This is a genomic window from Bacillus kwashiorkori, from assembly GCF_001375515.1.
In the GTDB taxonomy this organism is placed as follows: Bacteria; Bacillota; Bacilli; order Bacillales; family Caldibacillaceae; genus Bacillus_BK; species Bacillus_BK kwashiorkori.
Genome location: NZ_CTDX01000016.1, coordinates 346,030 through 403,700 on the forward strand (window position 1 = coordinate 346,030; position 57,671 = coordinate 403,700).

General features: G+C 35.1%; 55 protein-coding genes and 1 other annotated feature (2 of these 56 only partly in view). Of the genes, 48 read left to right on the forward strand and 7 right to left on the reverse strand.

The genetic code is table 11. The features are described from left to right. From gpr to deoC, 12 genes are all read left to right on the forward strand, one after another. Positions 1–899, forward strand: partial view of a GPR endopeptidase gene (gene gpr / locus BN1242_RS10870; RefSeq protein WP_062355698.1) — the 3' portion only. It extends 217 nt beyond the left edge of the window; only the last 899 of its 1,116 coding nucleotides appear in the window; its start codon lies off the left edge, out of view; the stop codon is at positions 897–899. A 145-nt stretch (positions 900–1,044) separates the two neighbouring features. Continuing rightward, a complete protein-coding gene (locus tag BN1242_RS10875) occupies positions 1,045–1,344 on the forward strand; it encodes a DUF3679 domain-containing protein (RefSeq protein WP_062355701.1) in 300 nt (99 codons plus the stop codon). A gap of 292 nt (positions 1,345–1,636) precedes the next feature. Then, a complete protein-coding gene (gene lepA, locus BN1242_RS10880; RefSeq protein ID WP_062355703.1) occupies positions 1,637–3,460 on the forward strand; it encodes a translation elongation factor 4 in 1,824 nt (607 codons plus the stop codon). Between the two features lie 124 nt (positions 3,461–3,584). After that, complete coding sequence (gene hemW, locus BN1242_RS10885) at positions 3,585–4,718, forward strand: radical SAM family heme chaperone HemW (protein ID WP_062355706.1); 1,134 nt, start codon at positions 3,585–3,587, stop codon at positions 4,716–4,718. A gap of 89 nt (positions 4,719–4,807) precedes the next feature. Next, positions 4,808–5,839, forward strand: coding sequence for a heat-inducible transcriptional repressor HrcA (hrcA, locus tag BN1242_RS10890; RefSeq protein ID WP_062355709.1), 1,032 nt, complete (start codon positions 4,808–4,810; stop codon positions 5,837–5,839). Between the two features lie 122 nt (positions 5,840–5,961). Continuing rightward, positions 5,962–6,570: a nucleotide exchange factor GrpE gene (gene grpE / locus BN1242_RS10895; RefSeq protein ID WP_062357000.1), complete on the forward strand. Its 609-nt coding sequence runs from the start codon at positions 5,962–5,964 to the stop codon at positions 6,568–6,570. A 40-nt stretch (positions 6,571–6,610) separates the two neighbouring features. Next, positions 6,611–8,443 carry a molecular chaperone DnaK gene (gene dnaK, locus BN1242_RS10900; protein WP_062355712.1) on the forward strand — a complete coding sequence of 611 codons (1,833 nt, stop codon included), beginning with the start codon at positions 6,611–6,613 and terminating at the stop codon, positions 8,441–8,443. A gap of 159 nt (positions 8,444–8,602) precedes the next feature. After that, a complete protein-coding gene (gene dnaJ / locus BN1242_RS10905; protein WP_062355716.1) occupies positions 8,603–9,745 on the forward strand; it encodes a molecular chaperone DnaJ in 1,143 nt (380 codons plus the stop codon). An 18-nt stretch (positions 9,746–9,763) separates the two neighbouring features. Next, the gene (gene prmA, locus BN1242_RS10910) at positions 9,764–10,699 is read left to right on the forward strand and encodes a 50S ribosomal protein L11 methyltransferase (protein ID WP_062355719.1); all 936 of its coding nucleotides are present in this window, start codon (positions 9,764–9,766) and stop codon (positions 10,697–10,699) included. A gap of 15 nt (positions 10,700–10,714) precedes the next feature. After that, positions 10,715–11,464, forward strand: a complete 750-nt coding sequence (locus BN1242_RS10915) for a 16S rRNA (uracil(1498)-N(3))-methyltransferase (protein ID WP_062355722.1) — start codon at positions 10,715–10,717, stop codon at positions 11,462–11,464. A gap of 4 nt (positions 11,465–11,468) precedes the next feature. Then, positions 11,469–12,824, forward strand: coding sequence for a tRNA (N(6)-L-threonylcarbamoyladenosine(37)-C(2))-methylthiotransferase MtaB (gene mtaB / locus BN1242_RS10920; protein WP_062355725.1), 1,356 nt, complete (start codon positions 11,469–11,471; stop codon positions 12,822–12,824). 210 nt (positions 12,825–13,034) lie between these two features. After that, a complete protein-coding gene (gene deoC, locus BN1242_RS10925) occupies positions 13,035–13,700 on the forward strand; it encodes a deoxyribose-phosphate aldolase (protein ID WP_062355728.1) in 666 nt (221 codons plus the stop codon). Between the two features lie 45 nt (positions 13,701–13,745). Here the strand turns inward: deoC and BN1242_RS10930 are convergent, their stop codons facing one another. Next, entirely contained in the window at positions 13,746–14,663 is a 918-nt protein-coding gene (locus BN1242_RS10930; RefSeq protein WP_062355731.1) for a Na/Pi symporter, read from the reverse strand. A gap of 178 nt (positions 14,664–14,841) precedes the next feature. Here BN1242_RS10930 and rpsU point away from each other — a divergent pair, with 178 nt between their 5' ends. From rpsU to BN1242_RS11050, 25 genes are all read left to right on the forward strand, one after another. Continuing rightward, positions 14,842–15,015 carry a 30S ribosomal protein S21 gene (gene rpsU, locus BN1242_RS10935; protein WP_062355734.1) on the forward strand — a complete coding sequence of 58 codons (174 nt, stop codon included), beginning with the start codon at positions 14,842–14,844 and terminating at the stop codon, positions 15,013–15,015. A 13-nt stretch (positions 15,016–15,028) separates the two neighbouring features. Then, positions 15,029–15,475, forward strand: coding sequence for a GatB/YqeY domain-containing protein (locus BN1242_RS10940; RefSeq protein WP_062355737.1), 447 nt, complete (start codon positions 15,029–15,031; stop codon positions 15,473–15,475). 235 nt (positions 15,476–15,710) lie between these two features. Then, positions 15,711–17,036 (forward strand): NfeD family protein, encoded by a 1,326-nt coding sequence (locus BN1242_RS10945; protein ID WP_062355740.1) that lies wholly within the window; start codon positions 15,711–15,713, stop codon positions 17,034–17,036. A gap of 86 nt (positions 17,037–17,122) precedes the next feature. After that, complete coding sequence (gene floA, locus BN1242_RS10950) at positions 17,123–18,118, forward strand: flotillin-like protein FloA (protein WP_062355743.1); 996 nt, start codon at positions 17,123–17,125, stop codon at positions 18,116–18,118. Between the two features lie 18 nt (positions 18,119–18,136). Next, positions 18,137–18,679, forward strand: a complete 543-nt coding sequence (locus tag BN1242_RS10955; protein WP_062355746.1) for a hypothetical protein — start codon at positions 18,137–18,139, stop codon at positions 18,677–18,679. Positions 18,680–18,749: 70 nt separating this feature from the next. Continuing rightward, positions 18,750–19,034, forward strand: coding sequence for a sporulation protein YqfC (gene yqfC / locus BN1242_RS10960; RefSeq protein WP_062355749.1), 285 nt, complete (start codon positions 18,750–18,752; stop codon positions 19,032–19,034). A gap of 13 nt (positions 19,035–19,047) precedes the next feature. Next, entirely contained in the window at positions 19,048–20,232 is a 1,185-nt protein-coding gene (gene yqfD, locus BN1242_RS10965) for a sporulation protein YqfD (protein ID WP_062357005.1), read from the forward strand. A gap of 15 nt (positions 20,233–20,247) precedes the next feature. Next, on the forward strand, positions 20,248–21,201 hold the full coding sequence (locus BN1242_RS10970; protein WP_420806025.1) for a PhoH family protein: 954 nt from the start codon (positions 20,248–20,250) through the stop codon (positions 21,199–21,201). A 270-nt stretch (positions 21,202–21,471) separates the two neighbouring features. Further along, positions 21,472–23,637 (forward strand): HD family phosphohydrolase, encoded by a 2,166-nt coding sequence (locus BN1242_RS10975; protein WP_062355755.1) that lies wholly within the window; start codon positions 21,472–21,474, stop codon positions 23,635–23,637. Beyond that, the gene (ybeY, locus tag BN1242_RS10980; RefSeq protein ID WP_062355758.1) at positions 23,634–24,104 is read left to right on the forward strand and encodes an rRNA maturation RNase YbeY; all 471 of its coding nucleotides are present in this window, start codon (positions 23,634–23,636) and stop codon (positions 24,102–24,104) included. Before BN1242_RS10975 ends, ybeY begins: the two co-directional genes overlap by 4 nt. Before the next feature lie 9 nt (positions 24,105–24,113). Beyond that, complete coding sequence (locus BN1242_RS10985; RefSeq protein WP_062355762.1) at positions 24,114–24,467, forward strand: diacylglycerol kinase family protein; 354 nt, start codon at positions 24,114–24,116, stop codon at positions 24,465–24,467. Positions 24,468–24,623: 156 nt separating this feature from the next. After that, positions 24,624–25,022, forward strand: a complete 399-nt coding sequence (locus BN1242_RS10990; RefSeq protein WP_062357009.1) for a cytidine deaminase — start codon at positions 24,624–24,626, stop codon at positions 25,020–25,022. Continuing rightward, positions 25,015–25,920 (forward strand): GTPase Era, encoded by a 906-nt coding sequence (gene era, locus BN1242_RS10995; RefSeq protein ID WP_062355765.1) that lies wholly within the window; start codon positions 25,015–25,017, stop codon positions 25,918–25,920. Before BN1242_RS10990 ends, era begins: the two co-directional genes overlap by 8 nt. Before the next feature lie 153 nt (positions 25,921–26,073). Next, positions 26,074–26,217: a YqzL family protein gene (locus BN1242_RS13025; protein WP_071435514.1), complete on the forward strand. Its 144-nt coding sequence runs from the start codon at positions 26,074–26,076 to the stop codon at positions 26,215–26,217. Between the two features lie 21 nt (positions 26,218–26,238). Next, positions 26,239–26,982, forward strand: coding sequence for a DNA repair protein RecO (gene recO, locus BN1242_RS11000; protein ID WP_062355768.1), 744 nt, complete (start codon positions 26,239–26,241; stop codon positions 26,980–26,982). Positions 26,983–27,031: 49 nt separating this feature from the next. Further along, positions 27,032–27,205 (forward strand) — a binding site (T-box leader). Between the two features lie 92 nt (positions 27,206–27,297). Continuing rightward, positions 27,298–28,185: a glycine--tRNA ligase subunit alpha gene (glyQ, locus tag BN1242_RS11005; RefSeq protein WP_062355771.1), complete on the forward strand. Its 888-nt coding sequence runs from the start codon at positions 27,298–27,300 to the stop codon at positions 28,183–28,185. Then, positions 28,182–30,248: a glycine--tRNA ligase subunit beta gene (gene glyS, locus BN1242_RS11010; RefSeq protein WP_062355774.1), complete on the forward strand. Its 2,067-nt coding sequence runs from the start codon at positions 28,182–28,184 to the stop codon at positions 30,246–30,248. Before glyQ ends, glyS begins: the two co-directional genes overlap by 4 nt. Before the next feature lie 127 nt (positions 30,249–30,375). Next, on the forward strand, positions 30,376–31,011 hold the full coding sequence (gene ccpN, locus BN1242_RS11015; RefSeq protein WP_203226058.1) for a transcriptional regulator CcpN: 636 nt from the start codon (positions 30,376–30,378) through the stop codon (positions 31,009–31,011). A gap of 28 nt (positions 31,012–31,039) precedes the next feature. Beyond that, positions 31,040–31,846, forward strand: coding sequence for a pyruvate, water dikinase regulatory protein (locus tag BN1242_RS11020; protein WP_062355780.1), 807 nt, complete (start codon positions 31,040–31,042; stop codon positions 31,844–31,846). Positions 31,847–32,495: 649 nt separating this feature from the next. Next, the gene (gene dnaG, locus BN1242_RS11025; RefSeq protein ID WP_062355781.1) at positions 32,496–34,304 is read left to right on the forward strand and encodes a DNA primase; all 1,809 of its coding nucleotides are present in this window, start codon (positions 32,496–32,498) and stop codon (positions 34,302–34,304) included. Between the two features lie 21 nt (positions 34,305–34,325). Continuing rightward, on the forward strand, positions 34,326–35,453 hold the full coding sequence (rpoD, locus tag BN1242_RS11030) for an RNA polymerase sigma factor RpoD (RefSeq protein WP_062355783.1): 1,128 nt from the start codon (positions 34,326–34,328) through the stop codon (positions 35,451–35,453). Positions 35,454–35,970: 517 nt separating this feature from the next. After that, positions 35,971–37,110: an acyl-CoA dehydrogenase gene (locus BN1242_RS11035; RefSeq protein ID WP_062355785.1), complete on the forward strand. Its 1,140-nt coding sequence runs from the start codon at positions 35,971–35,973 to the stop codon at positions 37,108–37,110. Positions 37,111–37,272: 162 nt separating this feature from the next. After that, positions 37,273–37,632 (forward strand): cytochrome c550, encoded by a 360-nt coding sequence (gene cccA, locus BN1242_RS11040; RefSeq protein WP_062355786.1) that lies wholly within the window; start codon positions 37,273–37,275, stop codon positions 37,630–37,632. A 346-nt stretch (positions 37,633–37,978) separates the two neighbouring features. Beyond that, entirely contained in the window at positions 37,979–38,704 is a 726-nt protein-coding gene (locus BN1242_RS11045) for a tRNA (adenine(22)-N(1))-methyltransferase (RefSeq protein WP_062355788.1), read from the forward strand. Beyond that, on the forward strand, positions 38,682–39,800 hold the full coding sequence (locus BN1242_RS11050) for a Nif3-like dinuclear metal center hexameric protein (protein WP_062355790.1): 1,119 nt from the start codon (positions 38,682–38,684) through the stop codon (positions 39,798–39,800). The genes BN1242_RS11045 and BN1242_RS11050 overlap by 23 nt, the downstream gene beginning before the upstream one ends. A gap of 149 nt (positions 39,801–39,949) precedes the next feature. Here the strand turns inward: BN1242_RS11050 and BN1242_RS11055 are convergent, their stop codons facing one another. Then, positions 39,950–40,897: a 4-hydroxy-3-methylbut-2-enyl diphosphate reductase gene (locus BN1242_RS11055; RefSeq protein ID WP_062355793.1), complete on the reverse strand. Its 948-nt coding sequence runs from the start codon at positions 40,895–40,897 to the stop codon at positions 39,950–39,952. A gap of 156 nt (positions 40,898–41,053) precedes the next feature. Continuing rightward, the gene (gene vrrA, locus BN1242_RS11060) at positions 41,054–41,710 is read right to left on the reverse strand and encodes a VrrA/YqfQ family protein (protein WP_062355796.1); all 657 of its coding nucleotides are present in this window, start codon (positions 41,708–41,710) and stop codon (positions 41,054–41,056) included. A 284-nt stretch (positions 41,711–41,994) separates the two neighbouring features. Here vrrA and BN1242_RS11065 point away from each other — a divergent pair, with 284 nt between their 5' ends. Together BN1242_RS11065 and BN1242_RS11070 are read left to right on the forward strand one after the other, a co-directional pair. After that, positions 41,995–43,314, forward strand: coding sequence for a DEAD/DEAH box helicase (locus BN1242_RS11065; protein ID WP_062355799.1), 1,320 nt, complete (start codon positions 41,995–41,997; stop codon positions 43,312–43,314). Positions 43,315–43,365: 51 nt separating this feature from the next. After that, the gene (locus BN1242_RS11070) at positions 43,366–44,259 is read left to right on the forward strand and encodes a deoxyribonuclease IV (RefSeq protein WP_062355802.1); all 894 of its coding nucleotides are present in this window, start codon (positions 43,366–43,368) and stop codon (positions 44,257–44,259) included. A gap of 53 nt (positions 44,260–44,312) precedes the next feature. Here the strand turns inward: BN1242_RS11070 and BN1242_RS11075 are convergent, their stop codons facing one another. Continuing rightward, positions 44,313–44,567 (reverse strand): DUF2624 domain-containing protein, encoded by a 255-nt coding sequence (locus tag BN1242_RS11075; protein ID WP_062355805.1) that lies wholly within the window; start codon positions 44,565–44,567, stop codon positions 44,313–44,315. A 234-nt stretch (positions 44,568–44,801) separates the two neighbouring features. On the opposite strand from BN1242_RS11075, the gene BN1242_RS11080 reads away from it, so the two are divergent. The 4 genes from BN1242_RS11080 (at position 44,802) to BN1242_RS11095 (ending at position 47,397) form a co-directional block, all read left to right on the forward strand. Next, on the forward strand, positions 44,802–45,584 hold the full coding sequence (locus BN1242_RS11080; protein ID WP_062355808.1) for a metal ABC transporter ATP-binding protein: 783 nt from the start codon (positions 44,802–44,804) through the stop codon (positions 45,582–45,584). Continuing rightward, on the forward strand, positions 45,581–46,423 hold the full coding sequence (locus BN1242_RS11085) for a metal ABC transporter permease (protein ID WP_062355811.1): 843 nt from the start codon (positions 45,581–45,583) through the stop codon (positions 46,421–46,423). The genes BN1242_RS11080 and BN1242_RS11085 overlap by 4 nt, the downstream gene beginning before the upstream one ends. 15 nt (positions 46,424–46,438) lie before the next feature. Next, a complete protein-coding gene (locus BN1242_RS11090; RefSeq protein ID WP_062355814.1) occupies positions 46,439–46,852 on the forward strand; it encodes a Fur family transcriptional regulator in 414 nt (137 codons plus the stop codon). Between the two features lie 224 nt (positions 46,853–47,076). Next, positions 47,077–47,397: a hypothetical protein gene (locus tag BN1242_RS11095; protein ID WP_062355817.1), complete on the forward strand. Its 321-nt coding sequence runs from the start codon at positions 47,077–47,079 to the stop codon at positions 47,395–47,397. A 77-nt stretch (positions 47,398–47,474) separates the two neighbouring features. Here BN1242_RS11095 and ispG read toward each other — a convergent pair whose 3' ends face one another. From ispG to BN1242_RS11110, 3 genes are all read right to left on the reverse strand, one after another. Continuing rightward, complete coding sequence (ispG, locus tag BN1242_RS11100; RefSeq protein WP_062355820.1) at positions 47,475–48,581, reverse strand: flavodoxin-dependent (E)-4-hydroxy-3-methylbut-2-enyl-diphosphate synthase; 1,107 nt, start codon at positions 48,579–48,581, stop codon at positions 47,475–47,477. Between the two features lie 180 nt (positions 48,582–48,761). After that, positions 48,762–49,076, reverse strand: a complete 315-nt coding sequence (locus BN1242_RS11105) for a hypothetical protein (RefSeq protein ID WP_062355823.1) — start codon at positions 49,074–49,076, stop codon at positions 48,762–48,764. Positions 49,077–49,206: 130 nt separating this feature from the next. Then, the gene (locus BN1242_RS11110; RefSeq protein WP_062355826.1) at positions 49,207–49,977 is read right to left on the reverse strand and encodes a DUF1189 domain-containing protein; all 771 of its coding nucleotides are present in this window, start codon (positions 49,975–49,977) and stop codon (positions 49,207–49,209) included. 328 nt (positions 49,978–50,305) lie between these two features. Between BN1242_RS11110 and BN1242_RS11115 the strand changes: the two genes are divergently transcribed. The 5 genes from BN1242_RS11115 to BN1242_RS11135 all read left to right on the forward strand — a co-directional run. Further along, complete coding sequence (locus tag BN1242_RS11115; protein WP_062355828.1) at positions 50,306–51,946, forward strand: Na/Pi cotransporter family protein; 1,641 nt, start codon at positions 50,306–50,308, stop codon at positions 51,944–51,946. A gap of 283 nt (positions 51,947–52,229) precedes the next feature. Beyond that, a complete protein-coding gene (sodA, locus tag BN1242_RS11120) occupies positions 52,230–52,838 on the forward strand; it encodes a superoxide dismutase SodA (protein ID WP_062355831.1) in 609 nt (202 codons plus the stop codon). Between the two features lie 93 nt (positions 52,839–52,931). Beyond that, positions 52,932–54,227, forward strand: coding sequence for an MFS transporter (locus BN1242_RS11125; RefSeq protein ID WP_071435516.1), 1,296 nt, complete (start codon positions 52,932–52,934; stop codon positions 54,225–54,227). 272 nt (positions 54,228–54,499) lie between these two features. Then, positions 54,500–56,590, forward strand: coding sequence for a peptidoglycan D,D-transpeptidase FtsI family protein (locus BN1242_RS11130; protein WP_062357013.1), 2,091 nt, complete (start codon positions 54,500–54,502; stop codon positions 56,588–56,590). Positions 56,591–56,745: 155 nt separating this feature from the next. Next, positions 56,746–57,671 carry the 5' portion of a phosphate ABC transporter substrate-binding protein gene (locus BN1242_RS11135; RefSeq protein WP_062355837.1) on the forward strand. 10 nt of this gene lie beyond the right edge of the window, so the window shows 926 of its 936 coding nt (coding positions 1–926); its start codon is at positions 56,746–56,748; the stop codon falls past the right edge of the window.

The following is a 57,671-nucleotide window of genomic DNA, read 5'->3' on the forward strand; positions in this document are numbered from 1 at the left end:
ATTTGACTATTGAGGCAATAGGAATTAGAGAACAAAATAAAGAAATAGAACAGGAAGCACAAAAGGTATTTGCAAAAGAATTTGCGCGTTTTCTTCAAATAAGTAAAATTCCTAATGATGCGAGTTGCCTAATAGTCGGGTTAGGAAATTGGAACGTTACCCCAGATGCATTAGGTCCAATCGTATGTGAAAATGTGTTAGTCACACGTCACTTATTTAATTTACAGCCAGAAAATGTAGCAGACGGTTACCGCCCTGTTAGTGCATTAGCACCAGGAGTTATGGGTATAACTGGTATTGAAACGAGTGATATTATTTTTGGTGTAGTTCAAAAAACAAAGCCTGATTTCGTTATCGTAATTGATGCACTCGCATCACGGTCGATTGAAAGAGTAAATGCTACGATTCAAATTACTGACACGGGCATTCATCCAGGATCTGGTGTTGGAAATAAACGGAAAGAGTTAAGTGAAGAAACTTTAGGTATTCCAACGATTAGTATTGGTGTTCCGACTGTTGTGGATGCAGTTTCTATTACGAGCGATACGATAGACTTTTTGTTAAAGCATTTTGGCCGCGAACTAAAAGAAGGTAATAAACCATCTCGTTCATTAGTTCCAGCTGGTTTAACATTTGGTGAGAAAAAAGTGTTGAGTGATGATGATATGCCAAAAGAGGAAGAAAGACAAACGTTTTTAGGGATTGTCGGTACGTTAGAAGAAGAGGAAAAGCGGGCATTAATTCGCGAAGTACTAGCCCCTTTAGGTCATAATCTTATGGTGACACCGAAAGAAGTAGATGTGTTTATCGAAAATATGGCAAATATCATTGCAAATGGTTTAAATAGTGCATTACATGAAGCGATAAACGAGGAAAATGCAGGTTTTACAACTCATTAATTCTATCATCTCTAGTATTTTTTGAAGAATTTGCGCATATACGTGTATAAGAAGTACTAGATTTCTTAGTAAGGATAAATGTTCGCGTTTTCAACATATTGCTAGAAGATCCGTGCTTTTAGGAAAAATGAATGGGTGTGATTATATGTTTCGGTTTTTATTAAAAACATTTTTATTAGTTGTCGTTCTATTATTCGGAGTGATTATCGGTATTCAAGAAGCAAATCATGGTGTCTATAAAATGAAGGGGTATCATGATCCTCGGTTTGAAAACCAATTAAATGTTAGTTTAGATAATCAATATTCCTATAATAATCAGGATTTAGAAGAAAAACGTCAGACATTAGAAGAAATTCAAACATATAATCTTTTTTCCGATGTAGGTAAAAAAATAGCTGGCTTGTTTACGAATATCACATCCCAATTTTTTAACAATGATACATAGTTGGGAATATTAAAGAAAGGGATGCTCCGTATTTGTTTTAACGGACATCTCTTTTTTGTTGCTTGCCTCACAATACCCTTTAAATAAATCTTTCATATGAAACGGCGACTCAACCTTGAAAAATTACCAAATGATGTGATACTCCCTTATAAAAAAAGCAAAACATGCATTTTAGTTAAAGTACTATTATGAAAACAAGTTTTAAATTAAATAGTTTTTATTGAATCTAAAATATTGTATTGTTATAATCAAGACTAGTGATTTTGTCTTTACTACAGGAGTGAACAAATGAATGAATAGAGAAGAAAAACTAAATAGACAAGCGAGAATTCGGAACTTTTCCATCGTTGCCCATATTGACCACGGAAAGTCAACATTAGCGGACCGAATTTTAGAGACAACTCATGCATTAACTTCCCGCGAAATGAAAGAACAGTTATTAGATTCAATGGATATTGAAAGAGAACGGGGTATTACCATTAAATTGAACGCTGTACAACTTACATATACTGCTAAAGATGGTATAGAATACATTCTTCATCTTATTGATACACCAGGACATGTCGATTTTACTTATGAAGTATCGCGAAGCTTAGCGGCGTGTGAAGGGGCGATTTTAGTCGTTGATGCTGCCCAAGGAATTGAAGCACAAACACTTGCTAATGTATATTTAGCAATTGATAATAACTTAGAAATCATTCCTGTTATTAATAAAATCGACCTGCCAAGTGCTGATCCAGAAAGAGTGAGACAAGAAATAGAAGATGTAATTGGATTAGATGCATCAGATGCAGTGCTAGCATCTGCAAAAGCTGGGATAGGAATCGAGGAAATTTTAGAGCAAGTAGTTGAAAAAGTACCCGCTCCTCAAGGTGACCCTGACAATCCATTAAAAGCATTGATATTTGATTCTTTATATGATGCGTACCGTGGAGTTGTTGCATATATTCGTATCGTCGAAGGCTCAGTGAAAGTCGGCGACAAAATTAAAATGATGGCGACTGGCAAAGAATTTGAAGTAACAGAACTTGGTGTATTCTCTCCACATCCAGTGAAACGCGAAGAATTAACGGTCGGAGATGTTGGTTATTTAACGGCCTCTATTAAAAATGTCGGTGATACGAGAGTTGGGGACACGATTACGTTAGCAGAAAATGGGGCAAAAGAACCTTTACCTGGATATCGCCGCTTAAATCCAATGGTCTATTGTGGATTGTATCCGATAGATACAGCGAAATACAATGACTTACGGGAGGCGCTGGAGAAACTTCAGCTAAATGATTCTGCATTACAATTTGAACCGGAAACTTCACAAGCGTTAGGCTTCGGTTTCCGCTGCGGGTTTTTAGGTTTGCTTCATATGGAAATTATTCAAGAACGAATTGAACGGGAATTTAAAATTGATTTAATTACTACTGCACCAAGTGTTATTTATGATGTATATTTAACCGATGGTGAGACACTACATGTCGATAACCCATCCAACATGCCTGATCCGATAAAAATTGACCATGTGGAGGAACCGTTCGTCAAAGCAAGCATTATGTCACCAAATGATTATGTCGGTGCAATCATGGAACTTTGCCAGAAAAAACGCGGAGTTTTTATCGATATGCAATATTTAGATGAGACACGGGTAACGATTACGTATGAGTTACCATTATCTGAAATCGTCTTTGATTTTTTTGATCAGCTTAAATCGAATACGAAAGGATACGCCTCTTTCGACTATGAAATGATCGGTTACCGACCTTCCAAACTTGTTAAAATGGACATTTTATTAAATGCGGAAAAAATTGATGCTTTAAGCTTTATTGTGCATAAAGATTCGGCGTATCATCGTGGAAAGGTCATTGTTGAAAAGCTTAAAGAAATTATCCCTCGTCAACAATTTGAAGTTCCTGTCCAAGCAGCAATCGGGAATAAAATCATCGCTCGTTCCACCATTAAAGCGATGCGTAAAAATGTCTTAGCGAAATGTTACGGCGGAGATATTTCTCGGAAACGAAAATTATTAGAAAAACAAAAAGAAGGTAAAAAACGGATGAAACAAGTTGGATCTGTTGAAGTTCCACAAGAAGCGTTCATGGCAGTGTTAAAAATTGATGAGGACTAATAATTGAATAATCTTTCGTCATCTCCATGATAACGTAAAAGAGGTTAGTCCAATCACTAGCCTCTTTTTCGTTTTTTTACACGATTCTATATTTGTAACTTTTAAAAAAGAAGGTTGTGTTTAAATGCCAAAAGGAGTATATATCCATATTCCATTTTGTAATCATATATGTCATTACTGTGATTTTAATAAAGTATTTTTAAAAGGTCAGCCAGTAGAAGAATATTTGTCAGCTCTAGATAAAGAAATGGCACTTACCTTTGCCGCAAGTCCTGCTTCAAAAGTGGAGACAATATTCATTGGTGGTGGAACACCGACAGCACTTTCGGAAAAGCAACTAGAAAGTTTATTAACCATTATTCGAAAACATATACAAACGGAAGCGGATTACGAATTTACGGTAGAGGCAAACCCGAATGATTTATCGAAAGAAAAGCTCTCTATTATGAGAACAAATGGGGTTAATCGTCTAAGCATTGGCGTCCAAACATTTTCTCCCCCCTTATTAAAGATCATTGGCAGAACGCATACTAACAACGATGTATATCAGTCAATCGCACTAGCAAAAGAAATTGGTTTTAACAATATTAGTATTGATTTAATGTACGGCTTGCCAAACCAGTCGATGAAAGACGTACGTCATTCTTTATCAGAGTTTTTCTCGTTAAATATTGAACATTGTTCGGCATATTCCTTAATTGTTGAACCAAAAACCGTTTTTTATAATTTAATGCGACAAGGGAGGTTATTATTGCCGAAAGAAGATGTGGAAGCAGATATGTATGAAGAAATAATGGCAGAGATGACAGCCAATGGTTTCCATCAATATGAAATAAGTAATTACGCCAAACAAGGATATGAAAGTCGACATAATTTACTTTATTGGGATAATAAGGAGTATTATGGTTTTGGTGCTGGTGCGCATAGTTATATAGAAAACAAACGACGTTCGAATATTGGCCCAGTGAACCAATATATGAAATCTTTGCAGGGAGACAAATTACCAATCCGCCAAGAACTAGTTTTGACGGAACAGGAAAAAATGGAAGAAGAGATGTTTCTAGGGCTAAGAAAAACTTCTGGGGTCGATATAAATAAATTCCAACAAAAATTTAACATTTCTCCTTTGGAAAAATATAAAGAAGAAATATTACAGTTAGAAAAAAAACACCTCATTCAAATTATAAATAATCAAATACAGTTAACGAAACAGGGAAGACTACTAGGAAATGAAGTATTTCAAGCATTTCTTAACTAAGTTAAAACATTGACAACTAAAAGCTAATTTGTTAATTTAATTATAGATTTAGCACTCACCATTAAAGAGTGCTAAAAGGAGTGATAGTAATGTTAACAGAACGTCAATTGTTAATATTGCAGGTCATCATTGATGATTTCATTCGCTCTGCTCATCCGGTTGGCTCGCGTACTTTGGCAAAAAAAGAAGAGATTGCTTTAAGTTCAGCAACTATTCGAAATGAAATGGCTGACTTAGAAGAACTAGGTTTTATTGAAAAAACACATGTGTCATCTGGCCGAGTACCGTCAGAAAAAGGATATCGCTTTTATGTCGATCATTTAATTCAACCGCAAAAGCTCCATAATTCTGAATTAGAAAGAATTCAATCTGTTTTTGCAGAACGATATTATGAGTTTGAAAAAATTGTGCAAAACTCTGCAAAAGTATTATCAGATTTAACGAAATACACGGCAATTGTTTTAGGTCCAGCCGTAAAGGTAAATAAATTAAACCGAGTACAAATTATCCCATTAAATGAGCGAACAGCATTGGCGGTACTAGTTACTGATACTGGCCATATTGAAAATCGAGTCTTTGCCATACCGCAAGATCTGAACAGAGCAGATTTTGAAAAAGTCGTGAACATCCTGAATAGTCGATTAGCTGGTGTCCCGTTAAATGTACTACAAGATAAATTATTTAAAGAAGTGTCTGCAATTCTAAGAGAACATGTAGACAATTATGAGTACTTACTACGGTCCATTTCAGAAGTCTTTCATTTATCTGAGGATGAGAAACTGTATTATAGCGGCAAGAACAATATGCTTGCTCAGCCAGAATTTCAAGATCTCAATCAAATAAAAAACATATTTGATTTAATTGAAAAGGAACAAGACTTCTCGAAAATTTTAAAGAAAACACCAATCGGTCTCCACGTGAAAATCGGAAGTGAAAATAATAATGAAGCAATGAACTCCTGTAGTTTAATTACTGCAACTTATAATATTGGTGAAGAACAAATTGGAACAATTGCGATACTAGGACCAAAACGAATGAATTATAGCCGCGTAATATCATTATTGAATTTATTAAGTAAAAACTTGACAAACGAGTTAACAAGGTTGTATTTTTGGCGGTAGACTTAGCGAAGCATTGTCCAAACGATGCTTCGCACACCGCCTTATTCGTTTGTAAAAAATTTATTTACATACTGACACATTAGGCAAAAATGGGGGTGAAATGCTTGGAAAAGGAAAAAAATATGTCGATGGAGGAAAAAACTTTGACTAATGATCTTAATCAAGAAAAAAATACAGCAGTAAATGAAGATGTCGTTGAGGAAAATATGGATACCCCAGTGGAACCTGTTTTTTTAGAAGATGAACAAAAAGAAAATGAAAATAAAGAACTAGAAAAATATCAAATGAAAATTGCTGAACTTGAGAAATTAGTGGAAGAAAAAGAAAATCGATTACTCCGGGTTCAAGCAGATTTTGAAAACTTTAAAAGACGGAGTCGCAGTGAAAAAGAGATGATTGAAAAATATCGTTCAGAAAAATTAGCTAGTGAATTGTTGCCCGCTATTGACAACTTCGAAAGAGCCCTTCAAACAGAAGCAGACAGTGAATCAGGCAAAGCGTTGCTAGAAGGGATGGAAATGATTTACCGGAGCATTTTAACAGCCTTTGAAAAAGAAGGAATAAAACCAATTGAAGCGGTTGGCAAAGAATTTGATCCAAATTTCCATCATGCAGTAATGCAAGGTAATGATGAAAATAAAGCATCCAATATTGTATTAGAGGAATTTCAAAAAGGTTATTTGTTAAATGATAAAGTGATCCGACCTTCCATGGTTAAAGTTAATCAGTAAGTATTATTTACATATTTTTAAAATTTAGGAGGAAGATGTTATGAGTAAAATTATTGGAATAGATTTAGGAACGACCAACTCTTGTGTCGCAGTGTTAGAAGGTGGAGAACCTGTCGTAATCCCAAGTCCTGAAGGAAACCGGACAACTCCATCAGTTGTATCTTTTAAAAATGGTGAAAGACAAGTTGGTGAAATTGCTAAACGTCAAGCAATTACGAACCCTAATACGGTTATGTCGATTAAACGCCATATGGGTACTAATTATAAAGAACATATTGAAGGAAAAGACCATACACCACAAGAAATTTCAGCAATCATTTTACAATATTTAAAGTCCTACGCTGAAAGTTACTTAGGAGAACCAGTAACAAAAGCTGTAATCACTGTTCCAGCTTACTTCAATGACGCGCAAAGACAAGCAACAAAAGATGCAGGTAAAATTGCTGGACTTGAAGTAGAACGGATTATTAACGAACCAACCGCTGCAGCTCTTGCCTATGGTTTAGATAAAGCCGATGAAGATCAAACAATTCTCGTATTTGATCTCGGTGGCGGTACATTCGACGTATCCATATTAGAATTAGGAGACGGTGTATTCGAAGTTCGTGCCACAGCAGGAGATAACAAACTTGGTGGTGATGACTTTGACGAAGCAATTATCAATTATTTAGTCGATCAATTTAAAAAAGATAATGGCATTGATCTTGGCCAAGATAAAATGGCCTTACAGCGTCTAAAAGATGCAGCTGAAAAAGCGAAAAAGGATTTATCTGGAGTTACAAGTACACAAATTTCCTTGCCGTTTATCTCAGCAGGACCAACAGGCCCACTTCATTTAGATATCACATTAACACGAGCAAAATTTGAAGAATTAACCGCTGATTTAGTGGAAAGAACGATGGGTCCTACTCGGCAAGCGTTAAAAGATGCAGGTCTTTCTGCCAGTGAAATTGATCGAGTTATTTTAGTTGGTGGATCGACAAGAATTCCTGCTGTTCAAGAAGCTATCCGTAAAGAAATCGGTAAAGAACCGCACAAAGGTGTTAATCCGGACGAAGTTGTTGCGATGGGTGCCGCAATTCAAGGTGGAGTTATTACCGGTGATGTGAAAGATGTCGTATTACTAGATGTTACACCACTATCTTTAGGTATTGAAACGATGGGCGGCGTATTTACAAAACTAATTGAAAGAAACACAACGATTCCTACATCTAAGTCACAAGTATTCTCCACTGCTGCTGACAATCAAACAGCAGTTGACATTCACGTGTTACAAGGGGAACGCCCAATGGCTGCAGATAATAAAACATTAGGACGCTTCCAATTAACGGATATTCCACCTGCACCAAGGGGAATTCCACAAATTGAAGTTACATTTGACATTGATAAAAATGGAATTGTTAATGTTAGTGCAAAAGATTTAGGTACTGGCAAACAGCAAAAAATTACTATCCAATCTTCTTCGGGTCTTTCTGACGATGAAATTGACCGCATGATTAAAGAAGCAGAACAAAATGCGGAAGCTGACAAAAAACGAAAAGAAGAAGTGGAACTTCGTAATGAAGCAGATCAACTAGTCTTCACGACAGAAAAAACGTTAAAAGAAGTTGAAGGGAAAGTCGATGCTGCTGAAGTGAAGAAAGCAGAAGAAGCGAAAGATGAGTTGAAGAAAGCAATTGAGAAAAATGATATAGATGAAATACGTACGAAAAAAGATGCATTACAACAAATCATTCAAGATATTTCAATGAAATTATATCAACAAGCTGGAGAGCAAAATTCGACTGATGGCGCTGCAAGTGAAGGGGAAAAGAAGAATAACGATGACAATGTAGTTGATGCAGATTTTGAAGAAATAAATGAAGATAAATAAAATGGATTATAACATTTAACTGATTCACATGTGGAGTCAAAGTCAGGTTCGCTTGGCTTTGACTTTTTATATGGACTAAAGGAACAGGAAATTATTGCATCATTCCTTATAAAAATGTTAGAATTACATTTATGCAAAAGGAATCGGGAGTGGAAAATAATGAGTAAACGTGATTACTATGATGTACTCGGTGTAAGTAAGACCGCTACGAAAGAAGAAATCAAAAAGGCATATCGGAAGTTATCAAAACAATATCACCCAGATATTAATAAAGAACCGGGTGCAGATGAAAAATTTAAAGAAATTGCAGAAGCATATGAAGTATTAAGTGATGACGGAAAACGTGCTCAGTACGATCAATTCGGTCATGCCGATCCAAACCAAGGTTTTGGTGGGTTCGGTGGTGGCGGATTCGGCGGTTTTGGTGACGGCGGGTTCGGTTTCGAAGATATATTTGATACATTTTTCGGTGGTGGTCGCTCCTCTAGAAGAAGAGATCCTAATGCACCAAGACAGGGAGCAGACTTGCAATATACTATGACATTAGATTTTGAAGAAGCAGTTTTTGGTAAGGAAACAGATATTGAAATTCCTCGGGAAGAAGAATGTGGTACTTGTAAAGGAAACGGTGCTAAACCAGGAACGAAACCAGAAACATGTCCACACTGTCACGGAACTGGCCAACTAAGTACAGAACAAAATACCCCGTTTGGCCGAATTGTTAATCGACGAGTTTGTTTTCATTGTAATGGAACAGGGCAAATTATTAAAGACAAATGTTCTACATGTCACGGAACGGGTAAAGTGAAAAAACGTCGCAAGATTCATATTAAAATTCCAGCTGGAATTGATGACGGACAACAGTTACGTGTAGCTGGACAGGGAGAACCGGGTATTAACGGTGGACCTGCTGGAGATCTTTATATTGTGTTTTACGTAAAACAACATGAATTTTTCCATCGTGAAGATGATGATATATATTGTGAAATGCCGATTACATTCGTTCAAGCCACGTTAGGCGATGAAATTGAAGTCCCAACACTTCACGGAAAAGTTAAATTAAAAATTCCTGCTGGTACACAAACGAATACAAAATTCCGCTTAAGAGGAAAAGGTGTGAAAAATGTTCGCGGAAATGGAATTGGTGATCAACATGTAACAGTGAAAATTATTACACCAACTAAGATAACCGAGAAACAAAAACAATTACTCCGAGAATTTGCAGAAATAAGCGGACAAACGATAGATGAACAAGACGAATCGTTTTTCGGAAAAGTGAAAAGAGCGTTTAAAGGAGAATAATGGATTGGAGTTGGCGACATGAAATGGTCGGAGATAAGTATCCATACTACAAATGAAGCAGTTGAACCGATTACGAATATTTTATATGAAGCGGGAGCTAGTGGGGTTGTCATTGAGGATTCCTTTGAACTTGTAAAAAAGCGGGAAGATCGTTTTGGGGAAATTTATAATTTAAATCCGGATGATTACCCAAATGAAGGTGTCATAGTAAAAGCGTATTTGCCCGTTAATAGTTTTTTAGGCGAAACGGTGGAAGAAATAAAAAGCGCGATAAATAATTTAATATTATACAATTTTGATCTAGGTATGAATCAAGTTACGATTAGTGAAGTAAATGATGAAGAATGGGCAACTGCATGGAAAAAATATTATCATCCTGTTAAAATCTCAAGCAAATTTACGATCGTACCTACTTGGGAACAATATGAACCAGTTACGACGGATGAACATATTATCGAATTGGACCCTGGGATGGCTTTTGGAACAGGAACTCACCCAACAACTGTAATGAGTATTCAAGCGCTCGAAAGAATAGTGAAAAATGGGGATCTTGTTATCGATGTTGGAACTGGATCAGGTGTATTAAGTATCGCCGCCAGTATGCTTGGTGCTGAAAAAGTATTAGCTCTAGACTTAGATGAGGTGGCTGTGCAAACAGCGAAAATTAACATAAAATTAAATAAAGTAAATGAACAGATAGACATATTCCAAAACAATTTATTAGATGGTATTGAACAGAAAGCGAATGTGATTGTTGCTAATATATTAGCGGAAGTAATTGTACGATTTGCGGACGATGCCTATCATTTGCTCGTCCCTGATGGCGTCTTTATTACATCAGGAATCATTAATTTAAAACGGCAAGAAGTCGAAGAAAAACTACTGCAAACAGGATTTAAAATTAAAGAGACTTTAGTGATGGAAGATTGGGTAACAATTATCGCTACAAAATAAATTGGCGGTGGACGTATGCAAAGATATTTCGTTAATGATGCAATAGATGAGAACTATATTCAACTAGCAGGCAATGATTATCATCATATTACCCGGGTAATGAGGATGACGATAGGAGATAAAATTTCTGTCGTCTTTTCTACTAAAGAGGTGGCTATTTGTAAAATAACTAAAATTGCGGACGATCACCTTCTTGCAAAAGTCCTTGAAAAATTCACAGAAGATAGAGAGCTGCCAGTTAATGTTACAATTGCATGTGGTTTATTAAAAGGTGAAAAATTCGATCTCGTAGTCCAAAAAGCTACAGAACTAGGTGTTCACAAGATAATACCTATTAGTTCGGAAAGAACGATCGTCAAATTAGATAATGAAAAAGCAAAAAAGCGGCAAGAGCGGTGGCGAAAAATCGCCAAAGAGGCGGCAGAACAATCGGAGAGGTTGGTAGTACCGTCCATTGATGTACCGAAATCAATCACAACTTTCATTTCTGAATGTGAAAAATATGATTATAAATTAGTTGCCTATGAAGAGGCAGGAAGAACGAATGAAAAGAATCAATTTTTCCAAACGTTGGAAAAGGTAACAAAAGATAATTCATTAGTATTAGTTATCGGACCTGAAGGAGGGTTATCCGAGTTAGAAGTAGAACAATTACAACTAGCTGGTTTTCTTCCTTGTGGACTTGGTCCTCGGATATTGCGGGCAGAAACTGCACCATTATATGCACTTTCCGCGATGTCATTTTATTTTGAATTAATGAGGTGATTTCATGAGCACTGTAGCATTTTATACTTTAGGATGCAAAGTTAATCATTACGAAACAGAAGCAATTTGGCAATTATTTAAAGAAAATGGGTATAACCGTGTTGACTTTGAAAAATTAGCTGATGTTTATGTTATTAACACTTGTACGGTAACGAATACTGGTGATAAAAAAAGTCGCCAAGTTATTCGGCGTGCGATTAGGAGAAATCCGGACGCAGTTATTTGTGTTACTGGCTGTTATGCCCAAACTTCTCCTGCAGAAATTTTAGCTATACCTGGTGTTGATATCGTTATTGGAACACAAGATCGTCCGAAGATGCTTACATATATTGAGCAATTTAAGCAAGAACGGACACCAATTAATGGCGTGAAAAATATTATGAAGAACCGCGTTTATGAAGAAATGGATGTACCTTCCTTTACAGATAGAACTCGCGCTTCTTTGAAAATACAAGAAGGTTGCAATAACTTTTGTACATTCTGTATTATTCCTTGGGCACGTGGATTAATGCGTTCTAGAAATCCACAAGATGTCATTACCCAAGCACAGCAACTAGTAGATGCTGGTTACCGGGAAATTGTTTTAACTGGTATTCATACTGGTGGATATGGACAGGATTTGAAAGATTACACTCTAGCAATGCTATTACAAGATTTAGAAGCACAAGTGAAAGGCTTAAAACGGATACGAATTTCCTCGATTGAAGCTAGTCAATTAACGGATGAAGTAATCGAGACGATAGAAAAATCAAATATTGTTGTGAGACATATGCATGTGCCACTACAATCCGGATCAGACACTGTATTAAAAAGAATGAGAAGAAAATATACGATGGCCGAGTTTGCTGAACGAATTAATAAATTAAAACAAGCAATGCCACAAGTGGCGATTACTTCAGATGTTATTGTCGGTTTTCCAGGGGAAACAGAGGAAGAATTTATGGAAACATACCGTTTTATTGAAGAACATAAATTTGCTGAACTTCACGTCTTTCCGTACTCAAAACGGACTGGTACCCCTGCGGCAAGAATGGAAGATCAAATTGATGAAGATGTGAAAAATGATCGCGTGCAACGGTTAATCGTCTTGTCTGATCAATTGGCGAAAGAGTATGCTTCCCAATTTGAAAATGAAGTGCTCGAAGTAATTCCAGAAGAAAAATATAAAGAGGATCCAAATAGCGGACTATATGAAGGATATTCTGATAATTACTTGAAAGTTGTTTTTCCTGCTACGGAAGATATGATTGGAAAAATTGTCCGCGTTAAAATTACGAAATCCGGTTATCCATATAATGAAGCTACATTTGTTCGTGTTATGGATGAGATAACATCGGAAGTAGGAGCTACAGCTTTATAAAAACGAATGAGTAAAAGACAAATCCATGAAACAGTCTAAGCCAAAAAAATTCGGTTCATGATCTGTATTGTGGAAATGTCTTTTTATTTTGTTACCATAAGATCTACTTTTGGAGCCGGCAAACTTTTTGATACTTGAAAATTCAATTTGACAAATAAAGTCATATGAGACATGATACAATCAGAATAAAATAAAAAGGAGTGATCCATTATGGATATCGCTAAGCTAATTGATCACACATTATTAAAACCAGAAGCAACGAAAACACAAATAGAAAAATTATGTGAAGAGGCAAAAGAATATCGTTTTGCATCAGTTTGTGTAAATCCAACATGGGTAAAACACGCAGCAAGTCTTTTGCAAAACACAGATGTGAAAGTCTGCACAGTTATCGGTTTTCCCCTCGGTGCCACTACATCAGAAACGAAAGCATTTGAAACAAGAAATGCAATTGAGCATGGTGCAGAGGAAATAGATATGGTAATCAATATTGGGAATTTAAAAAGTGGCGACTTCCATTTAGTACGAGACGATATTAAAGCAGTTGTAGAGGCAGCTAAACCTCATGCGTTAGTGAAGGTAATTATCGAATCTAGTTTATTAACAGACGAAGAAAAAGTGAAAGCATGTCAGCTTGCTGTCGAAGCTGGAGCAGATTTTGTAAAAACTTCCACTGGATTTTCAACTGGCGGGGCAACAGTCCAAGACATTGAATTAATGCGCAAAACAGTTGGACCAACAATTGGAGTAAAAGCATCTGGTGGTGTTCGCAGTGCAGAAGATGCAAAAAAAATGGTGGATGCTGGTGCTACGAGAATTGGGGCAAGTTCAGGAATTGCAATCGTACAAGGACTAACGGCAAATACAGACTACTAAAATTCTGTAAGGAGGAACCTGCATAGTGGCAAGTCCTCCTTTTTTTTATTTATGGACTCTTTGAATCATCTTCGCAAAGAAATGAGTAAATGGTAGGAATAATAATGATACTACTACATTGAAGATTACACTAGCATGGGCTAATTGTTGCTCAGGTACGAAAGATAAATCTTCCATTATTGAAGAAAACGGAATTAGGAAAGGTAAGAACAGGAACACTCCGATAAAATTAATCCAAATATGGGCATATGCTGTTTGTTTTGCTTCTTTTCCGCCGCCAATACTTGCGATATAAGCATCAAAGCACGTACCGATGTTTGCTCCTAAAACAATTCCTATTGCTGCAGGAAGCGAAAGAATATTAGCATGGATAAATCCCATTGCAATTCCTGTCATTGCAGTACTAGACTGAATAATAGCAGTTACAATACATCCGACGAGTACAGATAACATTAAATGTTCATTCATCTGTACGAATAGTTTAGCTAAATATTGATTTTCAGCCAGTGGAATTGCTAACTTCTCAAAACCAAACATCGCTAAAAAAATTGCTCCTAAACCGAATAGACAGAGACCGAGGCTACGAATGAAACTTTTTCTGAAAAAAATAAACAGTATTCCAGTTATTAACAAAGGAAATATGAACTCATCTGTCCCGTAGGCTAAAAACTCGACTGTCGCTGTTGTACCAATATTCGTTCCTAAAATGATCCCAATTGATTGGGGAAAGGACATTACACGTGCTGAAATAAGTCCAATAATAATAATCATCACCGCAGAGCTACTTTGCAAAATAATTGTTATAATTATACCAAACAAAAAACTTTTTAACGGGTTACTAGTGAATTTTAGTAACCATTGTTTCATTTTTTCACCGGATAAATGCATTAAACCGGTTCGCATTACAGTCATCCCACCAATGAATAAAAAAATATAAATAAAAAAGAAAACTATGGATAGCATGTCCTCACCTCAATGAATACATATGATTTAGAGAATAAAACATGCAAAAAAAAGAAAAACGGTCGAATTATTTTTAAACGGCAGTTGACCTAAATAAAACGTTATATTATAATTTTGTAGGTACATGGTATATTCATGTATCTGATATAAGGTGTTTTGTTCGGAGGGAGGGAAAGATATGACCAAAACAGTCGTTCGTAAAAATGAATCCCTAGATGATGCATTACGTCGCTTTAAACGTCAAGTATCAAAAACGGGTACTCTACAAGAAATCAGAAAACGCGAATTTTACGAAAAGCCAAGCGTAAAACGTAAGAAAAAGTCTGAAGCTGCTAGAAAACGGAAATGGTAAGAGGGTGTAGTTATTGAGTCTTCTTGAGCTTTTAAATGAAGATATGAAAGTTGCGATGAAGAACAAAGAAAAAGAAAAACTTTCTGTCATTCGGATGCTGAAAGCTGCTTTGCAAAACGAAGCAATTAAGCTTGGCAAACAAGGGTTATCTGAAGACGAAGAGTTGACTGTTCTTTCACGCGAAGTAAAACAACGAAAAGATTCCCTCCAAGAATTTGAAAACGCAGGTCGACAAGACTTAGCTGAAAAAATCAAAACAGAACTTACTTATGTCAGTGCGTATTTACCAAAACAATTAACTGAAGATGAATTAACAACTATTATTCAAGAAGCGATTAAAGAAGTTGGTGCTACTTCTAAAGCTGAAATGGGTAAAGTAATGGCTAAAATAATGCCAAAAGTAAAAGGTAAAGCTGACGGCTCCATCGTTAACAAATTAGTACAAAAAGAGTTGTCATAACTCATACCATACAAAAAAGAGACGGAATGAAACAATCTTTCAACCCGTCTCTTTTTGCATTTTCCACGAAGGTATGTACTTTCTCCTAAGTTAGTGCTATCACCTATAAAGAGCGGAGGGTTAGAAAAAAATACATTTTCTGAATTTATTTGTTATAATTATTTTGAAACATATATTTTCTTCATTCGTATATACTTTTAGCTCCAAAATAAAAATATAGAAGGGAGGCTATCGTATGCGGAAATTTTTTCGCACCATTTTATTGATTACACTGTTATTTCCTCTCGCAATTATCCCTTATCAAGTCGTCAAAGGAAATAATGATATCGTATATTATGTCCCGTTGGAAAATGAAGTTGAGCAAGGTTTGAGCCACTTTTTAGAAAGAGCGATAAAAACAGCGGAAAAAGATGGTGCAAAGGCAATTATTTTTGAGATTCATACCCCTGGCGGAAGGGTCGATTCTGCGGATGATATTGCAAAATTATTAAATGGAACAGAGCTTAAAACAATTGGTTTTATTAATCAAAATGCTTATTCGGCTGGTGCCTATATTTCTTTATATATGGATGAGATATATATGGTACCGTCTGGAAAAATGGGTTCCGCTGCTGTCATCACCCAAGATGGGAATGCAGCAGACCAGAAGGCGCAGTCAGCTTGGCTTGCTTCGATGAAAGCAGCTGCAGAGTCAGGCGGAAAAGATCCAGTTTATGCAATGGCGATGGCTGATGATTCGATTGATTTACCTAAGTATGGAGCTCCAAAAGGTAAATTATTAACTTTAACGGCAAGCCAAGCGGTAGAAGTTGGTTATGCCAATGGAATTGTTAATAATAGAGAAGAGTTACTTAAAACATTGCAATTTGAAAATGCGGAAATCCGTGATTTAGAGACAACATTTGCAGAGGATTTAGCAAGATTTTTAACTAATCCAATTGTCGTACCGATTTTATTATCGATTGGCAGCTTAGGTCTCGTATTAGAATTATATTCTCCAGGTTTTGGTATTCCTGGGTATATGGGGATTGTATCGTTGTTATTGTATTTTTATGGGCATTATATAGCCGGTTTTGCAGGATATGAATCAGTAATATTGCTAGTTTTGGGAATCATACTACTAATACTAGAACTGTTTATACCTGGGGGGATTGCTGGTTTTCTTGGATTGGGTGCGATTGTATTTTCAATTCTCCTTGCAGGCGAAAATGTGATCCATACAGGAATTAGTTTATTAGTTGCAATAACAATTGCAATATTTGCGATGGTGATATTAATGAAAATTTTTGGGAAAAAAATGCGTCTTTTAAATAAAATTGTACTTCGAGATGCAACGACCACTGAAGAAGGTTACGTATCAAACCGGACTAGAACCGATTTATTAGGTAAGGTGGCTACAACAATTACACCTTTAAGGCCTTCCGGCACTATTCAAATAGATGATGAAAGAGTTGATGCAGTATCAGAAGGCAATTTTATCAATGTTAATAAAAAAGTGAAAGTAGTAAAAGTTGAAGGTGTCCGAATAGTTGTACGTGAAATGAATGAAGAAAATGATTAAATGGTAAATTTATTAGTTAATCGTTGAAGCATTATGCTAAGTTATGTACAATTTAACTATATTTCTAATAAGAGGAGGAAAAACGAATGCCAGATGGTATTGATATTTTATTTATTATTTTTGTTGCAGCAGGAATAATTTTATTAGCAGTAATTTTATCATTTGTTCCTGTCATGCTCTGGATTTCGGCCTTAGCGGCAGGAGTCAGAATTAATATATTCACATTAATTGGGATGAGATTAAGAAGGGTTATTCCAAGTCGGGTTATTAATCCGTTAATTAAAGCACATAAAGCAGGAATTGATGTAGGCATTAATCAGCTGGAAAGCCATTATTTAGCAGGTGGTAATGTCGATCGAGTTGTCAATGCTTTAATCGCAGCGCAAAGGGCGAATATTGAATTAACTTTTGAACGTTGTGCAGCAATTGATCTAGCTGGACGAGATGTGCTAGAAGCAGTTCAAATGAGTGTTAACCCGAAAGTTATCGAAACACCATTCATCTCTGGGGTTGCAATGGATGGTATTGAAGTAAAGGCGAAAGCAAGAATTACTGTACGTGCTAATATTGACAGACTTGTCGGTGGAGCAGGGGAAGAAACGGTAATCGCTCGTGTTGGTGAAGGGATTGTTTCGACGATTGGTTCTTCTGATAATCATAAAAAAGTACTAGAAAATCCAGATTTGATATCACATACTGTTTTGAAAAAAGGTTTGGATGCTGGTACAGCATTTGAAATATTATCGATTGATATAGCTGACGTTGATATCGGTAAAAATATTGGCGCGATTTTACAAACAGACCAAGCTGAGGCTGACAAGAAAATCGCCCAAGCGAAAGCGGAAGAACGCCGAGCAATGGCTGTAGCTCGTGAACAAGAGATGATAGCTCAAGTCCAAGAAATGAGAGCAAAGGTAGTTGAAGCAGAAGCAGAAGTACCTCTTGCAATGGCGGAAGCATTTAGAACTGGTAATTTAGGTGTAATGGATTATATGAATTACCGCAATATTCAAGCAGATACGAAAATGCGTGAGTCTATTAGCCAAGCAGAAGTGAATTCAGACGATGAAGAACAGAAATAATGAAGGGTGGTTTCACTCTTGAACTTGATAGATTTTTTGCTAGATAATATTGTCTTAGTGTTCATCGTTATCGGTGGTATCTTTTCATTCTTTAACAGAATGGCGGAAGAAAATAAAAAGAATCAACAACCTCCAGCCAAACCAGTGCGAAGAGATGATGCAGGAGCAAATCAAGAGGAGAAACATAGTGACTTTCCTCCATTCTTGAAAAAAATAGAGCAACAAATTGAAATGGCGAAGGAACAATTGGAAAAACGGACATCAATCCCGTTGGATAGACCGCAGACTAGTTCAGTGGAGGAAACGAAATCAGAACAGGATTCACGCCCAACTTTTGAGGGATTGCCTATTGATAACATTGTTAATTACAACGAAGTTTCAAACATTAATGAAAGTCCTGTGCTGGGTGAAATGAATTCATTAACTCGGACTCCATCAAGCGAATCAAGTTTTAAGAAAATGGATCGAAAGGTAAGTAAGAATAAAATTAGAGAAGCAATTATTTGGTCCGAAATAATAGGTCCACCAAGAGCAAAACGCTCTCTCCATTCGAAACATTAAAAACAGAATAGAAAAGATGTGCTATTCCCCCTTTTTGGCTCATAAATATGAGTTGAAAGGGGGTTCTTTTATGGCCAAAAAATGGAGTCAGAAAATACGAAATTGGATTACCAATCAACTGGATCTCCCGGAAGATGTCATGATGGATTTCCCCCGGATAACGATGGTTGGGCAGATCCATATTTACATAGAAAATCATAAAGGATTATTAACGTTTTCCGATAATGAAATCCGGATCATGTTAAGTCACGGTCAATTACTTGTTAAAGGAGAGTCCTTTGTAATTAAAACAATTTTGCCTGAAGAGCTGCTGTTAGAAGGTAAAATTGAAAAAGTACTATTTATTACAAAGTAGTTGGGAGGAAATTATGAAGAACTTATGGGTTAGAAAACTGGCAGGTCATATTACGGTAAAAATAACGGGTAATGGTGTTGAACGGTTTATTAACAAGTTAATTCGCGAAAAAATAGTTATTTGGAATGTAAAACGGCTTGATTATGAAGCCGTTACATTTCAAATGTTTGTCAAAGATTTCCAAAAGTTGCGAGAAGCTAAACGATATCATCCAGTAAAAATTGCTTTTGTGGAAAAGGCTGGATTTCCATATTTCCTCAAAAGATTAAAGAAAAATAATAGTTTTGTTATCGGAACAGTACTTGCACTTTTGACAATCTTTATCTTATCGAACATGATTTGGCATATTGAAATTAATGGTGCTCAACCAGAGACTGCTTTTAAAATTGAACAGCTGTTAAAGGAAAAGGGAGTGAAGAAAGGGCAGTTGCAATTTTTTCTTGACAGCCCAGAACAAATTCAGCAATATATAACGAAGCAATTAGATGAAATAACGTGGATTGGAGTAGAATTAAAAGGGACAACCTTTCATTTCCAAGTAGTAGAAAAGGAACGACCCGAACCTCCAGAAAAAACCTCACCACAACACTTAGTAGCAAAAAAAGAAGCAATAATAGTGGATTTATTTGTCGAAAAGGGACAACCACTAGTTTCCGTTAATGACTTTGTCCGTCCTGGTCAAATATTAGTATCAGGGATGATTGGTAAGGAAGAGGAACCAAACATTATTTCAGCGAAAGGAAAAATATTAGGAAAAACTTGGTACAAAACAGAAACAGAAATTGAATTAAAGACGACAGTATCTGTATTATCGGGGGAGAAGAAAGTATTTCACTCTTTTAACTTAGGGAGTATTAACATCCCATTATACGGTTTTAAAAAGCCAGAATATAAGAAAACGGAAGTGGAGACTTCTAAAAAAAGCTTTAAATTTTTAAAATGGACACTACCGATTTCATACACAAAAAAAACCATTTATGAGAAAGAGGAATATGTGAAAACATATAGTGAAAAGGAAGCGAAAGAAATGGCTAAGCAATTAGCGAAAAAAGATTTACTAAAAACCCTTCCTAGCAATGCAAAAATTGTGAATGAAAAAATTTTGCATGAAAAGGTTGATAATGGTAAATTAAAACTATCGGTAATTTATGATGTAATTGAAAATATTGTGAAAGAACAGCCAATCATCGAAAATTGAGGAGTGTTGTCATTATTGAATACAGTTGACTTACAATTAGACCATTTAGAAAACCCTGTTCAACTTTTCGGGATATCCGACAGTCATTTAAAGATGTTGGAACAAGAACTGTCTGTGTCGATTATTACCCGCGGTGAAGTAGTGAAAATTTCTGGAGAAGATGAAAACGCCCAATTAGCTGCAACGATTATTACTACTTTGGCTAAATTAGTAAATAAAGGAATTCAAATAAGTTCGCGGGATATAATGTTAGCGGTACAAATGGGAAAAAAGGGGACAATCGAATACTTTGGTGATTTATATAAAGAAGAGATTACCAAAAATGCTAAAGGCAAATCCATTAGGGTAAAGACTTTAGGACAAAGAAATTACGTCGAGGCAATGAAGCAAAATGATTTAGTTTTTGGAATTGGTCCTGCTGGTACCGGAAAAACTTACTTAGCAGTTGTGCTTGCTGTTCACGCGTTAAAAAATAATACAGTCAAACGAATCATATTAACTCGACCAGCTGTTGAAGCAGGAGAAAGCTTAGGTTTTTTACCAGGGGATTTAAAGGAAAAAGTAGATCCTTATTTACGTCCTTTATACGATGCGCTACACGATGTTTTAGGTCAAGAACATACGCAAAGACTAATAGAACGTGGAACTATCGAAATAGCGCCACTCGCTTATATGCGAGGAAGAACTTTAGACGATGCTTTCGTAATTTTAGATGAAGCACAAAATACGACGAAGGCGCAAATGAAAATGTTTCTAACTCGACTTGGCTTCGGTTCAAAGATGGTGATTACAGGGGATCGTACCCAAATTGACTTACCGAAAGGAATTCAATCAGGACTCATCTCGGTGGAAGAAATCTTAAAAAATATTCCAGGAATTAAATTTATATATTTAGAACAAGGTGATGTAGTAAGACATCCGTTAGTAGCAAAAATAATTCAAGCGTATGATGAGCAAAACGGGTTATAGCTTAGACCGTCTTTCTCTTATTCCTTTTGCTTTGCTCTATGTAGGGTATTTATGCCTTACTGAAAGGAAATTTTATCACCATAAAGAAAATCTTTGGTCCGTATTTTTACGGGCCATTTTTGTTGTCTAAAGAAAAAACTGGTAAAATAAAAATAAAGAGAAAAAACACATGAAAATTTTAGCAAAAATTGTTATTATTATAGATATTTATCTTTTTTATAGAAAAATTAATTTCTATCTAGGTTTATTATTGTCAGGGGTGAAGAAAAAATGTGGAAACGTATGTCTCAAGTTATAGTAAAAATTTCACACGGTAAAATTTTTCAGGTTATTTTATTGGTGATTATCGGTGCGACTTTATTTATGTCCATGTATAGTAATGTAAAACCTGAAAAATTAGATGTAACCCCGTTTTCCATTGCAGAGCAAACGATACGATCCCCTTTTACAGTTGAGGACGAGGAAAATACAGAAAAGAAGCGTAAAGAAGCGTCAGAACAAGTTCAAGATGTGTATGTAGTTAATCAGGATTTAGTGAAAAATCAAGTAGACTTAGTTAGTTCCATCTTTGATGCAATTATTGATGTGAAAGATGAAGTGCAAGAGTTAATAGAGAATTCGCAAACAATGGATGACGAAGAAGCGAAAACGGTTCGAGAACCGAGTATGGCGGAAAAAATTTCAATGTTAAAAGAAAAATTACCGGACTCCATTATGAATGATTTGTCACATTCAACGATAACATCTTTATTGAATGCAACGAAGAGTCAATTAATCATCGCTAAAGATACTACTATTACCGCTGTCAATCATGCGATGACGAGAAGAATTCCTGCAGATCAAGTGGAGAATTCAAAAAAGCGGGTAGAAGATGAAATTCGTCTAACAGCATTAGCTAACGATATTAAAAATGCAAGTATTGAGTTAGGTCGTTACGCAATCATTCAAAACGAATTTTATGATCCAGTAAAGACAGAAGAGTTAAGAAAACAAGCGGTCGAGAGTGTGGAGCCGGTAAGAATATTACAAGGACAAATTATTGTTGAACAAGGTCAACTCGTTAGCAATGAAATATATCGACAATTACAGTTACTAGGACTTTTAAAAACAGACTATTCCGTGAAGCCTTTTGTTGGGGTAATTATTTTTATATTAATCATGGTTAGTTTTTTATATTTTTATTTTCGCGATGGAAATAAAATGGAAAAGAACAAACCGAATGAATTAATAATATTTAGCTTTATTTTTATTATTTCGTTAATTTTAATGAAAATGTTGAGTTTGATTCAACCTAGTTCTTTTGAGGTTACATTTATTTTTCCCGCAGCTATGGGGGCAATGCTACTGAAGATTTTATTAAACGAACGAATTTCCATTATTAGTACCATTTTATTGGCGGCAGTTTCAACGATTATTTTTAATAATGAGTCTTCAGGGAGCTTTCATATTACTGCAGGTTTGTATGTGCTTTTTAGTGGGATTAGTGGTTTACTATTTTTGACAAAAGAGAATCATCGTTCTAAAATATTCCAGGCAGGTTTATTCGTCTCAGCCATTAATATCATTTTAATTATTGCTTTGCTTTTCATTCCTAATTCACAATTAACAAATCTACAATACGGAAATTACTTGTTAATGGGTCTAGGATCAGGAGTCGGTTCTGCCGTACTTACGATTGGGTTTTTACCGTTTTTTGAGGCAGGCTTTGGGATTTTATCAACGATGAAACTAATCGAATTATCTAACCCAAATCATCCATTATTAAAGAAAATATTAACGGAAGCACCAGGTACGTACCATCATAGTGTTATGGTCGCTAATTTAGCAGATGCAGCTTGTTCAGCGATTGGCGCCAATGGGTTGTTAGCACGTGTAGGCTGTTATTATCATGATATTGGCAAAACGGTGCGACCGAATTTTTTCATTGAAAATCAAATGAATATTACGAATCCCCACGATAACTTATCACCAGAAGTGAGCAAAGATATTATTGTTAGTCATGTTACTGATGGGGTAGAAATATTACAAAAAAATAGGATGCCGCAAGAAATTATTGACATCGCCAAACAGCATCATGGAACAACGTTAATTAAATATTTTTATTATAAAGCGAAAGAATCAGGGCAGGATGTTAATGAAAACGAGTATCGCTATCCTGGGCCGAAGCCACAAACGAAGGAATCAGCAATTGTCAGTATTGCAGATAGTGTGGAAGCGGCAGTAAGATCGATGACAGATCCTAATCAGGAAAAAATTGAGCAATTAGTTACTAGCATCATTACGGACCGAATAAATGATCAGCAGTTAAATGAGTGTGATATAACGTTAAAAGAACTTGAAATAATTGGTCAAACATTATGTGAAACATTACATGGAATATTCCATAATCGTATTAAATACCCAGAAATGGAGAAGGAAAAGGGGAAAGGTCAATGACATTAGTAATTGATTTCCTGGATGAAACAAATAGTATTAGTGAGTCAGAACAGAGGCAAATATTGTCGCTTTTGAGTTTAGCAGCGAAAAAAGAAAATGTCGAAAATGAATCTGAAGTATCACTTATCTTCGTTAATAATGAACGCATCCAAGAAATAAACAAGGAATATCGAAAAAAAGACTATCCTACAGATGTTATTTCTTTCGCTCTTGAGGAGCAAACGCCAGATGAAATTACTATCATCGGGGGCGATATGCCACGGATTTTAGGTGATATTATCATCTCCGTTCCGAAAGCGAAAGAACAAGCAGAAGAATATGGTCATTCTTTCATGCGTGAATTAGGATTTCTAGCTGTCCACGGTTTTTTACATTTATTAGGATACGATCATGAAACAGATGCTGATGAAAAGATCATGTTCGGGAAGCAAGAAGAAATTTTAAATGAATTGGGATTGTTTCGGTAGAGGTTAGCGATGAAAAGACTACTTTACTCATTTCGCTTTGCTTCGGAAGGGTTAGTGACCGCTTTAAAAACAGAAAAAAATATAAAAATCCACCTTACTGCAGCATTTGTTGTAATTTTATTTGGTTTATATGTTCAGTTATCAAGATTAGAATGGTTGTTTATTTGTTTATCCATTGGCGGAATGTTCACTACAGAACTCTTGAATACAGCTATTGAAAGAACAGTGGACTTGTATGGGAAAGATTTTCACCCGCTCGCAAAGCAAGCAAAAGATATCGCTGCCTCGGCATGCCTTATTTTTGCATTAACGACAGTAATAATCGGGTTAGTAATCTTCGTACCAAAAATTACTAGCCTATAATGAGCGAAATAGCGTTTCGGTTAAACATCGTTGAACATAAGATACATATAAGCTGTACGAGAAAAATCTTAATAAAATTATACGCTTGGAAACGTTAACAAATCATTGTTTTTATAGTAAAATTAAAAATACAAAATATTAGGGGGAATAATCGTGATAACAGAAAACCAATTAATTGAAGAAGCAAAAAAAGCAAGAGAATTAGCATACGTACCATACTCCAAATTCCCGGTAGGTGCTGCCCTTTTAACGAAAGATGGGAAAGTGTATCATGGTTGTAATATTGAAAATGCTGCCTACAGTATGTGTAACTGTGCAGAACGGACCGCTTTCTTTAAGGCAATCTCCGAGGGTGATAAAGATTTCTCTATGTTGGCAGTGGTAGCTGACACAGATCGTCCTTGTTCCCCTTGTGGTGCATGCCGCCAAGTAATTTCTGAATTTTGTTCGAAAGACATGAAAGTTATCTTAACTAATTTAAAAGGTGATGTGCTTGAAACAACAGTAGAGGGCTTATTACCAGGAGCTTTTAACGCGGAGGATATGGATGAGTAACGAAGCAAATTATAAATCAGGATTTATTACAATTATAGGACGACCAAATGTCGGCAAGTCTACTTTCTTAAACCATGTTATCGGTCAAAAAATTGCCATTATGAGCGATAAGCCACAAACAACTAGGAATAAAATTCAAGGAGTGCTAACGAGAGAACATTCACAAATGGTTTTTATTGATACTCCAGGAATTCATAAGCCAAAATCGAAGTTGGGCGACTTCATGATGAAAGTAGCAACGAATACATTAAACGAAGTGGATCTAATCTTACTAATGGTCAATGCAACGGAACGATTCGGACGGGGTGAAGAATTTATAATTGAAAAACTAAAAGGAATTAATACACCCGTGTTTTTAATTATTAATAAAATTGACTTAGTACATCCAGATGAACTGTTAGAAATCATTGACCAATATAAAGATAAATTTACCTTCAAAGAAATTGTACCAATATCCGCCTTACAAGGTAATAATGTAGAAAATTTGTTGACGACTATTCAACAATATTTACCTGAAGGACCGCAATATTACCCTAACGATCAAGTAACCGACCATCCGGAACGTTTTATTATTTCTGAGTTTATTCGTGAAAAAGTACTACAATTGACGAGGGAAGAAGTTCCACATTCTATCGCCGTAATCATTGAAAAAATTGCAAATGAAGATAATAAAGTTCATATAATGGCGGCAATTATTGTCGAGCGCAATTCCCAAAAAGGGATAATAATCGGCAAGCAAGGTGGAATGCTTAAAGAAATAGGAACGAGAGCAAGAAAGGATATAGAAAACTTGCTCGGTTCAAAAGTTTATTTGGAATTATGGGTGAAAGTACAAAAGGATTGGCGCAATAAAGTAAATAACTTGAAAGAATTTGGCTACCGTGAAGATGAGTATTAATCATTTCATCTGACTTTAAAAATATGCGGCTAAATTATGCATTTATCTTTTTGACAAATTTTTCGTTAAATGTTTTTTAACGAATCGGTTAAAACTAAAATACAGGTTGGGCCTAATCTGCTAGTCGAAATTTCGGAAAGGTGGGATTTTTCCATGTTAAATTTTACTTGGTCAGTTTTTAGTCAAACAGGTAATATTGACACATATTTATTATATAAAGAATTAGAAAGAGAAATGGAAGAAACACCGGATAAAGACTTTAATGAACTAGCACAATTAGATTTTCCCATTGCCTAATTAATGGGTGGTGACCATTATTTGTTACAAAAATTGGAAGGAATTGTTTTGCGAACAATTGATTATGGTGAATCAGGAAAAATTTTAACGATTTTTACCCGAGAAAAAGGAAAGATTGGAGCTGTGGCAAGAGGAGCAAAAAAACCGAATAGCCGGTTGGCCTCGGTGTCACAGCCTTTTACATATGGATACTACTTATGCTCTGTTAGTACAGGATTAAGTACTTTGCAGCAAGGAGAAATTATTGATTCTTTTCGTCATGTGAAAGAAGATTTATTTTTAACTGCTTATACTTCATACATTGTCGAGTTAATGGATAAAAGTATGGAAGAAAGGTCTGCGAACCCGTTTTTATTTGAATTATTATTGCAGACGATGAAATATATAGATGGTGGCTTAGATGCGCAAATTTTAAAGAATATATTTGAAATTAAGATGTTAAGTGTTTTAGGACAGCATTTATATGTCGATGGGTGCGCAAATTGTGGAGCAACAGATGGTAACTTTGCATTTTCATTGAAGGAACAAGGGATATTATGTGAACGTTGTGTTCATTTGGACCGAAGCCATTTAAAAATTTCACAAAGAACGGTACGGCTGTTACGATTATTTCTTCACCTTGATATAAATCGTTTAGGCAATATAAATGTTAAGCCGGTGACGAAATATGAACTGGAATTATGTATATCTGCCTTTTATGAAGAGTATTCTGGATTATACTTAAAATCGAAAAAATTTTTAAAACAAATGGAACAACTGAAATAAAGCTATTGACATGCTAATCCTTTTTCGATATGATACAAAATAAATTAAACTGTTTGCAGTGAAGGAAAGTAGTACTTAATTTCCTCTATGAAAGCGAGCCTAGGATGGTGGAAGCTAGGTATAGAGCATTAAGGAAGGCGTTCTGGAGCAAAGTTTTATTTAAAGTGGCCAATGTTAACTTTGGCAAATAGGGTGGAACCGCGGGAAAACTCTCGTCCCTATGCATTCATGCATAAGGATGGGGGTTTTTTAATGCTTATTTAAATATTTTTTATAGGAAATATGCTTATTTACATATTTTGGAGGTGCTTTTCGGTGAATATTCAAGAGATGATTGTAACATTACAAAAGCATTGGGCAGATCAAGGATGTTTATTAATGCAAGCGTATGATGTGGAAAAAGGTGCAGGAACGATGAGCCCATATACATTTCTACGAGCTATTGGTCCAGAACCGTGGCGAGTGGCATATGTTGAGCCGTCAAGACGCCCTGCAGACGGACGTTACGGTGAAAATCCTAATCGATTATTTCAACACCATCAATTTCAAGTAATTATTAAGCCTTCACCTGCAAATATTCAAGAATTATATTTAGATTCATTGAAAGCTTTAGGAATTGATCCGCTAGAACATGATATCCGGTTTGTAGAAGACAACTGGGAAAATCCTTCCCTCGGCTGTGCAGGGCTAGGCTGGGAAGTATGGTTAGATGGGATGGAAATAACCCAATTTACTTATTTTCAACAAGTTGGTGGTTTAGAGTGTCATCCGGTGTCTGTTGAAATAACTTATGGTATCGAAAGACTCGCATCCTATATACAAGATAAAGAAAATGTTTTCGATCTAGAATGGACAGAAGGCTTTACCGTTCGCGATATTTTTGGACAACCGGAATTTGAGCATTCAAAATATGCATTTGAAACATCTAATGAACAAATGCTATTTGATTTATTTAACGTTTATGAAAAAGAGGCACATAGACAAATGGATGAAGGTCTTGTTCATCCAGCCTATGATTATGTTTTAAAATGTTCCCATGTATTTAATTTACTTGATGCAAAGGGTGCAATTTCAGTGACTGAAAGAACTGGATATATCGCACGCTGTCGTAATTTAGCAAGGAAAGTTGCGAAAACATTTTTTGAAGAACGAGAAAAACTTGGATTTCCTTTACTAAAATCAGGAAAGGAGGATAAGGAATGACAACACGTGATTTCCTTCTTGAAATTGGCTTGGAAGAAATGCCTGCTAGATTTATAACGAATGCAATGAATCAGTTAGGCGAACAGTTAAAACAATTTTTCACAACAAATAAAATAAGTTTTGGTGAAGTTATAACTTATTCAACACCAAGAAGATTAGCAGTATTAATCAAGGATTTGGCAGAAAGTCAAAAAGATATGGATGAAGAAGTAAAAGGACCTGCCAAAAAAATAGCCATTGCTGAAACTGGTGAGTGGACGAAAGCAGCTATCGGTTTTACAAGAGGTCAAGGGGTCACAGTGGATAATATTTACTTTAAAGAAATAAATGGAATCGAATATGTCCATGTAAAGAAATTTATAAAAGGAAAAGAGACGAAAGAATTACTTCCTGAAATCGTTGATATTATTACTCATTTATCTTTTCCAAAAAATATGCGTTGGACAGATTACAGCCTTCGTTATGTCCGCCCAATACGTTGGATTGTGTCATTATTTGGTAATGAGATTATTCCTATAACTATTAATGATGTTACGAGCAATAATCGGACAAAAGGTCATCGATTTTTAGGAACAGAAGTAGAGATTTCTGAACCAAGCAAGTATAAGGAAACATTACTCGCCCAATATGTACTCGTCGATTACAACGAAAGAAAACAAGCGATAATCCAACAGCTGCATTCAATCGAGACAGAAAACGACTGCATCATACCGGTGGATGAAGAGTTGTTAGAAGAAGTTACCAATTTAGTTGAATACCCGACTGCATTAGTTGGTAATTTTTCCGAGGAATTTTTACAATTGCCTAGCAGAGTCTTAATAACAACGATGAAGGAACATCAGCGTTATTTCCCTGTTCAATCAAAAACAGGTGAGCTTTTGCCACAATTTGTTACGATCCGAAATGGGGATCATCGTCATTTAGATACTGTTAAACGAGGAAATGAGAAAGTGTTACGAGCTCGTCTTCAAGATGCGGTATTTTTCTATAAAGAAGACCAGAAATTAGGAGTAAAAAATGCTCTAGAGCGGTTGTCAAATGTCGTGTTTCATGAAGAAATAGGAACTTATCAAGATAAGATTAATCGAATTCGTAGACTGACGGATTATTTATTAGAAAATATATCTGTCACTACACACGAGGAACAAGCGGCAAAACGTGCAAGTGAAATATGCAAATTTGATTTAGTCACTCAAATGGTAAATGAATTTCCTGAACTACAAGGATTTATGGGAGAAAAATATGCAATGCTTTCTTGTGAACAAGAACTAGTAGCAATTGCGATTAATGAACATTACATGCCGCGTTTTTCCGGTGATGCGTTACCAGAAACAGAAGCTGGGGCGATTGTAAGTATTGCTGATAAACTAGATACTATTGCATCATTTTTTGCCATTAATTTAATCCCATCAGGGTCTCAAGATCCTTACAGTTTGCGTCGATTAGCTACTGGGGTCGTGCAAATATTGAAAGAAAAAGCTTGGAACATTAATTTTATTGAGTTATTAAAATTTAGTATTAAAAATACGAAAACATTTGCAAATCGTTCTGAAAACGAAATTTTAACAGATTGCTTAGCTTTCTTTCGCTTACGCTTTAAGTATTTATTACAAGAAGAGCAAATTCGCTATGATATTATCGATGCGGTACTAGCTGCCCCAATAAATAATGTAAAATCTATTGTGACGAGAGCTGAATTACTAAATGAAAAGAAAGATGAAGACAACTTTAAGGAGAATATAGAAACATTAAGCCGTGTCATTAATATTTCTAAAAACTATGACGATGAGATTCATGTGGATACAAAACTTTTTAAGAATCAATTCGAACAAAAACTTTATGAGAAATTCGTTGATGTAAAAGCAAAATTAAATAATATTCATTCTGAAAGTCAATATTATGAATTGCTAATTAGTATGCAACAGGAAATAAATGACTATTTTGATCATACAATGGTGAATGTACAAGATGCACAACTTAGAAAAACTAGATTATCGTTAACAAAATCTATTGCGAATCTTATTTTAGATTTTGCCTCTTTACAAAATTTGATCGTAAAGTAATTTAATTGAAATAAGAGCCTGCTTAAGGTTAAGTAGGCTCTTAAATATAACATATTTCTGTACTATTTTATGTATTAGTATATAATATTTATTATATTGTTGATAAATAAGTTTCACTTTTTAGGTGGTGAGTACAATCGAACTTAATAAACGCCAAGAGCAAATTTTAGAAATAGTGAAAGAAAATGGGCCGATTACAGGGGAACATATTGCAGAAAAACTAAATTTAACTCGAGCAACATTACGACCTGATTTGGCAATTTTAACGATGGCTGGTTTTTTAGATGCAAGACCGCGTGTCGGCTATTTTTATACTGGTAAAAGCAGTACGGAACTATTATCAGAAAGTATTAAAAAGATGAAAGTAGCGGACTATCAATCGATACCAGTTGTCGTGAATGAGAATATGTCTGTCTATGATGCGATTTGTAATATGTTCTTAGAAGACGTTGGTACTCTTTTTGTCGTAAATGAATCTTCACTATTAGTTGGAGTGCTTTCAAGAAAGGATTTACTGCGGACAAGCATTGGTCGGCAAGATTTAAATACAATCCCAGTACATATTATTATGACAAGAATGCCGAATATAACGATGTGTGCAAAAGAAGATCTATTAATTGATATAGCAAAATTATTAATCGATAAACAAATTGATGCTCTTCCTGTAGTAAAGGAGGAAGAAAATGGCTATGAAGTGGTAGGAAGAATTACTAAAACGAATATAACGAAAGCTTTTGTATCATTATTAGGCAATGACAATTAGTAAAATTCTGGTAAGGAGTGGATAACCTGTGTCAAAGCCTCCCATCTACGTCGTATCCGATTCGGTTGGCGAAACAGTTGAGTTAGTAACGAAAGCTGCCATGAGTCAATTTAATGGTGCAGCTGTTGAATTAATAAGAATTCCATATGTTGAAGATACTTCAACGATTGATGAAGTAATTTCATTAGCAAAGATGAATAACGGGATGATTGTTTTTACGCTTGTAAAACCTAATATAAGGAAATATTTAATTGAATCTGCAAAAGCATCGAGTATTTTCGCCTTTGATGTAATCGGGCCGTTAATTGATCGCTTCCAAGAAATGTCTGGTGTTATCCCAAAAAACGAACCAGGTCTCGTTCGTAAACTCGATGATGAGTACTTTAAAAGAATTGAAGCAATTGAGTTTGCTGTAAAATATGATGATGGTAGAAGTCCTGCAGGTATTTTAAAAGCAGATATTATTCTTCTTGGTGTTTCACGTACTTCCAAAACTCCATTATCTCAATACTTAGCTTTGAAACGATTTAAAGTGGCGAATGTTCCTATCGTTCCAGAAGTAGATCCGCCAGAAGAGCTACATAAAGTAGATCCGAAAAAATGTATTGGCCTAAAAATTAGTCCCGATAAGTTAAATGATATTAGAAAAGAGCGGCTGATAGCGTTAGGCTTAAATTCAACTGCTACTTATGCAAATATTGAACGGATTCAAGAGGAAATAGCATACTTTGAAAAAGTTGTAGACCGAATAGGATGCAAAGTAATCGATGTAACGAATAAAGCAGTGGAAGAAACGGCGAATTTAATTTTAAATTATGTGAATAACCAACGCTGAGCAGAGTATTTTTCAATACATAGCTCTACAAGTCATCAAGTATAACGTATCGACTAATTCATTAGGAGGAGATAAAGGAGTCCCAAATAATGGTTAGTCCTTTTTTACTGGCATTTTTTAAAACCTATTAGAAGGCAGGTAAAACTGTCAAACAAAAGCATGATTCTTTCATTCACAATAGTGACAGACGGGGCATATGAAGCGCACCGTCTAGTCGCAGAAATTGTACTCCTATTTCCAGAATGTGAATATTAGTGAGGAATTGCATTTTATTTATTATTTCAAGCAAAATCTATGGAAAAACAATTGAGTTTGTATTATAATAAAAAATTGCATAAAAACTTATTTTATAGGTTTAGACTTTGCATATTAGGAATAAACTTAATAATGGATTACAAGACAATTAGAAAACTTTTGTACTATCGATTTTTTTCGACGGGACGAAAGGGTTTTTTATTTTGTAAAAAAATGTCCAAAAAAGAAGGAAATTGCGGAGTGATGTAGAATTAGTATTTATTGTGATTGAAAAATAACAAGGCTGTCATGGATGGAGATACTAAACTTCATAAAAATATGTAGAAATTTTGTCGAATCATGCAGGATTTCGTAATTTAATGTAGAACAAAATAGGATGGAGGGAGTTGTTCTCATGGCAGAACGGATCCCTGAAGAAAAAATAAATGAAATTAGACAAGCGGTCGACATTGTTGACGTCATTAGTGAGTATGTCCAATTAAAGAAACATGGCCGCAATTATTTTGGTTTATGTCCATTCCATGGAGAAAAAACACCATCATTCTCAGTATCCCCAGAAAAACAAATATATCATTGTTTCGGTTGTGGTGCTGGTGGTAATGTTTATTCCTTTTTAATGGATATCGACGGTATTTCGTTCCAGGAAGCAACGATCAAATTAGCCCAATTAGGCAATGTTGAGTTAGATATCCGTGAGGACCAATTTGAAAAGCTAACATCGAAAAACTCAAAACAACAGCAAATGATTGAAGCTCATGAATTGTTAAGAAAATTCTACCACCATATTCTTATGCACACGAAGGATGGTCAAGAAGCGTTAGAATACTTATATAAAAGAGGATTCACTAATGAGCTCATTGAAACATTTCAAATTGGTTATTCATTAAACTCTTGGGATATGGATTATCAATTTTTGACGAAGCGCGGCTTTTCTGAACAACTGTTGGAAAGATCTGGGTTAGTTATCAAGTCAGAAAACGAGACATTTTTTGATCGATTTAGAAACCGAATTATGTTCCCAATCTTTGATTCGAAAGGAAATACAATAGCATTTTCTGGTAGAGCAATAATAGACCAAGATCAACCAAAGTATTTAAATAGCCCTGAAACAGATTTGTTTCATAAAGGGAAAATTTTTTATAACTTTCATCGCGCTCGCCCGAACATTAGGAAAAAGCAAATGGTGGTGGTTTTTGAAGGATTTGCCGACTGTATCTCTGCTTACCAAGCAGGAGTTGACTATGGAATTGCAACGATGGGCACAGCGTTAACAGAAGAGCATATTAGTTTGATAAAACGGACAACAAATCAAGTAATTTTATGCTTTGATAGTGATAGTGCAGGCCAGACAGCTACCATCAAAGCAGGTGAAACATTGTTTGAGGCAGGGTGCCAAGTGTATGTTGCTGTAGTTCCTGAAAATAAAGATCCAGATGAATACATTAAAAAAAATGGTGCAGAAGCCTTTCGAAATAAAGTAATGGATGCAAAGATAACATTTATGGCATTTAAGTATGAATATTTTCAAAAGGGAAAAAACCTACAAAAAGAAGGAGATCGCCTTAAATTTATCGAAGAAGTATTAATAGAACTGGGCAAACTAACTAATGCTGTGGAAGTGGATTTATATTTGCGAAAATTAGCAGAGCAGTTCTCTCTTTCATTAGATGCACTGCAAAAACAACTCCGAAAATTTAGTTCCACTTATAAAAATAAGCTAAATAGGCAAAAATCATATAATATTGATTATTTATCGGTTAAAAAGCAGGATAAAAAAAATAATACAGCATATTATAACGCAGAACGAATGTTAATAGCCCATATGTTAAAAAATGTACAATTAACTTGGAAAGTCCAGGAAATGTTAGGAGAGCAATCTTTAAATTTTGATGAACACCAAACAATTATTACGTACTTATATGCATTTTATGAAGCAGGAAATGAACCTGACTTAAGCCATTTCTTAACATTTGTTAATGACTCACAAATTAGAAATTTAATTTCGGAAATAGGAATGCTACAAATAAATGAGGAAATTTCGGATAAGGAATTATCTGATTATATACATTATGTTACTAAATATCACCAGGAATTAACAATCCAAGCGATGTTAAAGGAAGCTAAAAAAGCAGAGCTTGAGCAAGATTTTGAAAAAGCAAAAAAGATTGCGTTAGAAATGATGCAATTGAAAAAAATGCTTTAATTGTTGGAAGGAGGGGAACAAATGGCTGAAAAGTCAGCACGTTCCAAAGAGGTTGAACAAGAATTAACACTAAACCAAGCAAAAGACCAAGTTATTGAATTAGGGAAAAAACGTGGAGTTTTAACATACGATACAATTGCTGAAAAATTATCGGGTTTTGAATTAGATTCTGAACAGATGGACGAATTTTATGACCATTTATCAGAACAAGGAATTCGATTAGCTGAAGAAGTAGAAGAAGAAGATGACGACCCAGATTTAGATGAATTAGAAAAAGAAGAAGAATTTGATTTAAACGACTTAAGTGTCCCTCCTGGTGTGAAAATTAATGACCCTGTCCGTATGTATTTAAAAGAAATTGGTAGGGTAGATTTACTTTCTGCCGAAGAGGAAATTGCGCTAGCAGAAAGAATTGAACAAGGAGACGAAGAAGCAAAACGCAGATTGGCTGAAGCGAATTTACGGCTTGTAGTAAGTATTGCAAAACGATATGTTGGTCGTGGAATGCTCTTCTTAGATTTAATTCAAGAAGGTAATATGGGCCTTATTAAGGCGGTAGAGAAATTTGACTATCGTAAAGGCTTTAAATTTAGTACGTATGCAACATGGTGGATACGTCAAGCGATAACTCGTGCTATTGCCGATCAGGCAAGAACTATTCGTATCCCAGTCCATATGGTGGAAACAATAAATAAACTAATTCGCATCCAAAGACAACTATTACAAGATTTAGGACGTGAACCAACACCAGAAGAGATTGCAGAAGAAATGGATTTGACACCTGAAAAGGTTAGAGAAATCCTCAAAATTGCCCAAGAACCTGTTTCGCTTGAAACACCAATTGGAGAAGAAGACGATTCCCATCTAGGTGATTTTATTGAAGATCAAGAAGCGACATCTCCATCTGATCACGCAGCTTATGAAATGTTGAAAGAGCAATTGGAAGATGTTCTTGATACATTAACAGATCGCGAAGAAAATGTTTTACGACTTCGTTTTGGTCTCGATGATGGCCGTACGAGAACATTAGAAGAAGTTGGAAAAGTCTTTGGTGTTACTCGCGAACGAATTCGGCAAATTGAAGCGAAAGCTCTACGGAAATTAAGACACCCTAGTCGTAGCAAAAGACTAAAAGATTTCTTAGAATAAATTATATTTGGATTATTGATGGTTTGCAAATAGCAAACCATTTTTTTGCTTTTTAAGCAGAATTGCTTTTTGGCTAGTAACAAAATTCCACCTCTTACTTAACCGAGCTTTATGAAAGGGATTTTTTCATTTGATCGTATTGTCATTTATTTTAATAAAGTTTTTCTTATTTTGCAAATGCCATTGTACCTAATTTATCATTTTCCTTTTTAACTATTGGCACTATTGAACTTTGTTGTTAATTTTCGTCTAAGCGCTTCGCCATCTTTGCAGGTGTCCGGTGACACACCCTTACTCCTATTCCCTGGGACAAGGAAAGCTTCGGTAATGATTCATCACACGAAGGAAAATGCTATGCATTTTTTGAGGAGTCTCTTTCCTACAGCGAGAATCAAAAAGCTATAAATCTCCATATTGGTCCTTAACTGAGCTTAACTATAAAAAACTATATTATTTCAAAATTTTTTAAAAAGCATTATAATGGAGTGGAAACGCATTCAAACTTGGGGGGATGGTAATGTATTTTGATTTAACTTCTGAACAAAAAATGCTAAAGAAAGTCATACGCGAGTTTGCAGAAGAAGAGGTGGCAAAAGATGCGTTAGAACGGGACCGGACAAAAACATTTCCGAAAGAAGTGTTTAAAAAATTAGGTGATTTAGGGATAATGGGCTTACCTTTTCCAGAAGAGTATGGTGGGGCTGGAGCAGATACGATTAGTTTTGCAATTGTTGTTGAGGAACTAAGCCGTGCATGTGGATCTACAGGTATTACGTATTCGGCACATATTTCTCTTGGGGGAGCCCCTATTCATTTATTTGGCACAAAAGAGCAGAAAGAAAAATACTTAGTACCTATCTGCACAGGTGAATCATTAGGGGCTTTCGGGCTTACAGAGCCTAATGCAGGATCGGATGCAGGGGGGACTAGTACAATAGCAACAGAAGATGGGGACGACTTTGTCATTAATGGGAATAAATGTTTTATTACAAATGCCAGCTATGCTAAGTTTTTAGCATTAACAGCGGTTACTAATCGAAACGGAAATCAAAAGGAGATTAGTGCCATAATCGTTCCAACCGAATTGGACGGTTTTCAAATAATTGATAATTATGAAAAAATGGGCTTACACTCTTCCAATACGACAGAACTTCTATTAGAAAATGTACGGGTTCCACAAGAGAATTTATTAGGAAAACGCGGAGAAGGGTTCAAACAATTTTTGCAAACGTTAGATGGGGGGAGAATTGGTATTGGAGCAATGGCAGTTGGAATTGCCCAGGCCGCGTATGAAAAATCTTTAACTTACGCGAAGGAACGTCATCAATTTGGCATGCCGTTATCCAAATTTCAAGCGATTCAATTTAAATTAGCCGATATGGCAATGAAAATTGAATTAGCTAGAAATATGGTTTATAAAGCAGCTTGGTTAAAAGACCAAGGTAGGAAATTTACGAAAGAGGCATCGATGTGCAAACTTTATGCATCGGAAATTTGTATGGAAATCACCTCGCAAGCAGTCCAAATTCACGGTGGAAATGGCTATATGAAAGATTATCATGTTGAGCGATATATGCGTGATGCAAAATTATTAGAGATTGGGGAAGGTACATCAGAAGTTCAAAGAATGGTTATTGCCAGAGAAATAGGCTGTTAACTTTTATTCGAAATCAATCCAATTTGAAGCTAATTTGTGTCAAGTTTTTGAAAAACACTATACCGATAGTGTTTTTCGCTTCCCCTTTTTCATTTTTTAAAGTAAAATAAGAATTGTTTGTATATACTCGTACTAATACATACAAAGGGGAGAAATTTATTCATGAAGAAAAATGCAATTATGCCATACATTTTAATAATGGTTTTTGGTATTGGACTTGTTGTTGCACTTTCTTTAGTTGATGTTGGCAACAGTAAGCAACAAGCTAACGGGAAAGATGAACAAGGGGAAACAGTTCAACTAACTCCAGAAGAAATTTATCAGCAAAAAAGCTGTATTTCTTGTCATGGGGAAAATTATGATGGCTCAAATTCTGTACCAGGGTTAAAAGGTGTTGGAGATAAACTTTCTGATGAGGAAATAAAAGAAGTGTTAGTGAATGGTAAGGGAATTATGCCAGGTGGACTTGTACCGGAAAATAGTTTAGACGAAATGGTCGAATGGCTTAAATCTTTAAATTAATAAATAATGAGGAAGGAGGCTGACTCGAAAGGGCGATAAATTGACCATTTGAGTTAGCTTCTTTTTTATAGGTGTTATAATCCTCCATATTTACAAAATACGCCCCCTACCCAGTACGGAAACACCTCTAATTATGCAAAACCACCATAATGGAAAGATAAGAAATAGACCTTCATTATAAGGAATTTTTTTAAGGATGCTTGAAGATAGAAGTTGGGAACATCCTCCCTTTAGTCCAGATATGACAATAGCCACTTGCTGAATTTGTTTGAATTCCTCTTAAAAATTCGGTATGTTAATGATAATATTGTTTTATAATGGCAGATATAGAAAGTTTGGTGAATCGATGACAAACAATAAGCTATCTCAGCGTTTAACAACTGTATTAAAATACATACCGAAAGATTGTATCTTCGCTGATATTGGTTCCGATCATGCGTACTTACCGATACACGCAATAAAAACTCGTGCGGTAAAAGGAGTAATAGCTGGAGAAGTAGCGGATGGTCCATTTGAAGCTGCAAAACAAAATGTAAAGGAACATTTACTCCAACATGTTATTGAAGTTCGCAAAGGTGACGGATTAACAGTTGTGAAAGATAGTGAAGTGGATTGTATAACAATTGCCGGTATGGGTGGTCCGTTAATTGCTAGTATTTTAGAGGCAGGTAAAGAGAAATTGCTATCTGTAGAGCGGCTAATCTTACAGCCGAATGTAGCCGCACAAATAGTTAGAAAGTGGTTAATGAGTAATGGTTGGCAGTTAGTTGCCGAAGAAATTCTAGAAGAAGACGGACATATTTATGAAGTGTTAGTTGCTGATAAAGGTAACCCATATGTGCCTTATAATGATACAGAGAAAGAATTATTATTTGGTCCGTATTTGTTACAACAGAATAATTCTGTTTTTCGGAAAAAATGGCAGCGCGAATATACTAATTGGCGTCAAATATTAAAACAAATTAGCAAAGGTACCGAAACAAGTGAAATAAAGCGGAAAAGAGCAGAATTAACCGAATATATTAATTGGTATTTGGAGGTATTCGCAAATGAAAATTCCGAACGGTCATGAAATCATCCAACTGTTTGAAACATATGCCCCAAAGTTCTTAGCGATGGAAGGGGATAAAATTGGCCTTCAAGTCGGGCAATTAAATAAGCAAGTTAATAAAGTGTTAGTTACCCTTGATGTTCTAGAGGAAGTTGTCGATGAGGCAATAGAAAAGGGTGCACAATTAATAATAGCGCATCATCCGTTAATTTTTCGCCCACTAACTTCCATACAAACGGAACAAACTTATGGCAGAGTTATCGAAAAGCTGATAAAGAACAATATCGCAGTGTATTGTGCTCATACGAACTTGGATGTTGCAAAAGGTGGGGTCAATGATTTATTAGCTCAATCATTACAGTTACAAAATACAGAAGTTTTAGTCCCTACCTACGAGGATTCATTGAAAAAGCTCGTTGTTTTTGTCCCAAAAAATCATGCAGAAGAAATCCGTCAACTTTTAGGAAATTTAGGGGCTGGAGCAATTGGCGAATATAGTCATTGTTCCTTTTCTATCGATGGCACTGGACGTTTTTTACCAAATGAAGAGACGAACCCATATATTGGCCAAGCAGGTCAATTAGAGGCCGTGGAAGAAGTAAGAGTCGAAACGGTAATACCATCATCTTTGGAAAGAGAAATTGTTCGAGAAATGTTAAGAAAACACCCTTATGAAGAACCTGCTTATGATATATATCCACTAAATATACGTGGTGAACAACTTGGTCTTGGGAGAATAGGTTATTTACGTGAAGAAATGAGTCTCGCACAGTTTGCTGAATTTGCGAAAGAGGTTTTTCAAGTAAAAAGCCTCCGAGTTGTTGGGAATTTACAAGATAAGGTAAAAAAGGTTGCTGTATTAGGTGGAGATGGCAATAAATATTTTCACAATGCAATCCGTAAAGGTGCTGATGTTTATGTTACAGGAGATTTTTATTATCATACTGCCCATGATGCGATGATGGCAGGTTTAAACGTTGTAGACCCAGGGCACCATATTGAACAAGTTATGAAGCAAGGGGTAGTCAATAAAATGACGGAACTGTGTCAACAAGCTCGCTATAATGTAGACATAATCCCATCCACTAAAAATACCGATCCATTCCAATTTATTTAATTTTTACATATTACATCCATGCTAGGAGACAATTCTATAGTGCAACATGTAATGGAGGTATTATAAAAAATATTATAAACAAAAAGGAACACGGCTTAATAAGTGCCTGTTCCTTCTTTATCTTAATGGCTATATAAGAATCACTATATTTAGCTAGTTTTTCTTTTTACTTTTGGTAAAATTTTCGATAGTGGAATTTTCTTTTCCCTAGTCCACGTTGATTCATCTTTTGGATCAAATTGTTCAAGAAAATTAATCACTTCTTTAGTAATTAATGTTGGCGTTGAAGCACCTGCTGTTACGGCAACTTTTTTTGCATCTTTAATCCAATCAATTTCAATCTCACTTACATCACTAACTCGATATGCCCTCGTACCAGCAATTTCCTCCGATACTTGTGCAAGGCGGTTAGAATTATTGCTTTTTGGGTCGCCTACTACGATTACGACATCGGCTTCTTTCGCTTGTTCTGCGACAGCTTCTTGTCTGATTTGGGTAGCAAGACAAATTTCATTATGTTTTTCTGCTGAAGGATATTTTTCTAACACTGCTTCCATAATATGATGAACATCCCATTGGCTCATTGTCGTTTGGTTAGTTACAATGATTTTCTCGCTAATAACCTTTAATGCTGCGACATCAGCCATTGTTTCCACGAGGTGCACTTTCTCTGGAGCAACACCTACCGCTCCTTCAGGCTCTGGATGTCCTTTTTTCCCAATATACACTACTTCATAACCTTCACTTGTTTTTTCTTTAATTAAATCATGGGTACGGGTTACATCTGGACAAGTCGCATCAATCGTGACTAATCCTTTTTCCTTTGCAATATCACGAACTTCCGGGGAAACTCCGTGAGCAGTAAAAATAACGGTTCCTTTATTTACTTTTTCTAATATTTCTTTTCTATTCTTCCCATCTAACGTAATAATACCTTCTTCTTGAAACGCTTCTGTAACATGTTTATTATGAACAATCATACCGAGGATATAAATCGGTCTTGGTAATGTTTTATCTAAGGATGCATTACGAGCAATTACCATTGCATCGACAACACCGTAACAGTAACCACGGGGAGAGATTTTGATAACTTCCATGCAAGCTCCTCCTATATAAACTTATAAACTATGACTATATTATATAGGAGTTTATTCTTTAATACAAAGAGTTCTTGCTTTTAAAGAAAACAAATGAAAACACTAAGATAAACTAACTTATTAAAAAGTTGACCCAATGTTAGTTAACGCTCGTACTTAAATATATAGCTTTGGGACAGAAGGTTTTGTTTCCAATTGTTTTTGTTTCTTACCCTCTTTATTTTGCTTTTTTATTGGTGGGTTTTTCGGATGTTCGTCGAGTTTATCATTTTGAAAATTTTGCTGATTTACATTTGTCTCAGCTTGTATATCAAATTCATTTTCAGCGGGAACTTTGTCATCGTTATTTTCTAGATTATTTTCTAAATCTAATTCGGTCGTTTCTGTTTCCGAATCAGTATTATCTGCCGACAAACCACGGTACAATTTCCAAAGTGCAGGTAAGTTTTTAATTATCGGTCCATATTGCTGTACCATTGGACCGACTTGCTGAACTGTTCGTAAAACTTGTTGTGTTTGACCTAAAAATTTGGAGATGTTTTCAAAGCTAAGTAAATTTGATGTCGTTTGTTGATTTGCTAAATTTGCCATGCTTTGCCTACCAAATTGAAACGGGTTTACCGGTGTAGAGGGAATTGGATTATTACTTTTTCCAAAAATCTTCGCCAGTAATCCTCCGCGAGGCTGCAGTTGCCTTGGAGTCGTTTGTCTAGAGAAGTTTGTAAATAAATTATTATGACTAGGCGGCATCGGTGGATGATGGAAACCTTGACTTTGGATGAAAAACGGTCGTTGATTGGATCGTGGAACCATTAGGCGGGCCCTCCTTTCTATGACACGATCTAAGTTTATCTTTTATACAATATGCAAACGTTTAGTTTTCGTTAGTGTTTCTCGCAATTACCCATTACCTATTATGCAAAGGGAAAAACAACTAGGTATCCATTTTTACTGTTACTTTGACTATTAATGAATTTGTTTTTAAAAAACCTATGATGATATTCTTTAAAGCAATGTGGAGATATTATCCAATTTTATGTATAATACTAAACAGACATCTTACGGAAAAAAAGAAAAGGAAATGAGGCGATTAGCTCATGAATGAATCAAAATTTTCTAAATTTCAATTAAAACCATATATTATGGAAGCAGTAAAAGAATTAAATTATTATGAGCCAACAGAAATCCAAGAAAGAGTTATTCCGAAAGCATTAAAGGGTGAGAGTATCGTTGGTCAGTCTCAAACAGGTACCGGGAAAACACATGCATACTTATTACCAATCCTTTCGGAAATACAGCAAGAAAGACAAGTAGTACAAGCTGTTATTACCGCACCAACTAGAGAATTGGCAAATCAGATTTACCATGAAATATTAAAAATTACGAAGCATTGTGATCCAGATAAGCCAATTATAGCAAGATGTTATGTAGGTGGTACGGATAAAAAACGAGCAATGGACAAGTTAACTACTCAACCTCACATAGTTGTTGGAACACCGGCAAGAATTTTTGATTTAGTAAAGGAAAATGCGTTACTTGTTCATACGAGTCGGACGATCGTTGTTGATGAGGCAGATTTAATGCTCGAAATGGGCTTTATTGATGATGTTGATAAGCTTGCTGCCAGAATGCCAGAAAACTTACAAATGCTCGTATTTTCAGCAACGATCCCTAATAATTTGCGTCCATTTTTAAAAAAATATATGGAAAATCCAGTTTTTGTCCATGTTGATCCTAACGAAAAAACAGCAAAAAATATTTCTCACCAATTAGTTCCTTTACGCCATCGGAATAAAGGAAAACTTTTAGTGGAAATAATGACAGCTTTCAATCCTTATTTGGCAATTATTTTTACTAATACTAAAAAACAGGCGGAAGATTTAGCTGACTCCTTATTAGAAGAAGGGTTGAAAGTGGGGCGCCTGCATGGTGATTTAAGCCCTAGAGAACGGAAGAAAATGATGACTGCAATCCGCAACTTAGATTATCAATATATTGTTGCTACCGATTTAGCCTCTCGTGGTATTGATATTGAAGGAGTTAGTCATGTGATTCATTATGAATTACCGAGTGATTTGAATTTTTATATTCACCGGGCTGGTCGGACAGGTAGAGCGAACTATACAGGTATTTCCACTGTTATTTATGAAGAACAAGATATACCGCTAATTGAGAAACTTGAAAAAATGGGAATCACTTTCGCAAACAAAGATATTAGCAACGGAGAATGGCGTGATATAGATGATAGGAATCGCCGTGCCACCCGTTTTGATACGAAAAAAAATCAGTCAGTCAATAAACAATTAATGAACAAAGTGAAAAAACCGAAAAAAGTGAAACCAGGATATAAGAAAAAAATGCAAAATGAATTAGAAAGTCTAAAAAAGCGACAAAGAAGAAGTAGTAGGTTAAAATAAACATATTGGAAATTTTTTTACTAATTATAGTTTGATGAAGGAGAGGAGAATATGTTAAAAATTGGTTCTCATGTTTCAATGAGCGGGGCAAAAATGTTGCTTGCTGCCAGTGAAGAAGCAGTTTCTTACGGGGCAAACACATTTATGATATATACAGGGGCACCACAAAATACACGTAGGAAAAAAATCATCGATTTAAATATTGAAGCTGGCCAAGAGCATATGAAAGCGAATGGAATAGACGAAATAGTCGTCCACGCACCATATATTATTAATATTGGTAACACAAACAACCCGGCAACATTCGAGTTAGGAGTCAACTTTTTACAAACCGAGATTGAACGTACCGATGCGATTGGTGCTAAGCAGATTGTTCTTCATCCAGGTGCACATGTTGGCGCTGGAGTAAATAACGGGATAAATAAAATTATCGAAGGATTAAATGAAGTAATTCAAAATGAGCAAAATGTTCAAATCGCGTTAGAAACAATGGCGGGGAAAGGTTCAGAAGTTGGTTCATCATTTGAAGAAATTGCTAAAATCATCGATGGTGTAACCCATAATGAACATTTATCTGTCTGTTTCGATACTTGCCATACACATGATGCTGGCTACAATATTGTGGAAGATTTCGATGGTGTGTTAAATGAATTTGATAAAATTATCGGTATTGATCGCCTTAAAGTATTGCATATTAACGATAGTAAAAATCCTCGTGGGGCGCGAAAAGACCGCCATGAAAATATCGGCTTTGGTCAAATCGGTTTCCGCGCTATAAATTATATCGTTCATCATCCACAATTAGTGCATATACCAAAAATTTTAGAAACACCTTATGTCGGTACAGACAAAAACAATAAAAAAGCACCATACCGCCTCGAAATCGAAATGCTTAGGAATCAAACATTCAACGAAAAGTTGTTACAAGTCATCGTTGAATCATAAACTAAAAAAATAGCTGCGGCAATTGAATGAAAATGACGCCGCAGACTATTTTCTTATTGAGTTAATTGGATAAAAAGCTGGTTTACTTTTTTTGCCGTATTAGGTCCTGCGATTTTTGCAATTTCTTTGATCACATTTGCTCGCTCTGTATCGTTAAAAATATTGACGTTTTTTCCTCGCAAATATGCTGCAATTTTATCAGCCTGTTCTTTTGTCACATGAATTTGAAACTGTTTCCCGTATTTTAACAATTCATCTCCAGTCACCGAGTTGATTTTCATATTAATAATGTTTTGGAAAAACTTCATTCATTACCCTCCAGTCGCTTCAATTTTCCCACTTAAATAATGTATGAAAGAAAAATATGAAAAGTACCTTTTTTATTCTCCTAATTTAATATAGAGGCAAAGATGACAGGATTTCTTTACATAAATGAAAAAGTAGTGTATACTTCTTTTGTTAAATCGGAATGATTCTTAATAACATATTTTTGCAAGTATTAATTTCGAAGGGTACTTGCTGTTAAGGTAAAAGGTGAGTGTATGCAAAAAAATAAACAACCGTTAATTGAAATAAACGATTTATCCTTCCAATATGAAAAAGATAAAGTATTAGAGAATATTAACCTTGTCGTCCATCGTGGAGATTTTCTCGGTATTGTCGGACCTAATGGTTCAGGAAAATCCACTTTATTAAAACTGTTACTCGGTTTATTAAAAAAACAATCAGGTGAAATTTATTTATTTGGTGAGAAAATGGAGCATTTTACTAAATGGGAAAAGATCGGCTATGTTTCGCAAAAGTCTAATGCTTTTAACTCTGCCTTTCCAGCAACTGTTTTTGAAGTTGTTCGTAGTGGATTAACAAAGAAAGCCAGCTTATTCCAATTTTTCTTTTCAAAGTCAATAAACGAAAAAGTTATAACAGCTCTAAAAGCAGTTGAGATGGATGAATATGTAAATCGAAATATCGGTGAATTAAGTGGGGGTCAACAACAACGGGTATTTATCGCAAGAGCAATAGTAAGTGAACCAGAGCTTCTCATTTTAGATGAGCCGACAGTTGGCGTGGATGCGAAACGTGTTAGTCAATTTTACAATCTACTCGGTTCACTGCAAAAAGATAAAGATATTACATTAATATTAGTGACACACGATATTGGTGCGGTCACAGAAAAAATAACACATGTTGCTTGTATAAACCATACACTCCATTTTCATGGAGATGTGAATAGATTCGAAGAAGAGAGTGTCAATCTTTCATCAATGTATGGTCATGATGTCAAAATATTAACACATAACCATCACGAGGAGGGACACGAATGATTACCAGCCTCATGCAATATGAGTTTTTACAAAATGCATTTTTAACGGGAATCATTATAGGCATGATTGCTCCTCTATTAGGAGTATTTATCGTTGTTAGAAGACTAGCGCTTATCGCCGACGCCTTAAGCCATGTAACATTATCTGGTATTGCTGCCAGCCTTTTATTAGGAAAAATTTGGGCTCCATTTGCAGTAGTCAATCCATTGTACGGTGGAATGGTGTTTTCTATCGGGGGTGCTTTATTAATTGAGAAATTACGAACCGTTTATAAGCACTATGAGGAGTTGGCGATACCAATTATTATGTCCTTAGGTGTTGGACTTGGTGTTATTTTTATATCATTGGCCGACGGATTCAATACGGATTTATTCGGTTATTTATTCGGAAGTGTTAGTGCCGTTAGCAGGGTGGATCTGCTTATTATTTTCGTCATATTTATTATCGTCTTATTAACGATTACTTATTTGTATAAGGAGCTATTTTTATTATCTTTTGATGAAGAATATGGAAAAGCAATTGGTTTGAAAGCAAAGTTGATTCATTTTATTTTTATCGTTTTAGTTGCACTTGTGATTGCTATTTCTATGCGAATTGTAGGAGTCCTTTTAGTATCCGCATTAATGACATTACCGGTAGCAGCAAGTATGCGAATTGCTAAAAGCTTTAAACAAGCCATTTTTTATGCGATTATATTTGGAGAGATATCTGTTATTGGCGGATTAGTTAGTGCTTATTATTTAGATATTGCCCCAGGTGGAGCAATTGTTGTTTTGGCTGCATTATTCTTATTAGGAACAATTGTTAATAATAAATGGCGAACGAGACAAAGTAATTAAAGGGGAGAATGAAAAGTGGATGTAAACGAGGCAATTCAAATATTAAAGGACGAAGGTTACAAATATACTGGTAAAAGAATCGACATGTTAAAATTTATGGAAGAAGAGGACCGTTATTTAACGGCGAAAGATGTTTTTTTAGGAATGAATAGTATTTATCCAAATTTAAGTTTTGATACAATTTATCGCAATTTATCATTGTTTGTCGATCTTGGTATATTAGAAATGACCGAGCTTTCCGGTGAGAAAAATTTCCGCTTCCGCTGTTCCAGAAATCATCATCACCATCATTTTATTTGCCTTGAATGCGGAAAAACGAAGGAAATTGAAACTTGTCCAATGGAATTTATTTACGATAAATTAAAAGATTATACCATTGCTGACCATAAGTTTGAAATATACGGTTATTGTACAGAATGTAATCATTAAATCTCAGCAATGTGGCTGAGATTATTTCATTTTTTTAATTTGACTTAGTTCGTTCGACAATAGTCTATCCAAGAAATGAATATCTCTTATTTTTTTCTGTTTAATGGGGCCTGCATCCAAAATTGCTAAAATTTTATTGTTATGAAAAAACCCTCTCTGCAAACAATAATAATGCTTCAACTTTAAGAAGCGTGGTTTTACGTTTTTTGAAAGCGAGGGGTTTGATGACCGACTTCAAGGATGAATACAAATCGGCACAGACAAATCGATATGATGAAGAAACAGCAGCGGAAATGGCTGTCCCGATTAATCGAACACGTACAACCGAACAAACGAATGCAGAGCAAGGCGGCAGAGGTTTAGGAATTGCCGCGTTAGTATTATCCATTTTAGCTTTGTTTATGGCTCCAGTATTATTTGGTGGTGCTGGTGTAGTTTTAGGGTTCATGGCTAAAAAACGTGGTGCCAATAGTTTAGGAAATTGGGCGATTGGTGTAGGTGCTTTTGCTGCAATAATTGGCCTGTTGATTGCCCCGTTTTTCTAACTTAGATTAGATAATATACATGGTTTCTAGTCAAAAAAGACAGTCCCAAATACTATAGGGACTGTCTTATTTTTGTTTTATGCATTCGCTTTTTCTTTTTCTTTATTTTTAAAATATTCTTCGGCTAAGATATCAATTTCCTTTTTTAATTCCTCTACCATTATTTCTTCTGGTACTTTCCTCACAATTTTCCCTTTCATAAAGAGTAGGCCTTCCCCACGTGCTCCAGCTATGCCTATATCAGCCTCTCTAGCTTCACCAGGGCCGTTCACTGCACATCCAAGAACAGCAACTTTTAATGGTGCTTTTATTTTTTGAATATATTCTTCCACTTCATTCGCAATACTAATGAGATCAATTTCAATTCTTCCACATGTAGGGCATGAAATTAAAGTGGCAGCATTAGATGCTAAACCGAATGATTTTAAAAGTTCACGGGCTACTTTAATTTCTTCCACAGGATCGGCACTTAACGAAATCCGTAACGTATTGCCAATACCCATATGTAAAATTGCTCCTAAACCAGCAGCACTTTTTACTGTACCGGCAAACAATGTACCTGATTCTGTTATTCCTAAATGAAGTGGATAATTAAAAGCTCGGGCCGCTTTTTCATACGCTTCAATAGCTAACGGAACATTGGAAGCTTTCATAGAAACGATAATATCGTGAAAATCGAGGTCTTCTAATATTTTGATATGGTGCAAAGCACTTTCCACCATTCCGTCAGCGGTAGGATATCCGTATTTATCAAGAATCCGTTTTTCTAAGGAACCAGCGTTAACACCAATTCTAATTGGAATTCCACGTTCTTTTGCTGCTTTTACTACTGCCTCAACTTTTTCTTTCCGACCAATATTTCCTGGATTAATTCTAATTTTATCAATTCCGCCTTCAATTGCTTTTAATGCTAATTTATAATCAAAATGAATATCAGCAACTAAGGGAATATTTATTCTTTTTTTAATGCTAGAAATTGCATTTGCTGCTCTTTCATCAGGTACTGCCACCCGAACTATTTGACATCCAGCTTCTTCTAATCTATGAATTTGTTGTACTGTTGCGTCTACATCATGAGTTTTTGTTGTTGTCATACTTTGAATATAAAGTTCATTACTGCCGCCTATTGTTAAATTCCCAACCTTAACTGGGCGTGTTTTTGTACGATGAGTAATATCACCCAAAGTTACTCTCTCCTTTTATATAAATTCAATCCTTTGTACTCATCTTAACAATGAGATAATAAAATTGACAAGGAATTTAGTTTTTCCCGCAGAAAGCTAATCTTTCTGTTCCCCCCACATAATAAGTATCCATGAAGTAAAGAGGGAGATACATGCTAGTCATCATACATAATTGTAACTTTAATAGGATGAATCGTAAATGGGAATTTTATAAATTTTCCCTGGTTGCATGTGTTCTGGCATTAACCCGTTATTTAACTTAGTAAAATCAGCAATTATTTTTTCAATAGTATGATTTTCTGGAAAACCATACTTTCGATCAATAATAGATAATAAAGTATCACCAGGCTGAATTTGCACTTCTTCATAAGGAATTTGACTAGTAAATGTTGTTTTACTTTCTATTTCAACATTTGGCACTGTCCCTTTCGTAATATCATAAAAAAAAGCATAAATACATAATCCGCAAAATAGGAGCCCTAGAACACGTTTCATTATGAAAATCCTCCAGTTATCACTTTTCTATCATTTTATTCGTGTCTATTATTTTTTATGCATAATTAATAGATTACTGGAGGAAATTAAAAACGAGGTAAGGAATATGTCCTAACCTCGTTAGTGAGTATTAAGCTATGTCTGTTGTGTTTTTCGTAAGTTCTTTTAAAGCTAGGAAGATCATCAATAAGCTAACTCCCCAATTAATTGCACCACCAAATGGTACTGTTGCACCAAAACTATTCATAATTGCAAAGAAAGTAATTGGTAAAGTAATACTGTACGCACTTATCTTCCATACATTTCCATATTTTAAATCAAGTCTAAAGGAGGAAACGAGAATTAAAGAAAGCAATCCTAAAACTGATACTTTAATAAAGTTACCAGCTGTAAAAATTAAATAGGCGATGAAAAAGACGATCATTGTAATTATCGGCAAGCTGCTGTCTACTAGATTCAATATTTCTACCATTGTATTTTTATTAATATCGTTTAATTCAAGTGAAGCATAAGTAAAGCTATCGGTTGTGCCGTCAATATCAGCAATGACTCCATCTTTCACAAATTTAATTGTATTCTTTTCGATATCCACTTCTGTCATCAATTTCGAATTATCAAATAGCAAAGTGACACCATCCGCATTGATTGTTACAGGTTCTGATTCATCCATCTGTAATTCATAATCAGTAATATGAAAGTTAGGAACTTCGTCAATAATGATATCTTTTGTATCACCAATAAAATTATTTACGATAGAATGAATGTTTAAAACAATTGGTACAGTTGTCAAAATAGAGATTAAAAAAATATAAAGAATTGTTTTCCCCATTTTTTGTGAATGGAAAGATGCGATGTCTTTCGGAGAATATAAACTTTTAAAAAACTGTTTAAAAATATTCATTAAACCCCATCCTTTTTTTATTAAGAAATATACTAGTCCATTATAATTCTAATATTGTAAATGAGAGATTTCAATAAGAATTTAAAAAAACATTTTCACTTGTAACTTATTTGTAATACTAATGAAATATAAATGTAATAATTAATGTGAATGTAAATCCTATGTAAATTTGTATAGATAAATATTTACATTTCCTATAATAATTAGCCATAATTGTTAAGGGAAAAAGGTTTTGGATAAAATAAAGTAGGTGGTTTTATCGTTTCATTAGCTAGATTTTACATGAACTAATAAATTGAAATGACTTTTTACAGATAGGAGTTATAAGATGAACAGTCAAGAAATTCAACAAATGATTTTTGAATTTATCGGTGGATTAGGTATTTTCCTTTTTGGAATTAAGGCGATGGGAGAAGGACTACAGAAGTCTGCCGGTGACAGGTTACGAGATATTCTTGATAAACTAACAACCAATCCGATTATGGGGGTTATTGCTGGGATTATTGTAACAGCGTTAATTCAAAGTAGTTCTGGTACTACAGTCATAACAGTAGGTCTCGTAAGTGCTGGTTTCATGACATTAAGACAAGCTATTGGTGTCATTATGGGTGCGAATATCGGTACGACCATTACTGCATTTATAATCGGTTTTGATGTTGGAGCATATGCTTTACCGATAATTGCAGTTGGATCATTTTTAATTTTCTTCTTTAAAAAGAAACGAGTGAATTTTTTAGGCCAAGTAGTTTTTGGTTTCGGTGCACTCTTTTTAGGTTTAGAATTGATGAGTTCTGGCATGAAACCATTGCGTGAATTCACCATTTTCCAAGATTTAATGATTAATCTTGGAGAAAATAGTTTGCTCGGTGTATTAGTTGGAACAATTTTTACAGTTATAGTCCAAAGTTCTAGTGCTACAATTGGTGTTTTACAAGGATTATATTCAGATCATTTATTAGAACTAAATGCAGCTTTACCAGTGTTATTCGGAGATAATATCGGTACGACGATTACCGCTATTTTGGCAAGTATTGGAGCTTCTAATGCAGCAAAACGAGCCGCGTTAAGTCATGTGATGTTTAATATTATTGGATCTACCATTTTCTTACTCTTTTTAGGACCATTTACACAGTTTGTTGAATTCTTACAATCATCCTTTGACTTAAATGAGAAGATGACCATTGCATTTGCGCATGGAGCATTTAACATTTCTAACACTTTTATACAAGTTCCATTTATTGGCGTGTTAGCATATATTGTAACAAAAATCATTCCACAGGATGACTCCGTAATTGATTACAAAGTAAAACAGTTGGACCCTAATTTTATTGAACAATCGCCTTCGATTGCTTTAGGAGCAGCAAAAAGTGAAATAATCCGCATGGGTGAATTAGCTGTAAAAGGATTGGAAGAAACAAAAAATTATTTAACGACCGGGAAATCTGTACATGCGGAAATGGCCTTACAATTGGAAGATGCAATTAATAATTTAGACCATAAAATAACGGATTATTTGATCAAACTTTCAACTACAGAATTACTGGAGCACGAATCTGATTTACACTCAACATTAATGGATTCTATCCGTGATATTGAACGGATTGGTGACCATTTTGAAAATATTGTAGAATTGGTTGAATTCCAAATTAATAACAAGATTAAGTTATCAGAGTTTGCAATGAATGATATTGAAGAAATGTTTGACCTTGCAATTTCCACTGTAACAGAAGTGATTGATGCTTTAGAAACGAATGATAAAGAAAAAGCGAAATCTGTTTTCCGGAAAGAAGATGAGATTGACCAACTTGAAAGAAAGTATCGTAAACAACATATTATTAGGGTAAATGATGGCATTTGTTCTGGACAAGCAGGGATTGTCTTTGTCGATGTGATTATTAATTTAGAGAGAATTGGTGACCATTCGGTAAATATCGCTGAACATATTTTAGGTGTGAAAGAATCAGAATAATTGTTTGTGTTAGTTTGTCATAGTTTCTGGTTTGCTATTATCAATGCACGTCGGTAGTAATGATGTAAAGGTAAATTAGGATTTAATTTTCTATTTTAACTAACTTTTCCTTGTATATTTTTGGGAATTTTGGTTATATTACATTCCGGTAGTGAAAACGATGTAAAAGCTAAAGGGTGCATTTTATTTGCGTAAGACAATCAATTTTGCTACTCTTAAATTAATGAGCTTTAGGTAAATTTTTCTAAAGCAATGAAAAAATAATTTATAGGAGGAATAGAAAATGGCATTCCAATTACCTGAATTACCATATGCTTATGATGCATTAGAACCTCATATCGATAAAGAAACGATGAATATTCATCATACGAAACACCATAATACTTATGTAACTAACTTAAACAATGCCCTAGAAGGACAAACGGATTTATTAAATAAAACCGTAGAGGAAGTAATTGCAAACTTAGATGCTGTACCAGAAAATGTTCGGACAGCTGTAAGAAACAATGGTGGAGGCCATGCTAACCATAGCTTATTCTGGCAAATTTTATCACCTAATGGTGGCGGTGAACCAACTGGAGCTTTGTTAGATGCAATTAATGCAAAATTTGGTTCCTATCAAGCATTCAAAGAAGAATTTGCGAAAGCGGCAACTACACGTTTCGGTTCTGGTTGGGCATGGTTAGTTGTTAACAATGGCGAATTAGAAGTGACAAGTACACCAAATCAAGACTCTCCGTTAATGGAAGGTAAAACACCTATTTTAGGGTTAGATGTTTGGGAACATGCTTATTACTTAAAATATCAAAACCGTCGTCCAGACTATATAGGTGCATTTTGGAATGTAGTTAATTGGGCTGAAGTAGCAAAACGATTTGAAGCAGCAAAATAAAATAGTTTATTGAGTTCAAGCAGCAGAGATAATCTGCTGCTTTTTTGCATATGTCTCATCCTTTTACAAACAATATATTTAGGAGGACATATGATGAAAAAACAAACATTTATTCAAAAGTGGTTTGGAGAAGTCGAGGTAACGAAAGATTTATTTTTATTGTTATTCATTGGCGGATTATATTCATTAAGTGTTGCCTTATCTAACACATTTGTAAATATTTTCTTATGGAGGCAATCTGGAGAATTTTATAAAATAGGATTGTATAATTTAGCCATTGTAATTTTTCAACTTATTACATTTATTATTGCAGGACGGATTGCGAAAAAGGTAGACCGTATTATTGTACTACGATTAGGTGTCTGTTTTTTAGCAATTTTTTACATAGCAGTGCTAATCAGTAGTTCGAAAGCATCGAGTTTGTTACTTTTATTAGGTTCTTTATTAGGGGTTGGTTATGGGTTTTACTGGCTAAGTTATAATGTTCTAACCTTTGAAATTACAGAACCGGAAAATAGAGACTTTTTCAACGGTTTTCTCGGTATTTTAAGCTCTGCTGGCGGTATGATTGGACCAATGGCGGCAGGATATATTATTTCAAGATTTACATCTTGGACTGGTTATACTATCATTTTTACTATTTCTCTCCTTTTATTTACTTGTGCAACCGTATTAAGTTTTTCTATGAAACGCAGACCTTCCAAAGGTGTTTATTTATTTCGGGAAGTAATGAAGGAGCGAAAGCGAAATCGCGACTGGTTTATGATCACTAACGCCAATATTTTCCAAGGTTTAAGAGAAGGAGTTTTTTCTTTCATAATTAATATTTATGTTTTTATTGCAACTGGTAGTGAAATGGCACTTGGTACATTCGCTTTCCTCAATTCGTTCGTTTCTTTCATTAGTTATTATGTTGCAGGCAGGTATATTAAACCAAAACATCGAAAAAAATCGATTTTGTTAGGTGGAGCTTTACTTTTTTTATCGTTATCTTTGATTATTTTCCAAATAACATATACAAAATTGTTAATTTATGCAGTGTTAATTGCCATTTCTTATCCGTTAGTGTTAGTTCCTTTCTCCTCCACTTCTTATGATGTTATCGGAAAAGCAAGAAACGCTGCTGAAATGCGAATAGAATATATCGTTGTTCGGGAATTATTTTTAAATTTTGGTCGGGCAGTGTCTATACTTCTCTTTATTATTAGTATTACCTTCTTCCAGATGGAGTTCATCTTACCTTATTTATTATTTATTTTAGGTTCATCTTACTTATTTATTTACTATTGTATAAGGAAAATATCTGATATTTACCCAGGGAGTGCTGGTGAAAAGAAACAGCAACTATTAAGTACGAAAGCGAAAATGCGACCACAAAAAACATATTAATATGCCATAAAACAAATGAACTTTCATAAACATAAAATAGGCAATCGAATGATTGCTTATTTTATTTCACATTACTTATAGATGGTTGGAAACAGTAGCTTTACATTGTTCAAATCGTTAATTTAACAATAAATGTAATTTTATGGTACGTATTTTTTGTGGAACGATGTCGATATTTTAGGTAAAATAGTTATTAGTATGATTTTTAGAGAGGTCGGTGCGGAGTGAAACAAAAGCAAAAGAAAAAAAAGAAAAGCCATATACCATTGCGAATGAATATATTATTTTTTTCGGTCTTTATATTATTTTCTGTTTTAATATTGCGGCTCGGAGTAGTACAAATAGTAAAAGGGGAAATGTATCGAGAGGAAGTAGAACGGACAGATGAAACATCTGTTAGTTTTTCCGTCCCTCGAGGAGAAATATATGATCGCAATCATGGTCTGCTCGTCTATAATATTCCAGAAAAGGCTATCACCTATACTCCTCCAAAACATCCTAGGGCAAAAGACTTACTGGAGGTTGCTAAAAAGCTTAGTCAATATATTCAAATGACAGAAGACGATATGAAAAAGGTTCGAGAAAGAGATTTGAAAGATATTTGGCTGTTAGAAAATGATAATGGTAATGATAAGATTACTGATGAGGAAATGAATTTACTACAGCAAAATAAACTGAAAGATAAAGATATTTATAATATGAAGCTTGAGCGTATTTCGGAAGCAGAACTAAAATCCATCGATTTAAACACAGCTGCCATCTTTAGGAAGATTATTAATAAGACGGCATTGACACCAACCATCATAAAAAATGAAAATGTAACAGATAAAGAATATGCACTTATTAGTGAGCGACTTGCAGAACTTCCTGGAGTTGACATAACGACTGATTGGCAGCGAGGCTACACAGATGACTCTACGTTAAAGTCAATATTAGGAAAAGTTACTTCCTCTGATGAAGGGATTCCTTATGAAAAATTGCAGTATTACCAATCGAAAGGTTATAGCTTAAATGACCGTATTGGAAAAAGTTATATAGAAGAATTATTCGAAGATGTATTACAAGGACAGAAAACGAAGATAAAAACGGTTACGGATAAAAAAGGTAATGTCGTAGACACAGAAATTGTTAATGAAGGAAAAAGCGGTAAAGATGTTGTATTAACCATTGACTTAGAACTGCAAAAACGGGTGGAAGAAATTATTGAAGAGGAACTATTATCATGGGTTAAGTTACCGCGAACGAATTTTCTCAATGACGCTTTTGTCGTTGTAATGAATCCAAAAACCGGGGAAATCTTATCATTGGCTGGAAAGCATTATGATCGTGAATCGAAAGATATTTGGGACTTTGCTCACGGTACATTTACAGCAGCTTATGCCCCAGGTTCTGCCATTAAAGGTGCAACCGTATTAATGGGTTATCAAACAGGTGTGATTCAGCCACATTCAAGGTTACTCGACGAACCATTATATTTCGCAGGAAATACTGCTCCAAAGAAATCTGTACAAACTATGGGAATGGTTGATGATTTAACCGCCTTAGAAAGATCCTCTAACGTCTATATGTGGAAAATTGCTATCGCTATCGGTGGTGCAAGATATATTCCACATGGTCCATTGAAAGTAGACATGAACAAAATTAATGAATTACGATATTATTTTAATCAATTTGGATTAGGAGTAGAAACTGGTATCGGATTTTCGAACGAAGCGACTGGCTATACTAGTTTTCCACAAAATCCAGGTAACTATATCGACTTTGCAATTGGACAACATGACACATATACTCCATTGCAACTAGCCCAATACGTTTCCACGATTGCTAATGGTGGCTACCGTGTTAAACCGTTGTTATTAAAAGAAATAAGAGAACCAGAGATAAATGAAAAAGGATTAGGGCCAATCATTGAAACAAGTAAGCCGATAATACTTAATAAAATTGATATGCAAGACGAATGGATTGAACGGGTTCAACAAGGTTTTTGGCGTGTTACTCATGGTTCAAGAGGGACTGGACGTTATTATTTCAGTAACGAGCCTTATAACGCAGCTGGAAAAACAGGTACTGCCCAAGTTCCGATTTACGAAAATAGACAAAAGTACGATACGGTAAATTTAACTTTTGTTGGATATGCTCCATTCGATAATCCAGAAATTGCAATATCTGTCGTTGTACCGACTGTTTATTATGGAAGACAACCTTCATCGACGAGCATTAATAATGTCATTGCCCAAAAAGTATTCCGTGCATACTTTGAACTAAAAGAAGAACGGGCGAAAGCAGCGTCCGGAGCAAAACAAGAGGAAACAATTACAGAACCAACAGATGAAAATGAAACAACTGAAGATACAATCGAATAGTAAATTTTATTGAAGCTGATGGAATTTCCGTCAGCTTTTTTGATTTCTCATATTTACAATTCATTTACAATACTTTTACTTTCCGTTTAAACGAGATTAATAAATAAGTATTATTCTAGGATTGTAAAACAAATAACGTTTAGGGGGAAATTTAGATGAAGATCGTAAAAAAAATAACATTATTACTAGCTATCATTTCAGTAATTACTTTTGCTGCTGCATGTGGGAGCAGTACAAATGGAAGTAGCAGTTCAGAAAAAGAAAATGGCAATTCATCCAATAATGCAACGAATGAATTAGAAGGATCGGTAAATATTTCTGGATCTTCTGCGATGCAACAATTAGTGGCAGCAGCAGCAGAACAATTTATGGATAAGCATTCAAAAGTAAATATATCTGTAAATGCAGGTGGATCAGGTACAGGACTTAGTCAAGTTTCTGAGGGATCTGTGGATATCGGCAACTCTGATGTATTCGCTGAAGAAAAAGAAGGTATCCCGGCTGATGAATTAGTTAACTTTAAAGTAGCGGTAGTTGGGATGGCAGCAGCTGTTCATCCAGAAGTAGGAATCGATAATATATCAAAAGCGGACTTAATAAAAGTATTCACAGGAGAAATTACTAATTGGAAAGAACTTGGAGGAAAAGATCAAAAAATAATTTTAGTTAACCGTCCTGATTCAAGTGGTACGCGGGCAACATTCGTGAATTTTGCTTTAGATGGTGCAACTCCAGCAGAAGGAATTACGGAAGACTCTTCGAACACAGTGAAAAAGATTATTTCTGAAACAAAAGGGACAATTGGATATTTAGCTTTATCTTACTTTACGGATGATTTAGTTAAAGCATTATCCATAGATGGAGTGCAGCCTACAGATGAAAATATTCAAACAGGACAATATCCGATTTGGGCATATCAACACTCCTATACGAAAGGTGAACCAACTGGTGTTGTCAAAGCATTCCTAGACTATATGTTAAGTGATGAAGTACAAACTTCTTTATTACCAGAATTAGGATACATTCCAGTAACAAAAATGGAAGTAGAAAGAGCGGTTGATGGAACGGTAACACCTGTTTC

What these genes read in the sequence shown, in the direction of transcription:
- BN1242_RS10875 (WP_062355701.1), top strand. Translation starts at nt 1,045, where the DNA reads ATGTTTCGGTTTTTATTAAAAACATTTTTATTAGTTGTCGTTCTATTA.
- lepA (WP_062355703.1), top strand. Translation starts at nt 1,637, where the DNA reads ATGAATAGAGAAGAAAAACTAAATAGACAAGCGAGAATTCGGAACTTT.
- hemW (WP_062355706.1), top strand. Translation starts at nt 3,585, where the DNA reads ATGCCAAAAGGAGTATATATCCATATTCCATTTTGTAATCATATATGT.
- hrcA (WP_062355709.1), top strand. Translation starts at nt 4,808, where the DNA reads ATGTTAACAGAACGTCAATTGTTAATATTGCAGGTCATCATTGATGAT.
- grpE (WP_062357000.1), top strand. Translation starts at nt 5,962, where the DNA reads ATGTCGATGGAGGAAAAAACTTTGACTAATGATCTTAATCAAGAAAAA.
- dnaK (WP_062355712.1), top strand. Translation starts at nt 6,611, where the DNA reads ATGAGTAAAATTATTGGAATAGATTTAGGAACGACCAACTCTTGTGTC.
- dnaJ (WP_062355716.1), top strand. Translation starts at nt 8,603, where the DNA reads ATGAGTAAACGTGATTACTATGATGTACTCGGTGTAAGTAAGACCGCT.
- prmA (WP_062355719.1), top strand. Translation starts at nt 9,764, where the DNA reads ATGAAATGGTCGGAGATAAGTATCCATACTACAAATGAAGCAGTTGAA.
- BN1242_RS10915 (WP_062355722.1), top strand. Translation starts at nt 10,715, where the DNA reads ATGCAAAGATATTTCGTTAATGATGCAATAGATGAGAACTATATTCAA.
- mtaB (WP_062355725.1), top strand. Translation starts at nt 11,469, where the DNA reads ATGAGCACTGTAGCATTTTATACTTTAGGATGCAAAGTTAATCATTAC.
- deoC (WP_062355728.1), top strand. Translation starts at nt 13,035, where the DNA reads ATGGATATCGCTAAGCTAATTGATCACACATTATTAAAACCAGAAGCA.
- BN1242_RS10930 (WP_062355731.1), bottom strand. Translation starts at nt 14,663, where the DNA reads ATGCTATCCATAGTTTTCTTTTTTATTTATATTTTTTTATTCATTGGT.
- rpsU (WP_062355734.1), top strand. Translation starts at nt 14,842, where the DNA reads ATGACCAAAACAGTCGTTCGTAAAAATGAATCCCTAGATGATGCATTA.
- BN1242_RS10945 (WP_062355740.1), top strand. Translation starts at nt 15,711, where the DNA reads ATGCGGAAATTTTTTCGCACCATTTTATTGATTACACTGTTATTTCCT.
- floA (WP_062355743.1), top strand. Translation starts at nt 17,123, where the DNA reads ATGCCAGATGGTATTGATATTTTATTTATTATTTTTGTTGCAGCAGGA.
- yqfC (WP_062355749.1), top strand. Translation starts at nt 18,750, where the DNA reads ATGGCCAAAAAATGGAGTCAGAAAATACGAAATTGGATTACCAATCAA.
- yqfD (WP_062357005.1), top strand. Translation starts at nt 19,048, where the DNA reads ATGAAGAACTTATGGGTTAGAAAACTGGCAGGTCATATTACGGTAAAA.
- BN1242_RS10975 (WP_062355755.1), top strand. Translation starts at nt 21,472, where the DNA reads ATGTGGAAACGTATGTCTCAAGTTATAGTAAAAATTTCACACGGTAAA.
- ybeY (WP_062355758.1), top strand. Translation starts at nt 23,634, where the DNA reads ATGACATTAGTAATTGATTTCCTGGATGAAACAAATAGTATTAGTGAG.
- BN1242_RS10985 (WP_062355762.1), top strand. Translation starts at nt 24,114, where the DNA reads ATGAAAAGACTACTTTACTCATTTCGCTTTGCTTCGGAAGGGTTAGTG.
- era (WP_062355765.1), top strand. Translation starts at nt 25,015, where the DNA reads ATGAGTAACGAAGCAAATTATAAATCAGGATTTATTACAATTATAGGA.
- BN1242_RS13025 (WP_071435514.1), top strand. Translation starts at nt 26,074, where the DNA reads ATGTTAAATTTTACTTGGTCAGTTTTTAGTCAAACAGGTAATATTGAC.
- glyS (WP_062355774.1), top strand. Translation starts at nt 28,182, where the DNA reads ATGACAACACGTGATTTCCTTCTTGAAATTGGCTTGGAAGAAATGCCT.
- dnaG (WP_062355781.1), top strand. Translation starts at nt 32,496, where the DNA reads ATGGCAGAACGGATCCCTGAAGAAAAAATAAATGAAATTAGACAAGCG.
- rpoD (WP_062355783.1), top strand. Translation starts at nt 34,326, where the DNA reads ATGGCTGAAAAGTCAGCACGTTCCAAAGAGGTTGAACAAGAATTAACA.
- BN1242_RS11035 (WP_062355785.1), top strand. Translation starts at nt 35,971, where the DNA reads ATGTATTTTGATTTAACTTCTGAACAAAAAATGCTAAAGAAAGTCATA.
- cccA (WP_062355786.1), top strand. Translation starts at nt 37,273, where the DNA reads ATGAAGAAAAATGCAATTATGCCATACATTTTAATAATGGTTTTTGGT.
- BN1242_RS11045 (WP_062355788.1), top strand. Translation starts at nt 37,979, where the DNA reads ATGACAAACAATAAGCTATCTCAGCGTTTAACAACTGTATTAAAATAC.
- BN1242_RS11050 (WP_062355790.1), top strand. Translation starts at nt 38,682, where the DNA reads ATGAAAATTCCGAACGGTCATGAAATCATCCAACTGTTTGAAACATAT.
- BN1242_RS11055 (WP_062355793.1), bottom strand. Translation starts at nt 40,897, where the DNA reads ATGGAAGTTATCAAAATCTCTCCCCGTGGTTACTGTTACGGTGTTGTC.
- vrrA (WP_062355796.1), bottom strand. Translation starts at nt 41,710, where the DNA reads ATGGTTCCACGATCCAATCAACGACCGTTTTTCATCCAAAGTCAAGGT.
- BN1242_RS11065 (WP_062355799.1), top strand. Translation starts at nt 41,995, where the DNA reads ATGAATGAATCAAAATTTTCTAAATTTCAATTAAAACCATATATTATG.
- BN1242_RS11070 (WP_062355802.1), top strand. Translation starts at nt 43,366, where the DNA reads ATGTTAAAAATTGGTTCTCATGTTTCAATGAGCGGGGCAAAAATGTTG.
- BN1242_RS11075 (WP_062355805.1), bottom strand. Translation starts at nt 44,567, where the DNA reads ATGAAGTTTTTCCAAAACATTATTAATATGAAAATCAACTCGGTGACT.
- BN1242_RS11080 (WP_062355808.1), top strand. Translation starts at nt 44,802, where the DNA reads ATGCAAAAAAATAAACAACCGTTAATTGAAATAAACGATTTATCCTTC.
- BN1242_RS11085 (WP_062355811.1), top strand. Translation starts at nt 45,581, where the DNA reads ATGATTACCAGCCTCATGCAATATGAGTTTTTACAAAATGCATTTTTA.
- BN1242_RS11095 (WP_062355817.1), top strand. Translation starts at nt 47,077, where the DNA reads ATGACCGACTTCAAGGATGAATACAAATCGGCACAGACAAATCGATAT.
- BN1242_RS11105 (WP_062355823.1), bottom strand. Translation starts at nt 49,076, where the DNA reads ATGAAACGTGTTCTAGGGCTCCTATTTTGCGGATTATGTATTTATGCT.
- BN1242_RS11110 (WP_062355826.1), bottom strand. Translation starts at nt 49,977, where the DNA reads ATGAATATTTTTAAACAGTTTTTTAAAAGTTTATATTCTCCGAAAGAC.
- BN1242_RS11115 (WP_062355828.1), top strand. Translation starts at nt 50,306, where the DNA reads ATGAACAGTCAAGAAATTCAACAAATGATTTTTGAATTTATCGGTGGA.
- sodA (WP_062355831.1), top strand. Translation starts at nt 52,230, where the DNA reads ATGGCATTCCAATTACCTGAATTACCATATGCTTATGATGCATTAGAA.
- BN1242_RS11125 (WP_071435516.1), top strand. Translation starts at nt 52,932, where the DNA reads ATGAAAAAACAAACATTTATTCAAAAGTGGTTTGGAGAAGTCGAGGTA.
- BN1242_RS11130 (WP_062357013.1), top strand. Translation starts at nt 54,500, where the DNA reads ATGAATATATTATTTTTTTCGGTCTTTATATTATTTTCTGTTTTAATA.